The sequence below is a fragment of the Phycisphaerae bacterium genome (assembly GCA_018003015.1).
Lineage (GTDB): Bacteria > Planctomycetota > Phycisphaerae > UBA1845 > PWPN01 > JAGNEZ01.
The window spans coordinates 1-57,671 of the sequence record JAGNEZ010000013.1 but is presented as its reverse complement, the minus strand read 5'-3'; the positions used below and the strand labels follow the sequence as shown (position 1 = coordinate 57,671).

General features: G+C 63.1%; 34 protein-coding genes, 1 tRNA gene and 5 pseudogenes (1 of these 40 running past the window's edge). 19 read left to right on the top strand and 21 right to left on the bottom strand.

From position 1 onward, the window contains the following. On the bottom strand, window positions 1-2,012 hold the 5' portion of the coding sequence (gene pruA, locus KA354_08165) for an L-glutamate gamma-semialdehyde dehydrogenase (GenBank protein ID MBP7934604.1). The gene continues 1,033 nt to the left of window position 1, outside the view; 2,012 of the gene's 3,045 nt are visible here — the first part of the coding sequence; its start codon is at window positions 2,010-2,012; its stop codon lies off the left edge, out of view. Between the two features lie 204 nt (window positions 2,013-2,216). On the opposite strand from pruA, the gene KA354_08160 reads away from it, so the two are divergent. The 4 genes from KA354_08160 to KA354_08145 all read left to right on the top strand — a co-directional run bounded on the left by KA354_08160 (window position 2,217) and on the right by KA354_08145 (window position 5,999). Next, window positions 2,217-3,143 (top strand): hypothetical protein, encoded by a 927-nt coding sequence (locus KA354_08160; protein MBP7934603.1) that lies wholly within the window; start codon window positions 2,217-2,219, stop codon window positions 3,141-3,143. A 160-nt stretch (window positions 3,144-3,303) separates the two neighbouring features. Beyond that, a complete protein-coding gene (locus KA354_08155) occupies window positions 3,304-3,555 on the top strand; it encodes a small basic protein (protein ID MBP7934602.1) in 252 nt (83 codons plus the stop codon). 35 nt (window positions 3,556-3,590) lie between these two features. Beyond that, window positions 3,591-4,721, top strand: coding sequence for an aminotransferase class I/II-fold pyridoxal phosphate-dependent enzyme (locus KA354_08150; protein ID MBP7934601.1), 1,131 nt, complete (start codon window positions 3,591-3,593; stop codon window positions 4,719-4,721). 219 nt (window positions 4,722-4,940) lie between these two features. Continuing rightward, window positions 4,941-5,999, top strand: coding sequence for an RluA family pseudouridine synthase (locus KA354_08145; protein ID MBP7934600.1), 1,059 nt, complete (start codon window positions 4,941-4,943; stop codon window positions 5,997-5,999). 695 nt (window positions 6,000-6,694) lie between these two features. Here the strand turns inward: KA354_08145 and KA354_08140 are convergent. The 6 genes and pseudogenes from KA354_08140 to KA354_08115 all read right to left on the bottom strand — a co-directional run bounded on the left by KA354_08140 (window position 6,695) and on the right by KA354_08115 (window position 16,749). Beyond that, complete coding sequence (locus tag KA354_08140) at window positions 6,695-7,516, bottom strand: SMI1/KNR4 family protein (GenBank protein MBP7934599.1); 822 nt, start codon at window positions 7,514-7,516, stop codon at window positions 6,695-6,697. A 710-nt stretch (window positions 7,517-8,226) separates the two neighbouring features. Continuing rightward, window positions 8,227-10,491 (bottom strand): annotated as a pseudogene (locus KA354_08135) (RHS repeat-associated core domain-containing protein). A gap of 42 nt (window positions 10,492-10,533) precedes the next feature. Continuing rightward, window positions 10,534-11,385, bottom strand: a pseudogene (locus KA354_08130) (RHS repeat protein). A 297-nt stretch (window positions 11,386-11,682) separates the two neighbouring features. Beyond that, window positions 11,683-14,841 (bottom strand): annotated as a pseudogene (locus KA354_08125) (RHS repeat protein). A 198-nt stretch (window positions 14,842-15,039) separates the two neighbouring features. Continuing rightward, a pseudogene (locus tag KA354_08120) lies at window positions 15,040-15,945 on the bottom strand (thrombospondin type 3 repeat-containing protein). Window positions 15,946-16,302: 357 nt separating this feature from the next. After that, a pseudogene (locus KA354_08115) lies at window positions 16,303-16,749 on the bottom strand (thrombospondin type 3 repeat-containing protein). A 1,400-nt stretch (window positions 16,750-18,149) separates the two neighbouring features. Between KA354_08115 and KA354_08110 the strand changes: the two are divergent. From KA354_08110 to KA354_08100, 3 genes are all read left to right on the top strand, one after another. Next, window positions 18,150-19,292, top strand: a complete 1,143-nt coding sequence (locus KA354_08110; protein MBP7934598.1) for a 3-oxoacyl-ACP synthase III family protein — start codon at window positions 18,150-18,152, stop codon at window positions 19,290-19,292. 80 nt (window positions 19,293-19,372) lie between these two features. Further along, complete coding sequence (locus KA354_08105) at window positions 19,373-19,951, top strand: sigma-70 family RNA polymerase sigma factor (GenBank protein ID MBP7934597.1); 579 nt, start codon at window positions 19,373-19,375, stop codon at window positions 19,949-19,951. Continuing rightward, window positions 19,948-22,722 carry a serine/threonine protein kinase gene (locus KA354_08100; protein ID MBP7934596.1) on the top strand — a complete coding sequence of 925 codons (2,775 nt, stop codon included), beginning with the start codon at window positions 19,948-19,950 and terminating at the stop codon, window positions 22,720-22,722. Before KA354_08105 ends, KA354_08100 begins: the two co-directional genes overlap by 4 nt. Window positions 22,723-22,777: 55 nt before the next feature. On the opposite strand, the gene KA354_08095 is transcribed toward KA354_08100, so the two are convergent. Next, entirely contained in the window at window positions 22,778-23,947 is a 1,170-nt protein-coding gene (locus KA354_08095; GenBank protein ID MBP7934595.1) for a PLP-dependent transferase, read from the bottom strand. A 462-nt stretch (window positions 23,948-24,409) separates the two neighbouring features. Between KA354_08095 and KA354_08090 the strand changes: the two genes are divergently transcribed. The 3 genes from KA354_08090 to KA354_08080 all read left to right on the top strand — a co-directional run bounded on the left by KA354_08090 (window position 24,410) and on the right by KA354_08080 (window position 30,918). Next, on the top strand, window positions 24,410-25,594 hold the full coding sequence (locus KA354_08090) for a hypothetical protein (GenBank protein MBP7934594.1): 1,185 nt from the start codon (window positions 24,410-24,412) through the stop codon (window positions 25,592-25,594). A 348-nt stretch (window positions 25,595-25,942) separates the two neighbouring features. Beyond that, window positions 25,943-29,572: a hypothetical protein gene (locus tag KA354_08085; protein MBP7934593.1), complete on the top strand. Its 3,630-nt coding sequence runs from the start codon at window positions 25,943-25,945 to the stop codon at window positions 29,570-29,572. 95 nt (window positions 29,573-29,667) lie between these two features. Continuing rightward, a complete protein-coding gene (locus KA354_08080; protein ID MBP7934592.1) occupies window positions 29,668-30,918 on the top strand; it encodes an endo-1,4-beta-xylanase in 1,251 nt (416 codons plus the stop codon). Window positions 30,919-31,049: 131 nt separating this feature from the next. On the opposite strand, the gene KA354_08075 is transcribed toward KA354_08080, so the two are convergent. The 5 genes from KA354_08075 to KA354_08055 all read right to left on the bottom strand — a co-directional run bounded on the left by KA354_08075 (window position 31,050) and on the right by KA354_08055 (window position 35,971). Next, window positions 31,050-32,201: a DUF1080 domain-containing protein gene (locus KA354_08075; GenBank protein MBP7934591.1), complete on the bottom strand. Its 1,152-nt coding sequence runs from the start codon at window positions 32,199-32,201 to the stop codon at window positions 31,050-31,052. Window positions 32,202-32,292: 91 nt separating this feature from the next. Then, window positions 32,293-32,604, bottom strand: a complete 312-nt coding sequence (locus KA354_08070) for a hypothetical protein (GenBank protein MBP7934590.1) — start codon at window positions 32,602-32,604, stop codon at window positions 32,293-32,295. Between the two features lie 255 nt (window positions 32,605-32,859). Then, window positions 32,860-34,833 carry an NPCBM/NEW2 domain-containing protein gene (locus tag KA354_08065; GenBank protein ID MBP7934589.1) on the bottom strand — a complete coding sequence of 658 codons (1,974 nt, stop codon included), beginning with the start codon at window positions 34,831-34,833 and terminating at the stop codon, window positions 32,860-32,862. Window positions 34,834-34,853: 20 nt separating this feature from the next. After that, window positions 34,854-35,000 carry a hypothetical protein gene (locus KA354_08060; protein MBP7934588.1) on the bottom strand — a complete coding sequence of 49 codons (147 nt, stop codon included), beginning with the start codon at window positions 34,998-35,000 and terminating at the stop codon, window positions 34,854-34,856. 197 nt (window positions 35,001-35,197) lie between these two features. Next, window positions 35,198-35,971 (bottom strand): SDR family oxidoreductase, encoded by a 774-nt coding sequence (locus KA354_08055; protein ID MBP7934587.1) that lies wholly within the window; start codon window positions 35,969-35,971, stop codon window positions 35,198-35,200. 225 nt (window positions 35,972-36,196) lie between these two features. Between KA354_08055 and KA354_08050 the strand changes: the two genes are divergently transcribed. The 5 genes from KA354_08050 (at window position 36,197) to KA354_08030 (ending at window position 43,075) form a co-directional block, all read left to right on the top strand. Next, window positions 36,197-37,129 carry an aldo/keto reductase gene (locus tag KA354_08050; protein ID MBP7934586.1) on the top strand — a complete coding sequence of 311 codons (933 nt, stop codon included), beginning with the start codon at window positions 36,197-36,199 and terminating at the stop codon, window positions 37,127-37,129. A 31-nt stretch (window positions 37,130-37,160) separates the two neighbouring features. Next, the gene (locus KA354_08045) at window positions 37,161-38,546 is read left to right on the top strand and encodes a hypothetical protein (protein MBP7934585.1); all 1,386 of its coding nucleotides are present in this window, start codon (window positions 37,161-37,163) and stop codon (window positions 38,544-38,546) included. A gap of 166 nt (window positions 38,547-38,712) precedes the next feature. After that, the gene (locus tag KA354_08040) at window positions 38,713-40,632 is read left to right on the top strand and encodes a glycosyltransferase family 39 protein (GenBank protein MBP7934584.1); all 1,920 of its coding nucleotides are present in this window, start codon (window positions 38,713-38,715) and stop codon (window positions 40,630-40,632) included. Then, window positions 40,629-41,468, top strand: a complete 840-nt coding sequence (locus tag KA354_08035; GenBank protein MBP7934583.1) for a polyprenol monophosphomannose synthase — start codon at window positions 40,629-40,631, stop codon at window positions 41,466-41,468. The genes KA354_08040 and KA354_08035 overlap by 4 nt, the downstream gene beginning before the upstream one ends. Before the next feature lie 272 nt (window positions 41,469-41,740). Further along, complete coding sequence (locus KA354_08030) at window positions 41,741-43,075, top strand: hypothetical protein (protein MBP7934582.1); 1,335 nt, start codon at window positions 41,741-41,743, stop codon at window positions 43,073-43,075. Between the two features lie 113 nt (window positions 43,076-43,188). Here the strand turns inward: KA354_08030 and KA354_08025 are convergent, their stop codons facing one another. From KA354_08025 to KA354_08005, 5 genes are all read right to left on the bottom strand, one after another. After that, window positions 43,189-44,592, bottom strand: a complete 1,404-nt coding sequence (locus KA354_08025; protein ID MBP7934581.1) for a hypothetical protein — start codon at window positions 44,590-44,592, stop codon at window positions 43,189-43,191. Window positions 44,593-44,960: 368 nt separating this feature from the next. Beyond that, window positions 44,961-45,033, bottom strand: a tRNA-Phe gene (locus KA354_08020). Between the two features lie 470 nt (window positions 45,034-45,503). Beyond that, the gene (locus tag KA354_08015) at window positions 45,504-46,082 is read right to left on the bottom strand and encodes a UbiX family flavin prenyltransferase (GenBank protein ID MBP7934580.1); all 579 of its coding nucleotides are present in this window, start codon (window positions 46,080-46,082) and stop codon (window positions 45,504-45,506) included. Further along, the gene (locus KA354_08010) at window positions 46,082-48,016 is read right to left on the bottom strand and encodes a hypothetical protein (GenBank protein ID MBP7934579.1); all 1,935 of its coding nucleotides are present in this window, start codon (window positions 48,014-48,016) and stop codon (window positions 46,082-46,084) included. The genes KA354_08015 and KA354_08010 overlap by 1 nt, the downstream gene beginning before the upstream one ends. A gap of 116 nt (window positions 48,017-48,132) precedes the next feature. Further along, complete coding sequence (locus tag KA354_08005) at window positions 48,133-48,945, bottom strand: ubiquinone/menaquinone biosynthesis methyltransferase (GenBank protein ID MBP7934578.1); 813 nt, start codon at window positions 48,943-48,945, stop codon at window positions 48,133-48,135. Window positions 48,946-48,979: 34 nt separating this feature from the next. Between KA354_08005 and KA354_08000 the strand changes: the two genes are divergently transcribed. Then, window positions 48,980-49,540 (top strand): hypothetical protein, encoded by a 561-nt coding sequence (locus tag KA354_08000; protein MBP7934577.1) that lies wholly within the window; start codon window positions 48,980-48,982, stop codon window positions 49,538-49,540. A gap of 56 nt (window positions 49,541-49,596) precedes the next feature. On the opposite strand, the gene KA354_07995 is transcribed toward KA354_08000, so the two are convergent. After that, the gene (locus KA354_07995) at window positions 49,597-51,177 is read right to left on the bottom strand and encodes a UbiD family decarboxylase (GenBank protein MBP7934576.1); all 1,581 of its coding nucleotides are present in this window, start codon (window positions 51,175-51,177) and stop codon (window positions 49,597-49,599) included. A 58-nt stretch (window positions 51,178-51,235) separates the two neighbouring features. Beyond that, window positions 51,236-51,733 (bottom strand): DinB family protein, encoded by a 498-nt coding sequence (locus KA354_07990; GenBank protein ID MBP7934575.1) that lies wholly within the window; start codon window positions 51,731-51,733, stop codon window positions 51,236-51,238. Between the two features lie 155 nt (window positions 51,734-51,888). Between KA354_07990 and prfB the strand changes: the two genes are divergently transcribed. Both prfB and elbB read left to right on the top strand, forming a co-directional pair. Then, window positions 51,889-53,002, top strand: a protein-coding gene (gene prfB / locus KA354_07985) for a peptide chain release factor 2 (protein MBP7934574.1) whose coding sequence is annotated in 2 segments (ribosomal slippage) — window positions 51,889-51,960 and window positions 51,962-53,002 — 1,113 coding nt in all. Because the reading frame shifts where the segments join, the coding sequence is not laid out codon by codon here. A gap of 55 nt (window positions 53,003-53,057) precedes the next feature. Beyond that, on the top strand, window positions 53,058-53,726 hold the full coding sequence (gene elbB, locus KA354_07980) for an isoprenoid biosynthesis glyoxalase ElbB (GenBank protein ID MBP7934573.1): 669 nt from the start codon (window positions 53,058-53,060) through the stop codon (window positions 53,724-53,726). 4 nt (window positions 53,727-53,730) lie between these two features. On the opposite strand, the gene KA354_07975 is transcribed toward elbB, so the two are convergent. Beyond that, entirely contained in the window at window positions 53,731-54,798 is a 1,068-nt protein-coding gene (locus KA354_07975; protein MBP7934572.1) for a LacI family DNA-binding transcriptional regulator, read from the bottom strand. A gap of 517 nt (window positions 54,799-55,315) precedes the next feature. Here KA354_07975 and KA354_07970 point away from each other — a divergent pair. Continuing rightward, window positions 55,316-57,655: a hypothetical protein gene (locus tag KA354_07970; protein MBP7934571.1), complete on the top strand. Its 2,340-nt coding sequence runs from the start codon at window positions 55,316-55,318 to the stop codon at window positions 57,653-57,655. The last annotated feature ends 16 nt before the right edge of the window (window positions 57,656-57,671 follow it).

The window sequence follows — 57,671 nt, the reverse complement described above, 5'->3', positions numbered from 1 at the left end:
CCGGTCAGAATGGCCAGCGGGAAATTCCACGGCGAGATCACCGCGACCACGCCCAGCGGCTGGTAGCCGTACAGGTTGTCCTCGCCCGGAAAGTGGCGCCGCCGCGGACGCAACGAGATCCGTTCGATCTCGCCGGCGTAGTAGTTACAGAAATCAATGGCTTCGGCAACGTCGCCGTCCGCCTCGCGCCAGGCCTTGCCGACCTCGTAGACAATCCAGGCATCCAGCTCGAACCGCCGCTGCCGCATGATCGCCGCCACTCGCCGCAGCAGCGCCGCCCGTCGAGCGTGGACGGCCACGATCCCCTCGCGGAGCACCGCCTCCAGCCAGTGGGCCGTGAATGCAACTCTGGCGGCCACCACCGCCTGATCCGCCTGCTCGATGCTCGCCTGGCAAACCTGCCCCACGACCTCGCTGGTCCGAGATGGATTGAGCGAGGCCAACGTTTGAGTTGTGGCGATCTTCTGGCCAGCAATCACCAACGGACAGGTTCCGCCAAACGCATCGTGCACTCGGGCCAGGGCCTCGCTCATCGACTCGCGGGCATCTGCACGGCTGAAATCGGTGTGCGGCTCGAAGCTAAACGCATTCATAGGTTCGTCCTCGTCGGAATCGACCGACAACGGTTCGGGTAACGGGGCGCTGGCGGGACGGACTTCGTCAGGATCGGCCAGTATCTGCTCCGCCGGTTTACGCTCTCGGAAACTCCCTTTCAGGAACGATTCGTTTGCCGTGTTCTCCAGCAGGCGGCGGATCAAGTACGCCATACCCGGAATCAACTCGCCAAACGGCGCGTAGATCCGCAGGGTGTAGCCCATGCCGATTACGGCGACCTTCAGAGGATCCCCCATGCCGAAGAGCATCTGGACTTCAAATGAGCGCGGCGAAGCCCCGATCGACTCGGCGTAGGCCATGGCCGCCGCCAGGCTCCGGATGTTGTGGCTGGCAAAAGCCGGACGCATCATCTGCCGATGATCCAGCAGCCGGCGGGCCATGAGCTCGTACTGAGCATCGCTCTGCCATTTCTGGGTCAGGACGGGAATCGGCCAGCCACGCTGGATCGCGGTGAAAACCTCGTAGTCCCAGTACGCTCCCTTGACTAGGCGAACCGTGATCGGCGTGCCCCGCCTGTTCACCCAGTCCAGCAGGCGATCAAGATCACCAACACCATCCTGCAGGTATGCCTGGAGCACAATCCCCAGATCCGGACAATCCCCGAACTCGGGGTCGGTCATGATTCGGCGGAAGATCTCCAGGGTCAGATCCCGATACCGGTGCTGCTCGAGATCGATGTTCACGATCGCCCCATGCTTGCGGGCCGAACGCAGAATCGGCCGCAGACGTTCAAGCACCGCGCTCGCACTGCAATCGGGATCGATGGGGTCAAAGCACGGATCCAGGCCGGTGAGTTTCAGCGACAGATTGACCCGGGGCATCAGGCCCGAATCACTCCGGTCAACCACCTCAAGTGGCTCCCAACCACGGGCCGCCGGCCCCAGGGAATCCAGCAGCCGCAGGTACTGCTCGGCATACCGATCGGCCTGAACGTCACTGGTCGTCGCCTCCCCGAGGGTGTCGATGGTGAAAGCCATCCCGCGACGGCGAAGAGCAAGCACCGTTTGAATGGCCTCTTCCGGAGTGTGACCCGCAATGAAGGAACGAGCCATTGTGGTCGCTCCCCACTTGGTCAAGGCCGCCAGCAGCCGGCGACTCCAGCCCATGCCAACAGCGGCCTTCAGGAGCGGACGGGCCGGCCAGGGCAACGGAACCTGACCGTCCAGCAGATACTCGCTCATCTGGCGGGCCACGGCCCGATCGTCCGTTAAGCAGGGAAGAACATCGGTGAACCGAAACAGCTGCAGCTTGCGGACCGGATCAGCCGTCGCCCAGTCGAGCATGCGGTCCATCCACCACTGCAGCCGCAACACAGACGGCTCGGCGCTGCGAGCCCGGCTGAGGATCTCGGCTCCGATCTGGCGAGTTCGCTGCTCGAACGCAGGCCGCTGAGTCATCAGGTCACCCCTCAAAAGCAACACGACGCTGGGATTGTCTGCTTCAAGAACCGCCGCGGCAAGAGCGGCGGACATCAGCCCGCCCAAGCCCCTTACTCCCGGCGCTTGAACCGGCCCGCAATTGAGGTATCCTGTCTGGCTTGGGGCAACGAGATTGGCCGAACAGGCAACGGCCGTCGAGATCCCCGAGTGGAGGAGGTTCCCATGGCCAAATCCAAATATGCCCCTGCGCTATTTGAGGTCATCAACTCCCAGCGGAAGGACCGCGAGCGGCTCGCGGTACCCAAGTGGTTCAAGCGAGCCCAAATGGCCGCTCAGGTCGTCAGCGAGCGCTCCTCCGCGGAGACAGACCGCTCAACCGCAACTCTCGGCCCTGAGGGCGGGAACATCCCCAAGCCGGGTGAGGGCAGACCCACGCCGCACACCGCGGCGGACGGTGCCGCCTCGGGCGTCGCTACCTCAGAACGACCCACGATCGCCTGGCGCGGCAAGCTCCCCCTGATCCAGCTGAGTGCCGACGGTGTCGCGATGTTCTTCAACCCCATGAACGTGGCCGTCACCGCTGGGGTGCTGGTCCTTGCCCTTTTTGTGAGCTTCCTGGCCGGCATGGCCGTGCAATCCAGGTCCACAAGCGTGCCCCTGGACCCCAATGGCATTGAGGCTCTCCAGAGCCAGCCGCGGACGCCAGGCGTCCTCGGAGGCTTGGACGCCTCGTCCAAGAACCCCAGCAAGTCTCTTGCTGAGCGGTCTCCGACCTCGGCGCCCTCGGGCGGCGAACCGCGCGGACCCGCCGGGGCTGCCGGCGCGGCCGACCTCTCCCGGCACGAAGCCGGTGTCAACATTATCCTGATCGAGACGTTCAAGCCAGACGATAAAAAATCAGGCGAGTTCGTGCAATCGTGGCTCGCCAGCGAGTATGGCTTGGACACCCGGCTGGACAAATCCAGCAAGGGTTGGCGGTTGCTGACTACCAAGGGCTTTGACTACCGGGAGGCAAACGCCGAGAAGGCCGCGCGGGAGTTCTGCGAAAGCGTAAAGGGCGTCGGGGAACAGTGCGCCAAAGAGTTGAGCCGCAAGAAGTTGCCTGTCTACCGCCTCAACTCGCCAATGCCGCTCCGGGCCGACAAGTAGCATGGCGGCGAACCTGGTGATATACTACTAAGCTCGGCTTACGCCTCTGCCTCGGCGGGCCAGGACGGCTCGCCGGTCGATGGTCGGCGCCCGTGGGCAGGCGTAGGGATTCGGAGTGCAAACGGGGCCCGACGAAAGCGACCCCAGGAGACGCCTGACCATGTCGATCGATCGTTCGCTCAAGACCGCGGGCAACCTGGCCCGACATCGCAATGTCCTCACTCGGGCCGAGAGAATCTCCAGGCTGAAGGACAAGGAAGCCTGGAAGGATGGCGGCAGCGTGTTTGGCCTCCCCAAGGTAGCCCACCGAAACGCCAAGGTCGGCAAGAAGGAGAAGAAGAAGGAAGAGGTCGCTACCCCCGGTAAGGAAGGCGAGGCTCCGCCCCCAGCGGCCACTCCCGCGAAAAAGTAGCCGCGACATCAACAACAGACTGGGATGTCCATGTTATGGCAAATCTGACTCCGGAACGCCTCTTGTCCCAGCGAAGCCGCTCTGTGGATGCATCCGGCATTCGCAAAGTCTTCGATTTGGGCGCCAAGCTCAAGGACCCAATCAACTTCTCCATCGGGCAGCCTGATTACGATGTGCCCCCGGCCGTCCGACAGGCGGCCATCGACGCGATTCAGAGCCGAAGGAACGGCTACACCGTGACCCAGGGGATCGCCCCGCTTTGCGAACGGCTGGCAGCCGACCTGAAAGTCGAGTGCGGCGTGACCTCCCCCATCCTGGTCACCTCAGGCGTCTCCGGCGGCATCCTGCTGGCCCTCATGGCCGTACTCAACCCCGGCGATGAGGTGGTCATCGGCGATCCCTATTTCGTCATCTACAAGCACGCGGTCAAACTCGTCGGCGGTATCCCTGTCATGGTTGACACCTATCCGACATTCGGCTTTGACCTCCTGCGGTACGAGGCGGCCATCACCCCTCGGACCAAGATGATCGTGCTGGCCACGCCCAGCAATCCCACCGGCGTGGTCCTCGCCGAGGCCGCGCTCCGCCAAGCCGCCGATCTCGCCACCCGGCACAACCTCCTTCTTCTCGTCGACGAGATCTACAACCGGCTGGTCTACGATACCCCATCACCCTGCGCCGCGAGCTTGGCCCCCGATCGCACGCTGCTCCTGCGCGGTTTCGGCAAGAGCTACGGCATGACCGGCTGGCGACTCGGCTATGCGGCCGGACCGAAGTTCCTCATCGATGAAATGACCAAGCTCCAACAGTACACCTTCGTGTGTGCACCCAGCATGGTACAGTACGCCGGCTTGGCAGCCCTCGACGCGGATATCTCCGGACATGTCGATGACTATCGACGCAAACGCGATCTGGCCGCTAAACACCTCGCGTCCGCGTTCGAGTTCGCGCCGCCAGGAGGTGGCTTCTACATCTTCCCCAAGGTGCCGGAGCGGTTCGCTAACGCGACCGAGTTCGCAACCCAGGCCATCGAGCGGAACGTGCTGATTATCCCGGGCGGGGTCTTCAGCGAACGTGATACGCACTTCCGCCTGAGCTATGCGACCTCCAACGAGAAAATCGTCAAGGGTTGCGAGATTCTCTGTGCGCTGGCCAGCGGAGAATAGAACCCCCAGGCTTTGTCGTTCCGCGCCATCCAGCTCGGAGACGGCAATAGTTTCGGCGCAGGCTTGTCAGAACCGCCGGGGCTGGTTCCTGATCAGCTGACGGAATAAGCCAACACCGTGTCTGACCGTCTGGCCGGCCGGCGTGCGGCATGCGGGTGGCGTTGCCCCCCATACCGGCGCGGCGCCACCCCTGCTTTTCCCTCGGATGATGGCAGAGCTATGGCCCAAGAACCGTTGGACGACGAACTGCCCCTCAGCGACGAGATCGCCGAGATCCGTCCGGACATTGACAGCGAGGAGGCCCGGCATGTGACCCTGTACATCCGACGCCGCCTGCCCGGCCGCAGACTGGACAAGTACCTCCACTCTCGCTTCCCCCATCTGTCCCGAACCATGGTCCAGCGGTTGATGAAGCACGGAGCCATTACCGTCAACGGTAACCCCACCAAGGCCAGCTATGAGCCAAACGGCGGAGACCGCGTCGATCTGACCATCCCCCCGCCCGAACCCTACGACCTCGTTCCCGAACCCATCCCCCTCGACGTCATCTATGAAGACGACCACGTCCTCGCCCTCAACAAGCAGAAGGGAATCATCGTTCACCCATCCCGAACCACACAGACCGGCACACTGGCCAATGGCCTGGCCCACTACGCCAACAGCCTCAGCCACGGCGATGATCCCTTCCGGCCCGGCATCATCCACCGGCTGGATAAGAACACCACCGGCATACTGCTCGTCGCCAAACACGACGAGGCCCACTGGCGGCTGTCCCTGCAGTTCGAACGCCGAACCGTCCGCAAGACCTACCTCGGCGTGGTCGAGGGCAACCCCCATCTCGACGCCGACGTCATTGACGCCCCACTGAGTTCACACCAGACCATCAAAGACCGCTACATCGTCCCGACCGCCCACCCCAAGTTCCTCAATCGCTTGGCCAAGGAAGCCATCACCGAATACGAGATCGTGGAACGGTTCCGCGGATACGCTCTGGCCCATCTCCATCCTCGCACCGGCCGAACCCACCAGCTCCGCGTCCACATGTCCTACATCGGGCACCCCATGGCCGGGGACACCTTCTACGGCGGACACCACGTATCCGAGTTCAGCCTGACCGGCCAGGGCAGCGACGCCCCGATCACCTCCCAGCAGGCCCTCCACGCGTACCGGATCCGCTTCAAACACCCAATCTGGGAGACCGTCATGGAGCTGGAGGCCCCGCCGCCTCCGGAGCTGGCCCACCTCATCCGTCTGCTCAGGGAATACCGTAAGCTCTAGCGATCCCAACACTTAGCATCGAACGACGATCCCCAACTCGTGCCTCCGGCCGCCACGCCCTGCCGATGAGTGCCGCCGGCCAGGACGCGAACGCAACGGATTGATCCTGTCCCTTTCACGAGACACACTCGTTCAATCATGCAAGAACGACGGCGATGGGGCATTCCCCCGATTTTTCTCTGGCTTTTTGGTTTCCCCGGCAACCGCAGCCGGCTATAATGCACTCGGTTGCTTCCCCCTTTCGTTGTCGGTGCCCCTTCGGGGTACAGGACAACCAAGCTATTCGCAGGGGCTGGCCGCCCATGAGCGATTTCCGGCCGACCCCGGCTGGGACCACGCCGACCCTTGCGATGGCTCGCCAACGGCCCCGGTTCCCCCTGCCGGGGCCTGCTTTTTTCACTCACCTTTAGCCTCCTCCTACAGATGGATGACCATTGGTTACCGCGTCCAGATCTCATGTCGGAATGACACTCTCTCTGGGAACTCGAGGAGGGCGTTTCGACGACACGGTTCTGGCCTGCCGTCAGGGTGGAGCAGGGGCTTGCGATCGAATGGCTTGGTCGGCAGATACCTGTGTGTGGCAAATGGCTTTTGGCCCCTATCGGGGCCCGTCATCAGGTCGTCGATCTCGGCTCCATAAGCCAGTGGCTTCTTGTCGCCTACTGCCAGAAGCCGCGTCATTGGGTCAGCCAAAGCTATACCTGCTGTACGCCGGCGTAGCTGCACCAGATGCGATCCAGTTCCTCATCTGAGATGGTGCCGACTTCAAGGATGGCAGAATTGAGCATGCCGACATTGTATTGAGTTAGCTGGAAAACCCGGCCATCCCGCGTGCTGACCGTGATGACGCCGTCGGCGACCCCCACGCTCCGGACCGACCAGTGCTCCGGCACCTCGATTTTCTTCATTGTCCAGCCGGTCACGCCGGGAGGGAGGTGCTGACAAAGATGGAGGTACTGGCCGATCTTTAAGAACTCGTCATCCCGGCGAATCTCGGCGGTGATCCAATCCGTCCGCCAGACGAGCGAGTTCACGTCGGCCGGTCCGACCTCCTCCCGCCGCGGCTCGCGGAAGCTGCCCAGAAACTCCTCCAGTGAATCCGCGACCGTGTAGACCCAGAGGTAGCGTGTTCGTACACGATGCGGCTCACGGTGCCAATCCCAGTAATAGATCCTGCCGGAGTCCTCACCAGTGACCGAAAGACAGAAGGCGCTGCCGCCGCTATCGCACGCAATCGGCAGCAGATTCGCCGGTGAGTCGCGGCGCCATATCTCGTAGTTCCAGACAAGATCGTAGCACTCCATTTTTGCGCCGATGGCATAAAACAGCTTCAGGTCCGTCGCTGCGCTGCCTGGAAACGACGGCGTTGGAACGGTATTGGGTGTCGGCCGTCCGCCGTTATTCTCGCGGAGAAACCCGACGTAATCCTCCGGCAGTCTGAAGCCCAGGTGTTGTTCGGCTCGTGCCAGTATCTCCGCCGTAACCGGCGGTTCGAGACTCGTGATATGCGGTTTCACTGTCCACCTCCCCAAATGCTCCAGCCCCCGTCATGGCCCACAGAGGCGTGCAGGTCCTCAGGCACCAACTGCATCCGTCCGTAGTCCTGATGATGGTGCCAAGTGTACCCCGGCTGTGTCTGCGCGTAACCCCCTGCCCGATTCGCTGCCGCGAAATCACCTTGACGGGTCTTCGTCGGAGTGATCCACTGTTCATCGATTGCATATGGCTCGAAATCTGGGAACCCGCTCTCATCAAACCACACCTGCTTGCCGTGGTGCCACTCGGACCGCGGTCGACAGGGGCGCGCTTGCGCATTCCGTACATGCGTCACTGTGTTTCCGTCATTGAAGCCCGATCTGGCCATGCGTCCTCTTGCGTACTGGCGCCCCACCATACAGTAGGCGCGACGGGTCAGTGTGGTGACTCGGTCGATCTGGGCCATTGCTGGACTCCAAGCGGCTCCAGCCCCCATCAGGTTCAAGCCGAGCATTCCAGCACCATTCCAGGACACACCGTTGAACAGCATATCCTCTATCGCGGAGGCGGCGCCGGTCACCGAGAGGTAAAGGCCATACGGCGGGAAGACAGCGGCGATCATCCCTTGCATGGCCATGGTAGCCACTTGCTGAGCCATGCCATGGATCATCGCAAGAGCATGGTGTGCCGCAGCCGCCCTGTCCGCCGCCATGCCAGCTATCACGCCGTCAGCCTCATCGAGTGGATCATACAGGCCAAGAGGATCTCTGCCTCTAAGTGGATTGCCCTGTTGATATCCGTAGAGGTTCATACCGCTACTAAGGTGTCCGGAGGCGTGGAACACGCCTGCCAGAACACACAGTCCTCTCCCGTTCATAGCCACGGCAAAAATTACCTCTACGGCCGTTTCATTCGGATCCTTCGACGTGAACCGTCCCAGTTTTGGGCTGTACCATCGGTTGCGGTTGTAGTAGAGCCCGGTTGCGGCGGTATCGAGCGGGTTGCCCGTTCCGCTGTCGAAGCGGTAGAAGAACAAACCTTGGTGGCCGACGCGGTTGATCGGAGAAGAGCAAACGAGGGTGTCCTTGACGGCCAGAGTGCCGTAAGGATCCCACTGGTACTGTTCCCAGACGTTGCCCGACTCGTCCACCAAGGCCATGACGCTGTAATTGGCGTCCTGGAGCATGTAGAGCCGGCGTTGGCCGTCGCTCGGGATGCCCTGGGTGACGCTGCCGGCCTGGCCGTTCGGGCAACTCTGCAAGACGAATTCATCCACGTACTCCGGGCCGTAGACGTACTCGGCAAGAGTCGTGTCCGTGGTGTTCGGGTCCTCTTCACCGTCGTCGACGATCTCCTGGATGCGGCGGATGCCGTCGTAATAGTGGTCGACGACCTTGAGACCGCTCGTCGTCAGCTCACCAGACGTGATCAACCGGCCGAGAGCGTCGTAGACGTACCAGCCGACCAGGGCACCGAGGGTGCGACCCTGAACCGGGGCAAGCTGACCGGTTACGGTGAAGTCGCTCGTATCCGGGTTGGCGGGCGTACACTGTAGTGTACCCGCCAGGTTGACCTGGACGAGCCGATTCCACGCGTCGTGCTGGTAGACGTAAGTGCCGTCGAAGACGAGGTTTCCAGCCAAATCGTGGACGAACTCCGCCCGGTTGGCGTTCGGCGCCCCGGGACTTCTCCACGCCAATTGGCTGATCGTGTTGGCGGCGCTGGTGACATGGCCCTGATCCAGCCAGGGCTCGCCGGTTCCGCCGTAGACGCCGTCGCCGTTCGGGTCCTCCCTGACGAACAGGTCGGCCCAGTTGCCCAGTGCGTCCAGTTCCCACTGCGACCTGCGGGCTAGGACGACGGTCGCGTCGGGCACGATGGCCGTGCCGTCATCGTTCAGCCGACCGAGATCGGAGATCTTGAGCCGGTTCAGCTTGTCGTATTCGTATTTGTAGGACCGGTCGTTCTGGTGAGGTACCTCCGGTGTGCCCGGCGTCGGGGCCTGGATCACCCGCGACGAAACGCGGTTGCCGGCCAAGTCGTAGCCATACTCATACCGGTGGACGGTCGTGCCATCGGACTTCCTGAAGTGGAGGTCCTTGACTCGGCCATACCGATCCAGGCCGACAGAGCCGCTGACGTCAACGAAGGTCTGCTGGACAGCCGGGGAGCCCGGATCGCCCAGTCTCATGCTGACCCGCCGGGAAGCACCCATATAGGTGTAGCCGGCCACCGGACTGGTGTTCGGCATGCTGCCGTCGCGGGTGACGCCGTCCAGGATCCGGGTGATGCGGTTCAAGTGGCTGTCCAGATCGCCGGGGGCGTCCCCGTAGTTGAAGGTCAGGACCCGCTGCCAACCGTCGTCCGGGCGCTTGGGGTAGACCATGCCGGTCAACCGGTCGAAGTTGCCGCCGGGATGCTCCGCATCGTACGGCTGATACGACCAGGCGTACTGGATGGCGGGGGTAGACGTTGTGACCGCCCCGGCGTGAGATTGATACTCGCGCACCAGGTTGCCCCGGTCGTCGTAGTCGGACTTGTTCTGGAAGCGTATCGTCCCCATTGCGTCAAAGGCCGTTGCGAGATCCAGCTTGCCCTCGGCGGTATACGCAAAGGTCACGTAGCCGTAGCTCGGATCGGCCCCCGCGTAGGCAGATTGCCTGGTGAAATCCACACGCACCAGCCGGCCGACCTCATCGTAGCGGTATCGGAACTCGTTGCTCTTGGCGTCCTTGCGTGATGCGACCGAACCATCGCTATAGTACGTGAAGGTGAAGGAGGCGGCGGCAGAGGGCTGCCCGGTCGTCGGGTCCGGGTAGTGAACATCCTTGATCCAGCCATTGCTCTTGCTGATGACGCTCCCAGCGGTGTTGACCACGTCTGCCCCATAGGTGAGACCGGTCACTTGGAGGGAACTGTCGCTCGCCTGCCAATCGATGTCTGCCCACCGGTTGACTTGGCCCGCACGGCCGGCGATTGGCGCGATCGCCGCCACGGCCACAAGTCGATTGCCCATGCAGTCTGACCCGGAAGGCTCGGAGCACTCGTACCGGTATGCCGTTTGACGACGGAGGCCGTCGGCGTCCTCGGTGGTCAGAACGAGGCGCCCCAGGCCATCGTACTCGTTGGCCGTGACCGTTCCATCCGGGTTGGTGATCCGTCTCTGGCGCCCTGCTTCGTCGTATTCGTAATGGGCGACCCGCGCACCCATCGAGCTCACAGGCGGGTGATCTCCACGCGTTGGAGCCGTCCCGGTCGTAAAGGTGTCGGCATTGGTGCCGTAGTCAGCGGTGGCGATCGTCTTGCCCGCCTGGTCGTACCAGTTGAAGCGCCAGCTCTTGATGTAGTCGCTCTCCGCCGTGCCAGCTGCGCCCGCTTTGAGCTCATAGCTGATATTCTCGGCCGCCTGACCGAGAGCGTTGTACCGTGTCTCTGACTTGCTGACGGCCACCCCGCCCGCTTCACTTCGACTCCAGATCTGCTGGCCGTTGGCGTTGTATTCGTACTTCCGGACGAGGCCGTTGGGAGTGGTCTTCTCTAGCAGGCGCCCCCCGTAATCGTAGTAACTAAACGTGGATGTGTACTCGCTGCTGTTCCGGTAGTGGCGGACCTCCCTGGTCCGGCCGTAGCTGTCGTAGATGTTCTCCGTCAGACTGATCGGTTTCGGCGCGACGCTTAGCAGGGCAACGATGGCACTGCCGTTGTGTTCGATCCCATCGTAGGTCATGTCTGGGCTGAGAACACCCTCCGGAGTCAGTGACAGGATGGAGGCACTGGGCAGTTCGCTGCCATACTGGGCGATGAAGCAGGGCCGATCCATGTTGTCGTACCAGGTCACTGTGTGGGTCAGCGCCGTTTGCCGCCCCTGGTCGTCTCTGGAACCGTAGCGGGTGACCCACACCTCGCGCATACGCCAGTCGTAACGGTCAACATCGGTCCAGCCCACCTCATCCTCGTTCAAGGGTGGTGAGTAGCCGCCCTGGTTGCCGTTCAGAGTTGTGTCCCAGATGTGATAGGGGTTGCTGGTCTCATCACGATAGTGGCGTACCGTAACCAGCTTGTTGGCATCGGCGATACCCGTTCCGTAGTATCGCTTCTCAACGAGGATGAGGTCGTCGAGCCAAGTCAATGTGTTGCACGTCGAATCATGGCCCGGATCGCAGGAGGTCCCCCAATGTTCGTCGTGAGTTCCCCGGTAGATCCTATCCAACCGCCCCCTCTGATCGTAGACGTAGCGCGTGATTGTACCATCGGGCGCCTTCTCGCTCGCGATCTGTCCGTTCGGATGGTAGCTCACGCTGGCCGAGACAACACCCGCGTTGACACCCCTGCTCGAAACGCCGACGACATTCCTGCCGGATTCATCGTAGGTGAGCGTGGAGTCCGAGAGGACATCGGCTGGACCGTATGCCTCGGCGCCTTGGGGCGGGTAGGACGCCAGAAGCGGGATCTTCACCTGTTGCGTGGATTTCAGGCTCAGCCCTTCGTATCGCTGAATCTCGACCGGCTGCCGGACTTCGTGAGACACCGCCCCGCCCTGGCCGATTACGGCCACCACGTCCGAGTATTTCCAGATCGTCAATGCCTGAGGGTCCAGAGGATCCAGAATACGCACAATGTGCTGCTCGCGTCCGTCGGGGGACCTGGTCCAGGCAAGGCCGAAGTCGTCGTAGTGAAGCTCGGTTTTGAGATTCAGCGGTTGTCCATCCCCGACGCGGGCCCACCCTTCAGGATAGGCGAACTCGGTCGGGTCGGCATCTACCGCGTGTAGTGTCTGGCGACCATAGTCATCGTACTTGTCGTGAGTGACATAGAAAACTATAGGAATCTCTTCGGGCACAGTGCGGCTGCCTTCGCCCGACCAGACTTGGTGTCCCAGTTCGTTGAAGAGCATGTGCCTGAACAGGCAGACGGTGTTGCCGCGGCTAGAGCCTTGGCCCGCCGGACCACGAATGATGATCTCCTTGACGGCTCGGCGTTTCCAGAGCACGGACTCAGGCAAGTCAGGATCGTCCGGTGGCGGATAGAAATCATAGGTCGTGTCCGTCCTGTTTCCGGCTGTGGTCTTGTAGTCCAGAACGGGCGATGGAAAGTCTACCTGTGTCAGTACGAGTTCGGGCCGGTGGCGGTGCCTGACCGTGTAGCTCGTGAACGCCGGGGTACCGTTGATTCCCCGCTTCACGCCGACCGCCTCCAACTCGCCCTCCGGGCGGTCGACGGTTCCTCCCGCATAGCGATACACGTAGATCAGTCCCTCGCTGCCTTCCTGACCGTCGGTCGCAGCGTCCCAGCCCAGCGTCCGGCGTTCGAGCAGTTTGCCCCTGCCGTGCGTGTCGTAAATGAACCGCTCAGATTGCCCGGTGTCAGTCGCGACGGAGCCATCGGGGCTGCCTTCGAAGGACCACTTCCGATCCTTCAGGACCAGGCCTGCCGGGTTGAGTTCGAGGACTCGTCGGGTACGAAGGCCGCTGCGCGTGAAGGCGTTGTAGTGAAAGGAATCCGATTTCTCATCGATCATCATCACAAAACGGGGTGCGTTGAAGTCCGGATCCATGAACTCAGAGTCGGACTGGCAGTAGCCGGTGACCTTGGGAACGCGATACGGGTAGCGAAACAGGGTGGGATCGAAGACCGGAAGACCCGGGCTCAGCTGCGCCCCGGTGCTTCTCGCCACAGAACCACCATCCCTCGGATAGACGATGAACCGGTATAGGGCGAAATCGCCCTCGAATCCCTGGCGTCGGTCAACGAAATCATGGACGCCGGTCGTTGCGTAGACGGTATAGTCGAGATCCAATTGGCCGGCCTGGGCCAACTGGTACATGGCGGCTTTTTCCGCGTCGGCGCCACTGTAAACCAGCGGTTGTGTGGACAAGTCGGCGTACTTCTCCCAGCCGACGTCTTCGAGAAGGATGTTCTCTGTCACCCTCGGCAGCATTTCCCTGGCCTCGCGCAAGGCGGCGTTGATGCTGTCGTTGCGGAACACGGCCCGCAGATGGTGGTATTGGATTGGATGGCCACTGAAGTCAGGCCCCCCCCACCACCAGTACACGGTCCGGTCCTGAACCAGGGGGCTCGAATTGCTCTCACCCCGGCGATTGACCACGGCCTTGAGCAGCGGATTCGGCGACTCTGCGGCATCAAGGATTTGCCCACTTCCGGGTCCGTTCGCGCTCATGTATGAGTTGCAGTACTCCAGGCTGGAAGTACCATCCGGGTGCATCACGGTGTGCATGCCATATGCACCATACCCGGACTCTTGATAGGTATACCGCGCCTCAATCACCCAATTCGTGGGCAGACCGAACACTTCCACGTCGTTGATGGCGTCGTATTCGTTGAAGGTAGGCCGGCCGCTGAATACGTCGAGCCCGAGCGTCAAGCACTTGTATCGTTGGGCTAGCTCTGTATCCGAGAAATCACCCTTGTAGACGTGGACGGAGTGCAGCATGGTCTGCTGATGCAGGCCGGGCCGGTGAGTCGTGTAGTTGCTGGGTCCGTCGTCGTGGATGTGCCCAAACTCGCGGTAGGTGTACAGCAGTGTCCAACGGACGGCGCCGCCGCTGTCCCGTAGTCTCACCGCGCTGAGCTGGCCTTTGCGATTGCAGTTCTGGCAACATTGTGGACAACCACTCGGCGGCGCCTTGCCGCAGGCGAATTGGCGGATGTTGTCGCAGTAGACCATTTCCACCGCGTTTCCGTAGCGATCCTGGATCTTGTCCACGACCCCGATATACGGGAATCCGCGTCCCCCTTCGGAGGGCGGTGCGTGAACGCTCACGGTCTGATCGGGGGGCATGGGAATCTGCCAGTCGTCTTCGTAGAGGGGTCGGATCGTGTAAGTCAGTGCACCGCGGTGAAGCTGGACTTGGAACTCCGCTGGCTTGGTCACATCGTCGTTGAACGCTCCTTTGCAGGTCAGAGTTGCGTCGAACCACGCGGGGGCCTCGTATCTTCCGGCACCTGCGTTCCATTCAAAGGGAATCGCATGGTGGGCGTCGGGAATGAAGTAGCAGCGGCGCGGGCCGGGCGTGACGATGTTCTTGTACTCGGCGCTGAGAAGGAAAACCGGGTTCTCACCCATCATCCAGTTGGTACCCACCCAATCCCAGAAGCTGCCGTTGGGGTTCCCCTCGTAGCACGCCTGTGAGCCGGAGTAAGTGCATGGCTCCGAATCACTGCACCAGGCGAACGCTTCCGCCGCAACATCATCGCCATATGTGCGGACGTGCCGGAACACGGCTCCGCCAAAGGGCAACTCGAAATCCACCTCCCGCAGCAGCGGACTGCCGGTCGCCATATCCACCAGGCCGTTCTGGGTGACCCGCTCCGCAAACCGGAACCGATCGCCGACGGCCTGGTTCATGTCCGACGAGATTAATGGTGCGGTCCCTGTCACGGGATTCAAGCTCAGTGGCGGGAAGTCCGGCGGACCGAACCCCTGCGAGATATCGAGATTGGCGCCGAACCCGGCCGGTGCTCCCCAGGCTTCGCTCGGCCGGCCCCAGCAACGGGACCTGAACTCGGCCGCATCGCAGTCCTGAGGTGGCGTGTTGGGACATGGATCGCAGGCATCGCCGGCACCGTCACCGTCCTGATCCGCTGCGTCATAATTGGGGATCAGCAGGCAATTGTCTTGCCCGTTCGGCCCCGCTTGACAACCGCCCGCCGGAACGCCCCGTACGGTGTCTGCAAGGGGACCGCCCACGTTGCAGATCCCATCATTGTCCGCGTCCGGATCGCACATATCTCCGACTCCGTCGTTGTCCGCGTCCTTCAAATTGGAGCAAGCGACCGTGGGACAGTTGTCACAGGCGTTTCCGATGCCGTCGCCATCGGAATCGGTCTGAGCTTGATTCGTCACCGCAGGACAGTTGTCGCAAGCATCACCCAAGGTGTCTCCGTCCGAGTCATGCTGATTGGGATTGGATACTGTCGGGCAGTTGTCCGTCGCGTTCGGAACTCCATCCTCATCCCCGTCCGCGCCCGCGTTGGAGTCGCACGCATTTCCGATGCCATCGCGATCCGCATCTTCCTGGTCCGGATTGGGCACGGCAGGACAGTTGTCGCAAACGTCACCCGTGCCGTCACCGTCCTGGTCCGCCTGGTCGGGGTTGTAAGTGGGGCAATTGTCACACTCGCTCGGAATGAGGTCTGCATCGAGATCCAGACTCTCGCCACAGCCAGTGCACCATTTGATCTCGAAGGCATCGAGGATGCCGTTGCAGTTGCGGTCTCCACACCTTGGATTACCCGGCACATCCGGGCCTGAGTGGCAGCGGGCAAACACCGCTAGGTCGTCTCCATCCACGCTGTTATCTGCATTGAGGTCGGCATACAGACAACTCACGGCACCTTCGTTCGTCTCAAACTCGGGGCAACCGTGAAGAACACCCTGTTCCACATGACAGCCCCAGCACGACTGGATGATCCCGAAATCGCTTTGGTCAACGTCACCGTCCATGTCCATGTCAAATTGCGGGATCGTGTAAGGACAGTAGCCTGTACAGACCCCGGCGTCCCAGGTGGTCGCGGCGGTGATCGACGCAGAAGGCGATTGGGCACCACCGGCCGCGGCCGAGCTGCCTGGAGATTCCACCTGGCCGACGGCGCCAACCTCCAAGGCATTGAACGGCTGGGCGACCAAGAGCGGCCGCCGTACGGGGACAATGTGGCCGATGAGTAGTGGGTCGGCGATCTGGATAGCTCCGTTTCTAGGGACTACCGCAGCGTCCTTGAAGGCGTGAGCCGGTGGCGAGGTGCGCAGACTGCTTCGCTGGACAACGGCGTTGCCGGTCGAAGCGGCCACGATGGCCGACGCAGTATGGTCACAGACATCCCCGATCCCATTCCCGTCGCCGTCCGCCTGATCCGCGTTGGCCTCCCTCTGGCAGTTGTCGCAGGCGTCCGGAGTACCGTCAGCGTCGATGTCTAGCCGGTCGTTCGCACCGGGGCACAGATCACAGGCATCGCCGACACCATCTCCGGCCACCTCGGCATGACCGCATGCCCCGCCGGTCACAAGGATCTCGGTCGCATCCAAGGTGCCATCCGCAGCCCGAACAGGAGCACTGAACCTGAGTATGAGTTCAAGATCGCCGGTACCGTCGTCGTTCAGCCGCCCTTCGACCGCTTGCCGGCCGTCGAGGGGAATGGAGACATCCAACTCGGCGGGAGTTCTGGAGGCGTGGTGTGCCTTCCTGGACACGGCACTGACCAACACAACACCTGTGGGGATTGTCTGTCGGGCGACGGCCTGGCGTTCCCAGGGCATACTCTTTTCGAAAGGCCAACCCGTCAACAGCGACGCAAGTACGGTGACCAGCGGCAGCAAGCCGATGCCGAAACTAACGACCGGTCGAACAACACCCGTGTTCATCGCGTTCCTCCCAAACCCACTCGATAGGGCAGCCTGAGCCCTGACGGGAGGTGATCGGCTGGCTTGGCCGATCCTCGGGATTGGCCCATAATGTCGAAGAACAACTCAGAAACGGCAGTGCCTTGGCGGCACTCGTCGCCAGCGGGGTATCCGGGGGGCGTGTCGCATCCCGACCTCAAAAACGCCGGCTGGGACGTGGTGGAGATGCCTGTTCTTGCCGCTGCATCCCTTCCACCAAGCATCCTACCTCCTTTCCTGGGCTCGTCAAGAAAGAAGCCGAGAGGATGCGGTCTTGACGGTCCACGAGGCGCACCCGTAACCCGTCTGCTTGCTAATCAGGCCTCTGCCGGGCCCGTTCCGGTTGGCTTAGGGTTCTCTGGCATTGTTGGAGCGGAGCGCTGCGGACGGAAACGTGACTTGTCGCGTAGTGAAGTGGCCGGGACAGTCGGAAAAGGCTTCCGGCGCCGGCGCGAACGGTTGCCCCATCGTGCGTGGGCGGGGCAAGCCAACGAACCCGATTCTCCACGCGGCAAAGGGAGTTATATCATGTTGAAGAAAGTGTTTGCACGACTTGGGCTGTTGCTGGCCGGCACGACCTTGGCGGTCGCCTCGGGATGCGAAGACATCACCGCGTTGATCGAAAGTCTGCTGGGCGACGTTCAACTCCCGGTCTGACCTGGGCAACCATGAGTTCGTGGGTCGTCCTGGAACAAGACAATCCTCTAAAGAAATGGGGTCCAGCAAAGTCGATGGCGGGGCCCGGGCTCGATGGACGACCTCGGGCGCGGGTCCCGCTCCATTGGTGTCTTGTCCCGTGTTCTGCCGACCGCCCATGACCGCTGCATGTGTCCAATGCCCGGAGCATTTCGTGTTTCAACTGCGGTTTCCGGTGTCCGCCGTCGCGTGGGTTGGTGAACGCAAGGGCTCGGCAGCTCATGGCCGTGCGCGGTGCGAGGCGTTGCGAGAGAGGCAAGCTCGCGACCTGTGGAGCGACAATTCGAGCCGCGTGACATTCCCGTCACGGACCCGGTCTCTGTCGGCTCGCGGCATCCGTCCAGGATAACGGCTGGAGTGTTTCCAGTCGGACGTGCGGGCAGATCTGGGCCGGAGGGTCGAGCCCCCCTACCGGAGACGGGAATGTCGTGTGGCCCGAGTACGACGCCGGCCGGTCGCGTTGGTGACCCTAAAGGGGCGGCTTACTTGCAGCGAGTGTGAAGCGCGACCCGCGGCCGGCCGGCACGATCAATGATCAAGGTGCTCTCCCATGGCGTCAACAGCAAGAAAGGAAGGACGCTGTGAGTAACGCTCTACGTCGCGTATTCATCGCGGGCACGGGATCATTCCTGCCCAACGAGCCGGTTCCCAACGCGCGGATTGATGCAGTCCTCGGCCTGCTCACCGGCGCCCCCGAGCGCGTTCAGTCCTTCATTCAGACCGTCGGAAGCCGAATGTTGGCTACAAGTGGTATTGAACAGCGGCATTTTGCGATTGACCCTGCGACCGGCTGGCTAACCCATACCGTGGCCGACCTGGCCGAGCATGCCTGCCGACGGGCGCTAGACGATGCCGGCCTGGGTGTTACGGACGTCGAGCTGATCATCCTCGCCAGTTCAAACTACGACGAAAGCACACCTCCGACCTCGGCTTTGCTGCAGGAGAGGCTGGGTATCGAGACGTGCGCGGAGATGGAGATTCACTCGAACTGCTCCGGCGTGGGCAAGGGTGTCCAGATCGCCTACGACGCGTTGCGCGTGGGCCGATACCGGACCGCCCTGGTCGTTTATCCACAGCTTTCAAGCGTGTACCTCCGGGCCGCCTACCTGAACCCGGCCCGGGTGACCAAGAAACACGCAGCCTTGCGCTACATCCTGGCGGACGGCAGCGGAGCGGTCGTGCTCCGGTCTTCGCAGGCCTCGTCCGGCGAACCGCTGTCACGGGAAATCGTCGGAACGTGCGTCGAGTCGGTCGGCGGCAGGCTTCCGCCCGCCATGACGGCGGGTGGGGGTGTGGCCAACCTGGCCGATCCGGCCAGGCAGATCCAGCACATCTACGAACAGGGGTTGCACCATCTCGATCAGGATTTCGCGGCGGTCAACCGCGATGCGGGCCGCTTGCTGCTCGAGGGAATCGCCCGGATGATAAACCGGCTGGGGATCGACCGCGGGCTGATTGGCCATTTCATCCTCTCGATTCCCAGTATGCAGCTCTACGATGATGGTCTTAAGCGATTCATGGAATACCTGGACTGCTCGCCAGACCAGGTCAGGCGGCGAGTCAAGTTCCGGGCGCGAAACACGGGCTATTGTGGCGGGGCATCGATCCTGCTGCACCTGGACGAGATGGCCCGCGCCGGGGAGGTTCGGGCAGGAGAGTGGGCCGTGGTCCATTCCGTCGAGTCGAGCAAGTGGATGACCGGTGGCTTCGTGGTGAAATGGTGAACGCTTGCACATCAGCTGTCCCCTCCCGACAATAGGAGTCGCCTGTTTCGGGTTTGACTCCTGGCTGGGTTGCACGAGAGATGGCAAGCGACATCCGCGAGCAGATCACGGAAATCGTAACCCAGGCCGGTGGCGGCAGGCCCGTCGCGGAGCAGCTGTTTGAGCTCCTCTACGAGCCGCTGCGGCACTTGGCCGCTCGGTTCCTTTCAGGTGAGAACGTGGGACACACCCTGACCCCAACCGCTCTGGTCCACGAGGCCTATCTCAAGCTCGTCGATCAAAGCCGAGTGAACTGGCAGGGCAAGACTCACTTTCTGGCGGTTGGAGCCCAGGCCATGCGCCGGATCCTGGTAGACCATGCTCGATCGCGCCGCCGGGCCAAGCGTGGGGGCAACGCCGTCCGGCTCCAACTCGACGAGCACATCGCTCTCAGCCCGGGCCGGGACGAGGACGTCCTGGCGCTCGATGACGCTCTGGAGAGGCTGGCCGCCCTGGATCCGAGGCAGGCATCCGTGGTCGAGATGCGGTTCTTCGGGGGATTGAACGTCGCGGAAGTGGCCGCCGTTCTCGGGGTCTCGAAACGGACCGTTGAGGGCGAGTGGACCGCGGCCAGGGCGTGGCTCCGGCGCGAATTGGGCGACAAGGATGGGAGTCAATGACACCCTCTCTTCACCAGCAGGCCAAGGAGCTGTTTCTGGCCGTCTGTGAAATGGATGACTCTACCCGTCGCGCTTACTTGCAGGCGCGCTGCGGACAGGATCCGGCTCTGCGAGCCGAAGTGGAATCCCTTCTCCAGTATCACACCACGAAGACGCTTCTGGCAGCCTCGGCCGCACAGGACACCCAAGCGGTCGCATCAACGGCGGGTATCTCGACGCAGTCCGCGTCGGATCGGTGGCCTTCGGGCACTCGGGTGGCGGAGCGGTACCGGATCATCAGCATTCTGGGCAGGGGCGGCATGGGCGAGGTCTATCGGGCCGAGGATCTCCGGCTCTCTCGGACCGTGGCCTTGAAGTTCCTCACCGCGGGTCGAGGCTCCGATCCGGCATGGCTCGCCCGATTCTACGCCGAGGCCCGCATGGCCTCGACAATCACCCATCGCCACGTATGCCGCATCTACGACATCGGCGAAGTCGACGGCGAGGCGTTCATCTCGATGGAGTACATCGATGGGGAGAACCTCGCCACCCTCCTCAAGCGAGTGGGACGTCTCGCTCCGGAAAAAGCCTGCCACGTCGCGCGTCAGCTTTGCCTCGGCCTGGCCGCCGCCCACGACCGCGGCATTCTGCATCGCGATCTCAAGCCGGCCAACGTCATGCTCGACGAACGCGGCGAAGTCCGGCTGACCGATTTTGGCATCGCCGTTTCCGTGTCCGATGCAGCCACCTCTGAACGTGCCGGTACGCTCGCTTACATGGCTCCGGAAGTCCGGCGTGGCGAACCGGCAACCATCCAGAGTGACGTCTACTCGCTGGGCCTGATTCTGTACGAGTTGGCGACGGGGCGGCCGGCCGCCGAACCCAGCACCGGCGGTCTCCCGGATGCCTCGCGGGTGATCTCACCGCCGAGCGCGTGGGCGAACGACCTCGACCGAAAGCTCGAGCGTGTGATCCTGGATTGCCTGGAACCTGATCCGCGCCATCGTCCCGAGTCCGTCTACGATGTGCTCGGCGAGCTTCCGGGTGGCGAGGTATTGGCCGCGATGGTGGCCTCCGGAGAAACACCCCCGGTTCACGTGGTGGCCGACTCCCCAAGGCGTCCCCGCCGAGCGGCTGTCGCGGCCATCGCGGGTGCTCTCTTTGTCGCTGTGGGCCTCATCGTCGCCCTGCTGCTGGCCCGTAGCACGTTGCTCATCTCCCGTGCCCGGCTGTCGCTGCCCCCTGAGGTGCTCGGCCAAAAAGCGGAGGAGATCCTGCGAACGCTCGGGTACGATCCCGCGAGCTACTCGTGCGTGCAAGCCTTCGAGGTTGACCACAAGCGATGGAACGCGATTCGTGGCACGACGACTCAGCCCGCCGAATCGACTCCCTCGTTGCCGATAGGCATGGAGGTCCTCTGTTACCGCTACAGGCTCTTTGGTCGGTCCACCGAGTCATCCCAGGATTTCAGTGTCTTTGAGACTCAACCCCCTGGAGGGCATCAGGTCGAGGTTCTTCTGACCGGGGACGGGCACCTTCGGTGGTTGGACGGTTGGGGCTCGAGGAAGGTCAGGGTCGGCTCCCGCGGGGATTCGCCCTGGGCGACCCTGTTCAGCCTAGCCGGCCTGCAGATGAGCGATTTCAGGCTTGTCTCCGGAGACGACCGTGTCAGGCTCTGGGAACCGGCTCAAGTGGGGGCGACTTCGATTCGAGTGCGGGCTGATCTCCAGGAAGGTCGAATTCGCTTCAACGTCGGCGCTCATCTGTCCGCCGAGCCTACTCGGGCTACTCGGTCTTCAGAGGCGAGTGGACAGACCGATCGGGACGACGGCGATCGCACGAGCGGGCACCAACCTCCCCCGGTGGGTGGGCAGACCGCGACAAGCCTGATCTTCATTGGCACGCTGATCGCCTCGATGCCGTTGGCATGGAACAATGCTCGCCGAAAGACAAGTGATCGCCGAGGGGCAAGCCAGATCGCAATCGCGGTTTTCGGGATGCAGTTCGTGTTATACGTCCTCGGACATTCCGTCCCTGAGAGTTTTGTCGCCGCGGTGGTTTGGTTTGTGTCGGCGTCACAGCTCGCTCTCTTCACATCCTTCATGGTGTGGATCTACTACATGGCCATCGAACCGTACGTCCGCCGTTTCTGGCCCCATTCGCTCATCTCGTGGACTCGGGTATTGGCCGGTCGAATCCGGGATCCGCTGGTGGGACACGACATTGTCCTGGGTGCCGCGTCCGGCGTGGCGATCTTCATCCTGCAGCAGCTGAATGCCTGGGTCGGACTTCAGTCCGCGCACCCGTGGGCGGCGCTGGTCGGTCCGGTTGTGGATTGGGAACCGGGCCGACTGTCAGGGTACCAGTTCACGGCCAATTCGCTGGTCAATGCCGCTTTGCTTGCCATGACGCGCGGCTTGATCGTGTTGGCCTTGATGCTGCTTCTCCGGCTCATCTTCCGGCAGCGCTGGCTGGCCATAGTGGCTCTCATCGTGCTGCTGGCGGCCGCGCTCGCTTCTTCGACGGGTCCGATCGGCCTCGCGCCGTGGCTCACCTGTGGGCTGCTGGCCGCCGGCATGGCCGTCACTCTCCAGGAGCTCGGCTTCCTGGCTTTCCTGACCAGTCTGTTTGTGACCCGGCTCTTGGTCCTCGCCCCACTGACCCTTGACCGCCATGTCTGGTATGCCAGCCAGAGCCTGCTGTCCGTGCTCGTCATTGCGGCTGCGGTCGCGTGGGCTCTGAGCATGAGCCTGAAACGAAGCGAGTCGCGGTTCAGATCGCCGACGACCTGAAAGCGGACCGTTCGGGGCCTGGATCGATGAGCGGATCAGGAGCAGCTTCTCTTGGTCAGGCGGGGGATAGGACGCGCTGCGGCACGCATGCCAGAGCCTGTTTCAGGTCGGCCACGAGCTTCTCAGGCGGCTCGATCCCGATGGACAGTCGAACGGTGTTCTTCCGGACGCCAAAACCCGTGCGAAGCTCTGGAGGCAAGTAGAGCATGGTGGTCAAGTACGGAATGCAGATCAGCGATTCAGTCGCCCCGAGACTCACCGCGTGGTAGATGGTCTTGAGGGCGGCGATGAACCGCTTGGCATCCTCTTCCTCCTCGCCGACGTCGAAGGCCAGCATTCCGCCAAAGCCACGCTGCATCTGGCTCGCCGCGACGGCATGGCCCGGGCAACTGGCTAGGCCGGGATACGCCAGCCGGGACACCTTCGGTTGCCCGGCCAGGAACTCGGCCACAATCTGGGCTCCGCGGGCCATGGCCTCGGTGCGCAATTCAAAGGTCTTGAGCCCGCGTTCCAGCAGAAAAGCGGAGTAGGCGTCCAGCGTCGTGCCGATGGCCTGTCGGGTAAACCACAGCTGGTTGTAGTGCTCCATGGACCCGGCGATTGCACCCGCCATCAGATCATTGTGGCCGCCGAGCGCCTTGGTGGCGCTGTGGATCACCAGGTCCGCCCCCAGTCGGAGGGGCGTTTGGTGGTACGGCGTGGCGAAGGTATTGTCGACGACGAGCAGAGCCCCGACGGTGTCCGCAGCCTTGCGAGCGGAACGTATATCCAGGATCTTGCATAGCGGGTTGCTGGGCGTTTCCAGGAAGATCATCCGGGTATTCGGTCGGACGTGCTCGCCGAGACGACCCGATTCATCCGCACTCAGCCAGGTGATGCTGACGCCCAGCCGCTCGAGTATCAGGGCCACCTTGTAGTTCGCGCCATAAGTGTCGTGAAAGATGATCAGGTGGTCGCCGGACTTGAGATAGGTCAAGTAGACCATCGTGCAGGCGGCCATCCCGGTGGTGCAGACGATGCAGTCCTCCGCCCCTTCCAGGTCGGCAATCTTGCGTTCGACCTCCCGCACGGTCGGGTTGTCATCTCGATGGTACGTATAGCCATCGATCTCGCCGTCGGTAATCTGACGGAGCACCTCGAACGAAAGATACTCATAATTGACGGCATTGACGATCGGCGTCACCATCGGCCGGTTGCCGTACGGGGTCAACGGATCAGGGGCCATTCTTGCTCTCCTCTCGTGCGGGCGGCCTTCACAAGGCCACCCGCATCATGCCTCGAACCTGCATCATGGTCGGCTCCGACCTGCGTCAAGTCAAGTCCGCGGCTCGTTGCCTGGCCGAGCTCGTGCGAGGGATTCCTAGACGGAGGCAACAGGTTGCAACGCGGACGCCGACGTCACCTTTGGCCGGAGCGGGCCCGCTGTGGTCGCGAGCTGTGAACACCCTGCCAGCATGGTCCTCCCGTTCCGCTCGACGGCGACTCCCTCATCGTTGCGCCAACCCAGGCCAGACGTGCTCCGATGTGGCCGGCGGGCCGCCGATCGCCGAGGGCAGACCAGTCCTTCCATCACTTGGACACCGGCAGTATAATAGCTACACACGGCCAGGCGCCGTGGGCGGCCCGAGTCGACTGAAGCATCTCGAATCAGGCAAACGCCTGCCTCTCGAATTGGAGGAGGAATCCCATGCGAACACTCGTACTCAGCGCAGTGTCGGCTTTCGGATTGGCGGCCGTTCCCGCCGTGGTGGCCAGCGGCATCGTCTCGGACGGTTCCGATGGGCCTTTCACACCCACGGGCAACCAGAAGATTGTGCTGAACGACCTCGCGCCCGACGGCGTGTTCAACTTCACGACCATCCGCATCCCGCCGAACGTGAGGATCAGCTTCGAACCCAACGACCTCAACACGCCCGTGTTCTTCGCGGCAACCGGGGACGTGCTCATTGAGGGCACCATCGATGTATCGGGATTCGGCATCACGGGAGGGCCGGGCGGTTGGGATGGCGGCCCGCTCGGCAAAAACAGCGCGGGCCAGATGGGTACCGGTCCCGCTCCGGGGATGGGCGGGCCACCTCCTGCCGGCCAGGGCAACGGCGGGGGCGGCGGCGGCATGGCGACACCGGGACGGCGAGCAACGTCACGCACCGGAACGAATCCGGCAGCCGGCGGCCGGGCCGTTCCTCGGCCGAGGCTTGTGCCCAGCCAGCAGGGCGGAGGAGGCTCCGGTGGAGGGGGCGGCGGCGGACGCCTGCTCTTCGGCGTCGACATCCCCGGAGGAGACGGCGGAGGAGGTGCGGGAGGACTCCAGATCTCGACCCCAGCGCGCCTGAGCCTAACCGGCAAGTTGCTGGCCAACGGATCGCATGGGGGAGTGGCTTTCGCCAACGTGTTCGCCCACGGGGGACCCGGAGGAGGAGGCGCGGGAGGCAACATCGAGCTGCACGCCGGTATGATCGTATTCGGCGAAACGGCCCAGATCCGAGCCATCGGCGGAGCGGGCGGCGGACTCAGCACCGAACCCGTAGCCTGGGATCCGTTCTACTACTCGAGCGGCGCGAACGGCGGTCAAGGTTATCTTCTGCTCGCCAGCGAGAACGTCTCGATCGACGCCGAGGCCACCGTTGACGCGATAATCGTCCCCGCCGTTTGCGGCCAGGCCGACTTCGATGACGACGGCGACGTGGACGCGGAGGATCTCAACACATTTGCATCGTGCTTCTCAGGACCGGCCGTTCCGCGCAGCGATACCCCGACGTGCTCGGCAACCGACCTCGACAAAGATCATGACGTGGACCAAGCCGACTTTGGCATCTTCCAGCGGTGTTACAGCGGCGAGAACCAACTGGCGGATCCGAACTGCATGAAGTGAGCAGACGGCGGTCACCTGGGTAGCGGTCACCCATCAGCCTATCCGGCAGGCGAACCTCGCCTTCAGCGAGAACCGCCTGCCCTACCACCTGTCCACGTTGAATGGACGGTCCAGGGCCAGTCGGCCAAGGTGTTGCGTTTCGGATGGGCCAGGCACGCACGAACGGCGTTGTGAGCCCGCAACCTGGCCGACCTCTAGATTCGGACCGGCCATTTGTCGTAGAATCCAAGCTCCGGCGTCTGTCTCCCAGATCTCAGACAGAGCCATCCGTCGTCAGAGCGTCATTGCAGCCGACCACCCACGCAGCGTTAAGTACCGGCAATCCGGTGGTCGAAGAGAGAGGTTTGCATGAACAACCGACTCGCACCTGGGCTTCCCGCGATTCTCCTGTTGATTCCTGCACTGGCCGTGACCAGCAGCACAGCCACGTACGGAGAAGCGAGCCCTGGGCCAGCCGGTTCACCACCGCTGATCGCCCACTGGACGTTCGACGAAGCCTCCGGCGACATCTGTCGCGACGCGAGTGGCCAGGACCACAACACCGCCCTGCACGGCGGCTTTCGATCGCTTATTTCCGGCCGGCAACCCACGACCCTGAGGCGAATCCCGAGTGTGTTCGGCACCGCCCTGTATCTCACCGGCGAATACTACCTTCAGACCCGCGCCGGCCTGCGCGGCGGCACGATCGACAAGCTGAGCCTGTGCGCATGGGTGCAGCCTTCGGATCTGTCGGGATTCCGCGAGATCATCCGCCAGGAGTGCGCGCATCGCGTGCTCTTCTCGTTCCAGGAAAACGGCACGATCCTGTCGCTGGGTCTGAACATCGGCGGATACGTGGAGTGCGACGGCCCGGTCGAGCCCGCGAAGGTCCTCGACGGCCGATGGCATCACTGTGCCGCCACGTTCGACGGCCGGCACATGCGCGTCTACCTCGACGGACGGGAGATCGCCCGGCTGGAGCGGCCCGGCACGATCGCGTCGAACGGGGCCGTTCCTTTCTTCATCGGCTCATTGGGCGGCACCGGAGAGCACTTCCAGGGCGGCCTGGACGATCTGCGAGTCTACGGCGACGCATTGACGGCCGAGGAAGTGAAGAGCCTATATCAGGCCGGTGCCGAGCCAGCCGAGCAGGCGTTCAAGGCGTTGCAGGAGCGAGCCGGCTTTATCTGCGGCCCTGCCGATTCGTTCGCCAACATGCTGTTCCGCTGTCGCCGGGCCGTGGTCGAGAGGGATGCCGGGCTCGATCCCGAAGTCCTGAATGCGGCGCTCGCGGTGCTCCGGCGGGCCTTCCCTGAGGAATCCCGTTGTTTCACGACCTGGACCGGCGCCGGCCTGCCGCAATACGTCACCGCCCGCAGGAGTGGGCCGCTCATCGAGCAGACCGCGCGGCTCATCGAGCTCATGATGGAGTACAAGCCTCTGACCGAGCACCAGCGGAGCAAACAGACCGACGAAGACCGCAAGAAGTGGGAGGAAGCGGATGACCTCCGAAAACGTTTCGAGGAGCTCAAGGCCCAAGGCGACGCCGCAACCGGCTCACCCGAGTGGATCGAACTGGTCCTTCAGATTGGAGCCCGGGTCCAGCTTCGGCCCTACCTCCAGGAGCCCGTGGCACCCTACGTTCGACCATCCACACCCCCGACGCGCGACCTCTCGGCGAGCGAGGCGGAGGAAACCCTGCGGCGTGACTGGCTGCACCAGGCCGACGGCAACCCGACGCCCCAGCGGATCCGCGACGAGGTCACGTGGACCCGCCACCTGGCCGCTAGGATTCAATCGCGATGGCCTGGCCGGGTGGACTTCACGGCCGACCTGGCCCGCCTCGCCGACCTGGAGAAGCGAGCGGCGAGTCTGCCGGGCGACGACCCGGAGCCGTATTTCGAAGTCCGCCGGATCAAGCGATCGATCCAGTTCCGCAATCCGGTTGTCGACTTCGGAAAAGTGCTCTTCGTGGACATGCCCTATCCCCAGGGCTCGGAGTGGCGGCACGAGACCCGCCATCGGCTGGGATACATGGCCGTCCCCGGCGCCCGGCTGCTGATCTTGGACGGCCTGTCACCCGACGGCAAGTTGAACCAGCTCATGCCCCAGCCGCCGCTGCACGGTTCCTTCTGGCGTCCCGATCTGTCCTACGACGCCGACAAGGTGCTGTTCTGCTACAAGCCACACAACGAGAAGTCCTTTCACCTCTACGAAATCAACGTGGACGGCACCGGCCTCGTCCAATTGACCGACGGGGCGTACGATGATCTCGACCCGATCTACCTGCCCGATGATCGGCACATCGTGTTCACCACCACGCGCGGTCACACCTATGTCCGCTGCATGCCCCCGACCAACGCCTTCGTGCTGGCCCGATGCGACCGATCCGGCCGCGATGTGTATCTGATCTCACAGAACAACGAACCCGACTATCTGCCCTCGGTTACCCACGAAGGCCGGGTACTCTACACCCGCTGGGAGTACACCGACAAGCCGCTGTGGCGGGCCCAAAAGCTCTGGACGGTCAACCCCGACGGCATGCAGGTCAACACGCTGTGGGGCAACCAAAGCGTCTGGCCCGACGTGACCAAGGATGCCAGGTGCATCCCCGGCAGCCGCCGTATCCTGCTCACCGGCAGCGCCCATCACGACTGGTTCGCCGGCTCGTTGGCCATCCTCGACCCGGCGCAGGGTCTCAACTTCCCGCAAGGCTTGACCAAGATCACGGCCGACGTGCCCTGGCCTGAGACAGGCAACGGACCGGTGGACCCGATTGAATCCCCGGACTATCACTGCAGTGGCAAGTATCCAGCCTACTACTCGCCGTATCCGCTGAGCGAGCAGGACTTCCTGGTGTCCGCCAACCGCGGGGGCAAGTTCCTGCTATACTTGATGGACGTGGAGGGCAACCGAGAACTGATCTACGAGGGCGCACACAATATCCTTCACGCCCTGCCAGTCAAGCCACGGCCCCGGCCACCGATCATCCCCGACCAGGTTGCCTGGCCGGGGCGTGCCGACCGATCGAGTCCCAAAGGGGGCGTGCTGTTCAGCAACGATGTCTACCGGGGGGCGCCCCCCGAACTGAAGGACAAAGCCCGCTACCTGCGGATTCTCCACATCGAGCCGAAGACCTACACCTACTGGCACAAGCGGCCGTACATCTCGACCGGACCGGTGGTCTCGATCGTGCAGTCCGAGGGGGTCAAGCGGGTCCTGGGCACCGCGCCTATCGATTCGGACGGGTCAGTCTCTTTCCACGCCCCCTCCGGCATGCCCCTGCACTTCCAGTTGCTGGACGAGAACCAACGGGCCTTGCAGACGATGCGGAGCTTCGTCGGGCTCATGCCGGGCGAGTACCGCGGCTGCCTAGGCTGCCACGAGGCTCACGCTCGCACGCCGATGAACACCACGCGGGGCACGGCGGTGACCCGGGAGCCTTTGCAGATCACGCCACCGCCGTGGGGCGAGGACACCGTCAGCTATGCCCGATACGCCAAGCCGGTCCTCGACCGCTACTGTGGCCAGTGCCACCAGGGCGACGGCGAAGGCCAGAAGGTGCTGGATTTGACCGATCGGCCGGGTTTCTTGGGCTTCAGCGAGCCTTATGTGATTCTCACCGGCCATCCCAGCTGGGGTGAGCCCTATCGGAAACCGCGCGAATCCACCCCCGGCTGGGGTCTGGCGGGCATGCTCATGGTCGAGGCCTTCAGCACAATCGATCCGGCCGGCTACAAGACGCCCGCGCCCTTGACCGGCCTTTCCTACAAGAGCCGGCTCATCGACTATGCCTCCAGTGGGAAGCACCACCAAGTGCGGGTGGATCCAATCAGCCTGCAGCGATTGATCGCCTGGGTGGACGCCATGTGCCCATATCTTGGCGACGAGGAAGTGCGGCAGATACCGGACCCGTGGTTCCAGGGCGTCGACTGGCTGGCCGTCCGGCCGAGGATCGCGACCGCCCCGCGGATTACCAGGCCGGGGCCGGTGGATTAGGAAGCGATGACAGGCCATTGGGCGAAATAGAGGCATGGGTCGTACCAGGACCAGCGGCCACACATGACCATGGTTAGGCAACCGATTGTCGCCTCATGATGGGTGTGTCGATGCAGACCCAGAAGCTGTCAATCCGTCGGGGCCTCCTGGCCGCCATCGGGCTGCTGACGGCATGGCCATCGGCCACAGCCGGACCGAACGAGCCGCGTTCGCTGCGTGCCGCCGCGGATGGCCTCTTCACGATCGGCGCGGGCGTCAGCGACCGGATTCCCGAAACCCCGACCGACTGGCCGTTGCTCATCGCTCAGTTTGGCGCCCTGACGCCGGAGAACTGCCTCAAACCCAACCCGGTGCAGGTTGCGGAAGGGTCGTTCCACTTCACCCGGCCGGACGCGTTCGTCGAGTTCGCCGCATCCCGTCATCTTCAGGTCGTGGGCCACTGCCTGGTCTGGGCCAAAGACGACCGCACACCGCCCTGGTTCTTCCGCGATGGCGACGGCACGGCCGGCCACGACCTGCTGCTCGCCCGCATGAAGTCGCATATCGCCACCGTCGCCGGCCGCTATCGCGGCCGCATCGCCATGTGGGATGTGGTCAACGAGGCCCTGGACGACGGCAAGGAGTTCCTGCGGCCGTCGGGCTGGAGCAGGGCTTGCGGCGAGGACTTCATCGTCAAGGCATTCGAGTTCGCCCACGAGGTGGATCCACAGGCCCTGCTCATCTACAACGACTACAACAACGAGCTGCCCGGCAAGCGCGAAAAGCAGATCCGCCTTCTCCGTTCGCTGCGCGAGAAGGGTGCGCCCGTGCATGCGATCGGCCTCCAGGGACATTACGAACTGGACCACCTGCCCTTCACCGACCTTGAAGCCACGCTCGTTACCATGCGCCAGCTCGGCGTCAAAGTGGTGGTGTCCGAACTCGACATCGACGTCATCCCCCGGTCACGATGGTGGGCGGACGGCGGCAGGTATCGCGGGGAACTCGCCAAGCTCGATCCCTACCGCGACGGTTGTCCTGCCGAGATCCTGCGGCGCCAGGCCGACCAGTACGCCCAGCTCTTCCGCCTCTTCCGCAAATACTCCGACGTCGTCGCCCGAGTCTCATTCTGGAATCTGCACGACGGCCAGAGCTGGCTAAACGATTTCCCTTGGAAGCGAGTGAACCACCCGTTGCTCTTCGATCGCCAGGGCAAATCGAAGCCAGCCTTCGATGCCGTTCTGGAAGCACTGAAGCGGGAGCCCACGGCTTCTAACCCGAGGCCTGCCACCGAGAGGGATACGTTGATCGACTCGCTGCAGCGTCATCCTCCAGCGAAAAGCCAAAACCACCTTCTGAACCCATGACCGCCCGAACGCTCACTGACCGGCGTATCGACGTCGGCCATCACCGCCCCGGATCATCCGTCGCACACCGGGCAAACGTGCGTCACCCACGACTACCGTCTTGTCAGCACACTCAACCTCTCCCCGGTGACTTACGGCCCAATCAGCTCGATAAAGACGCCGTCGGGATCCCGGACTGTGATCAGACGCTGGTTCTTACCCAACGAAACCGGTGTTTCGCCGATCGGCTTGACGCCGGTCTTGGCCAGGCGCTCAAGGGTCGCATCCGCGCTGGCAACGTAGATGGTCAGGTACCGGATGCCCAGCGTCGAGTGGATCCAGCTCTGATCGGCAGCCTTACCGGGCGCGTCCGCGAAAGACATCATCTTGATCCGGGTGGTGGAGTCGGTATCCGCGGGAACGAAAACACGAATGTCAACGGGGTGGTTGTCGATCAGGCCGATCTTGCGGCCGAGCTCACCGCTGACGGAGAAGCCCTTCACCTCGGTCATCCCCAGGCTCTCGGTGTAGAACTTGGCCGACTTCTCGATGTCCGAGACGACCACACCGATATCGATCACCGGCTTGGAGAAGGTCGACCCGGCCGCTCCGCCCAGCGGCTTGACCTTCAGGTTGCGGAACTCAATGCGGTAGCCCTCGCCTTCGAGCCCGAGATGGCCCTGGGGCGTGCCGCACTTCTCGAACTTGCAGGTCACCGCCCCGTTCACCCAGAGGGTCAGGACCTTGCCCTGGGCACTGATTTCCATGATGTTCCATTCGCCGACCGGCTTGACCCGGCCGTTCTTGACGTCCTTCTGTAGGGTGAAGAACTGCTTGCCACCTTCGGTGGTACGGGTTTCGCCAAAGAGGTAGCCGTCGCTGGCATCGCCGAACTGGGCTTGGTGCCAGAGCCCGCCGTCCTCGGAGTTGCGCACGTACGCCCCGCTGTTGTACCCGGATTTGCCCTCGACCTGGGTGTATCGAAACTCGAAGTGGAAGATCGCGTCGCCGTACTCCTTCTTGGTCAGGAGCATGTCGTGGCCGCCGTCGCCGTCGCAGATCAGGAGCTTGGCGGCGGCATCGACATGCCACTGGTCGCGGCCCAGCTTGCCCCCGGGCGGCACGGGCACGCGGTACCAGCCGGCCAGATCGGCGGGCGGCATTATGTCCTGCCAGCCCTGATCGTCGGACTCCAGGGCGCTTTTCGACGTGCCGGCATCGGCGGCCCAGGTCATGAGAACAGCGGCCAGAACGGCGGTCATCGATCCTGCCGCCACGATTCGGAGAAAGGCGTTGTGTCGCATGGCGGTATTTGAGCCCGTGCGGGCCGGCAAATCAAGATGACAGGGATGAACCGCCGACACCCAACATTGGGGTCAGACCACCCTGCTCACCTCATCGCCAGTCTCGCAGCGTCGTGAGCGTGCCTGAGCTGATGATCCCGACAATAAAACCAAGGAGCATCAGGATCGTGAATACTCGCCGGCCGCGTGCGAAGCCAGCTCGACGCTGAAGAGTCATCGCCGCACCAGATAGTGCCGCCACGGCAAAGCCCACGACGCATACCCAGAAGATGGCGGCGGTAAGGCCGTCGCGCACCAACTGATGCTTCGGGCCAAAGATCGTCCCCGTCCCGAAGATGCCGGTGAAGACCACCACCGCGCTCTTTCCAAAGAACTCAAGGTCTTTGGTATCTTGCGCACGCATCGTCGATATCCAGACGCCCGCGGCGGAGGATTCCGCTCGTTCACACCATCAGCTCTCTTCCGGTTATCGCCCATAGACCACACGGATAGATACTTATAGATTACAAAAGAACTACGCATATGACACAGCGGCTCGATCCTCCTTCCTCCATATCCATGTCATCTGTGTCATCTGTGGGCATACCTCCTCACGTCCTAAATCAGTGGCAACAGCATCGCCACGAAGCACGGTCGAACAGCCGAAAAACCCCACCCGCTACTTCGCCGGCCAGAACCGATACATGAACGTCCCATGACGTGGCAGTTCCGCCTTGTAGCCCTCGGTCGGGACCTCGAAGTCCTTTTGCCGCCAGACGTCGCGGATGCGCTGCGGGGCTTTGGTCAGGCCCAGATCCTGCCACGTCACCGAGAACGTCGAAGCTCGGGGGCCGAGGTTGAAGACGCCGACCGCGGTGGAATCGTCCTCGAGTTCCTTGACCAGGACCAACTCACGTCGCGTCTGCCGCAGGATCCGAGCCTGCTTGCCCAGGGCGTCGAGGTTCACGTCGAGCACCTCCGAGTTGCAGATCAGGCTGAACGTGAACGGATCGAGCTTGCCCATGTCACCCGCGAAGACGAACGGCGAGGCCATCAGACACCACATGGTCACATGCGAATACTGCTCGCTGGGGGTCAGCGGCGTGGCCTGACCCTCGCCGCCATCGGCATTGATTCGTCCGACGGAGAGGTAATCGGGGTCGTTCCACTTGCCGGGCCCGGCGTACTGCCAGTGCTGGGCGTTGGCCAGGCCGACGATGTAAATGCCCTTGGACAAATGGCCGCCGACCCAGCCGATGTCGTCCGTCGTTCGCCAGGAGTGGCCGACCTCGCCGCCCCACTCCCAGACCTTGTCCTGCCCGTACTGACAAAGGTTGAACACGATGTCGCGGTCCAGCTTCTGCAGCTCATTCCACATCAGCCGGTAGGGCTTCATGTAGTGCTCGCGGGTCTTGCCGCCAGCCACGTTGGCATAGCTGCACCAGTCATATTTCAGCAGATCGAAACCCCACTCGGCAAAGGTCCGGGCGTCCTGGGCCTCGTGCTGATAGGAGCCCGTGTAGCCGGCGCAGGTCGTCGGGCCGGGGGAGATGTATGTCCCCGCCCGCAGTCCCTTCGAGTGAATGTAGTCGGTCAGGGCCTTCATATCCGGAAACCGCTTGTTCGGGCGGAGGGTGCCGTCGGGATTGCGGGGCTGGCCGCCCAGCTCCGGGTCATCCGAGCCAGGCTTGACCATCCAGCAGTCGTCCAGGCTGACATACTGATAACCGTAGTCGGCCATGCCCGAGCCGATCATGTCGTCGGCGGCCTTGCGCATCATGGCGTCGTTGATGTGCGAGTAGTGCAGGTACCAGGTGTTCCAGCCCATGTACGGAGTCAGGGCCAGCCTGTCCCCCACCGCGATCCGCAACTCGCGGCGGCACGAACCCTTGGCGTTCCTCGCGGTGAGCGTCACCTTGTGCTCGCCCTTGAGCGTGGTTGAGCCGGTGACGATCCCCGTGTCCCCATCGAGGGTAAGCCCATCGGGCAGACCGGTGGCCGCAAAGGTCATCGGCCGGTCGCCGGTGGCAGGTATGCGATAAATGAACGGCGAGCCGGGCCGCACGCCGTGGATCTTGGGGCCGTTGATGCGCGGCTCACGGGGCGGCGACGGCGTGAGAATCGCTTTCGCCTCCGGCGGACCCGTGGAGAGAGCCCTGGGGGCCGCGCCGGAGTAGGTGATGACCGCGTCGCACCAGTTGGCGTGATCGTACGAGACGCCGTCGCCCGCGTCAGTTACCTCTAAAGAGAGTATCTTGACTCCTGTCAGCGGCACATCGCACGCCCTGGAGTCCTCGCCCAGCTTGCAGATGCCGCTCTGGAACAGGACCTGGTCATCGCCGTACACGAAGAACTCGATCGAAGCCCGGGCATTGCCTGCGGCCGCATCCACGCCGACCATGGCCCGGAACCGATCGGCCTTGCCGTCCAACTCGATGAAGAACTCGCTGTCCGCGTGCGTGCCGACGCCTTCTTTGTAGACCTGGGCGCCGATCTGCAGGGGCTTGCCGGTGACGGCCTTGTCCACCTGCGGCCGGCCCCACCCGGCGGACATGGCGTTCAGGTCCAGCTTCGAGAGCGGCATGGTCTCGGCGGCGGCCGGGGCGAGCAGGCCGAAGAAGAGGGAGAAGACAACAGAGAATAAGGATTTCATGTCGTGTTTCCTTTGCCAGGCTACTTGGCCTTCACGTCATCACACCACAGCGTCGCCCGATCGCGCGGATGGAACATCCGGCCGGCGACGGCCGAATGAGGCCACGCCTTCGCCTCGTCCGGCCTGCCACAAGCCCGCTCCATCACGCCGCCGGCTTGGAGCAGCATTGTATACGGACACGTCCCGGCTGGCGACGCCGGGCCAGCTTCCCGGGTCACGGCGGGCGGCCGCACAGCGTTCCCTTGCGCTTGCCCCGGCTTGGTCCCCGCCATCCTCCACTACCGGCGTGGCCCAAAGGGGGCAAATCTGCTGCCCCCACCGCCGATCCTCGCGCGAATGATCACCGTCTCAGATTCATCTGCGTTCACATCGCTTGGCCGGTCGGCATGATGGTGACCAATTGGAGATTCACTCGCCTGGGGGCCGACACGATGAATGCAATGGTCTCGGCGACGTCCTCCGACCGAAGCCACTCCATGTGCGATTTTGAGGCCTCGAACCAGTCCTGGACGCCCTTACAGTCGACATGATTCAGCAGCTCGGTGCCGACGACACCGGGCTCCACGGCGGAAACGCGCACGCCCTTGGCCCCAAGCTCGGCGCGAAGGGTAATGGACAGATGGGTGACGAAGGCCTTGGTCCCGCTGTAAACCGCGAAGCTCGGAAAGATATTTCGCCCCGCGATGGAAGAGATGTTCACCAGATCGGCCGGCCCGCCGCCCGCGCCCGCCTTGATCAACGCCGGCGTGAACGCCCCGATCACGTTCATCAGGCCACTGATGTTCAGGTCGATCTGCTTCTGCCACTGATCGGCTCTGATCGCCTCGATCGGATTCGGAAGCATGACCCCGGCGTTGTTGACCACGATGTCCACGCGCCCGAACTCACTGAGGATTGTCGCCGCGACCGCTTCGACGGCCCTTCGATCGGTGACGTCCAGTGTCCATGCCGCGGCCCGCCCGCCGACCCGATGGATCTCGGCGACTAAACCATCCAGGCGTTCCTTGCGTCGGGCCAGCACCGCGACCCGCGCCCCGCGCGCGGCCAGGGCTTTCGCGGTCGCCTCGCCAATGCCACTTGAAGCGCCCGTGACAACGGCCACACGATCGCCCAGGTTTTTCGGCAACTGCGTTTCCATCAACTCTCCTCTCTGTTGGTTAACCGGCGGCGCCGAGTTCCGCGCTCCACAGGGATCCGCCGCGCCGTGAGTGATCCCAGCATGCGGATTAGAGCACAGGCGGACCGATGCGGCAACACGGCACCCTCTTTCCGGGATAGTGAGGAGACCGGCGGGCCTTGGTGTCACCATCAATGGCCCCTATAATGCTGTCGATATTGCCCTGACCCTGACGAGGAGCGAATCATGAACAAGAGACCGATTACCCGCCGTCAATTCATCGAAGCATCGGCCGCCCTCACCGGGGGCGTCATGCTGGCCGGACTCTCTGCTTCAGCCGCCGACCAGCCGGTGAAACGCACCGCGGTTGATCAGGTCACGCTGGGCAAGTCCGGCATCAAGCTCAGCCGGCTGGGCATCGGGGTCGGCAGCAACAGCGGCTCCGTCCAGCGTGCCCTGGGCGACGAGGGTTTCAACAAGCTCATCCGCTACGCCTACGAGCGTGGGATTACCTATATCGACACGGCCGACAGCTACAGGACGCACGCGTACGTCCGGCGGGCGATCAAGGGACTGCCACGCGAGAAGTTCTTCATCCAGACCAAAATGGGCGGCATCCCAGAGAAGCCGCTCCAGGAGCTCGACCGCTTTCGCAAGGAACTGGGCGTCGATTACGTCGACAGCGTGCTGCTGCACTGCATGACCTCCCCCGATTGGGACAAGAGCCACAAGAAGGTCATGGACGCGCTCGAGGAGGCCAAGCAGAAGAAGATCATCCGCGTGCACGGCCTGTCATGCCATAGTCTGCCCGCTCTGAAGCGCTCAGTCGAACTGGACTGGGTCGACGTGCACCTGGTTCGGGTTAATCCGCAAGGGGCTCACATGGACACGCTCTCGGAGAAGTGGGATGCCCGGAGCGACACCTCCCATGTACCACCGGTCATGGAACAGCTCAAGCTCATGCACGCCAAGAAGCACGGCGTGATCGGCATGAAACTCATCGGCAACGGCGACTTCACCAAGGCGGAGGATCGCGAGAAGGCCGCCCGACACGCCATACAGTGCGGCTACCTCGACGCCGTGGTCATCGGCATGAAGAGCCACGCCGAGGTGGACGAGGCCATCGAGCGGCTCAATCGGGCCCTGGCCGAGGCACCGGCGTCCAAACCGATGACCTGACAGTGCTCTAATAAACGGATGAACGAAAGTGATGCTCGTATTGATTGCCATGCAAATGGTCGCGTGCGTCGTCGCCGCGCCAGCCTCCGTTCCGGACGACAAGCTCGAAACCCCGGCGCAGATGTGGAAGCGGTGGGAGAAGAACATGCTTCCCTTCGGCTACACCATCGAGAGCGACGAGATCGTCCATTCGGACACCCGGCCGGAGATGAAGCTGCGCCGGGTGGAGGTGAAGTTCTACAGCCTGGAGATCGAAGGCCGCAAATGGGGACATCCCTGCGTCGTCTTCGCCCCCGCCGACCCGTCGGTCAATAGTGCCCCTCCCCGGCGCGGCCGATGTGTCATCGTGGCTCAGCGTGGCTGGGACGGCTTGGCCACTGGACCCTGGCGCCGCGCGTTCCTCGGCAACTACGGCGAACCCATCGCCGCACAGACCGGCTATCCCACCATGATCCTGCCGCATCCCGGCGAAGTGGACGGCGAGGACGGCCGGGAGGTCTCCATCGCCCCGCTCAACAACCTCCTGAAGACCTCCAAGGATGTGGCCGACAACCCCCACTTCACCCTGGCCACGATCTACCTGCGCGCCCTGGATGTCATGGCCGAGGTCCTCAAGGTCGACCGCAAGGACATCCGCGCGGTCATCGGCGGCCACTCCAAACGGGCCACGTGCGCCCACACCGCGGCCACCATCGACCCGCGAATCCGCGGCGTCATCTACATGGGCAACGAATCCGCATGGAACGACAACATGCTGAAAGGCCCCTACCGGGCCGTCTATCCGCCGTTCGCCCACGGCCGCTACACGGACGCCGAGTGCATCTACCTGGGCGCGACCAACGAGGACGGCTACACCATGTTCAACGTCAACGATATCCTCGGCCGGATGAAGCCGCCCTGGACGCTGGCCTACGTGCCCAACTACCGCCATGCTTCGCAATCCGAAAAGCACTTCATCGTCTGGAAGATGTGGGTCTCACACGTGTTCGACGGCCGCCCGATCTCCAAGGTCTCCAAGCTGAGCTACGAACAGAAAGGGCCGGACTTCGTGTGGGGCGGCCGCAAGTACGGCCAAGGCGGCGGCACACTCTTCAAGTGCAGGATTGACTCGCCCAACAAGATCATCCAGGCCAAGGTCTGGTACGTCTACAACGATGACGTCCCCTACTGGCGCGACCTGATGTGGTATCCGGAGTTCATGGTCCCCCAGAAGGACGGCCAGTGGGCCGGCTACGTGACTGGCAAGCTCCCCGACGCCTGGATGGTGGAAGTCAAGGACATCGCCGGCGGCCTCCCCGGCTACGTCTGCAGCCTCCCACAGGACATTACCCACCTGCCGCGCGAACGCCGCACGTCCCGCGGGTCCCGCTCGCGGAATTGGACGCCGCTCACGACCCAGCTGGCCCCCGCCAAGTAAGGCCGACGGCAGGTCCAGCACGCTCATCACACCGGACAACGGCGAATCCCTTCCCTGTCACGGGCCGCCGGGTCGTCTTGGTTCGACCGGACCATGAGGCCGCGAACCGCGGGATTTGCACACCAGGAGCCAGACGGGAGACCGGCTGGACGCGGCAGCAGAGATCTTGACACGCCAAGCCGATGGGGCTATCTCTGTCGTGCCGCAGCGGTTCGGAGAATCAGTCATCGAGCGAACGCCGAGGATAGCGATCAAGACTAGTCTGCTAACCTGTAACGGCCCCTCTCCGGCCGTGAGCGCCAGCATCGTGTTGCTGCTGCTGGTGTCCTCTTTGGGCGCTGTCCTTGGCGGGCCACCCCTGGGCGATCACGAGGCCATCGTGGCCGAGTGCGCTCGCAACATGCGATTGTCTGGTGACTGGCTCGTGCCGCAATTCCTGGACACGCCTTTTCTGCGCAAGCCGCCGCTGCCTTACTGGCTGGTCGCGGGCACGTCGTTTCTGCTTCCACACGACCCTGATACAGGCTTACCCGTGACCGCACTCGTCGCCCGACTTCCCTCGGCGTTGGCGGCCTTCGGAACCGTGCTGCTGCTCTGGCGGCTGGGCACTGCCATGTTCGGAGGCCGAGCGGGTATCATGGCCGCGGTGATCGCTGGCTCGAGCCTCTGTTTCATGCTCTACGCTCCAAACGCGACAGCCGAGATGATCCTGACGTTTTGCTGCACGTGGGCATGCCTGCATTTCTGGTTCGCAGTAACCTGTCACTCGCCGAGGCGGCGCCTGCTTCACCTGCTGCTGTTCTACATCGCCTTGGGACTTGGCATGCTGGCCAAAGGGCCGGCGCCGCTGCCTCTCACCGCCGTTCCGCTGGCCGTGTGGTGGTACACCGAGCGCCCGTTGCGCGTTCTGGCGAAGGGGGGAATGGCCGGCGCTCGCCGAGCGCCCGTCGTCTTCATCCGCGGCCTGAAGTCTCGGACCGTCCAAGCGTTCACCCGACTGGGCCTCATCCCGGGCCTGATCGTCTTCGCGTTGATGTTTGTACCGTGGATCCTGGCCGTCGCCGCCAAACATCCTCACGCCTGGGATCTCTGGAATTGGCAGTACGTTCAGCGGGCCGAAGGCGATTACCTCGACTCCCGACCGCGCGGAGTGTTCTACTACCTACCCCTCGTCCTCGGTTTTAGCGCCCCGTGGCTGTTCCTGCTTCCCGAAGCCCTCCTCAGTCCCTGGATGAAGCGATACACCCCTGCCCGCCGCGCGCTGCTCTTCTGCGGAGTCTGGGCCATGGTGGGCATCATGATCATGTCGCTCGAGCCGTTCAAGAAGCCCTATTACATCCTGCCGGGCATGCCAGCGCTGATCCTCATGATGGCCGTCGTGGCTGACCGGTTCTACGGCAGCTCACCGCCCTCGGCCCGCCTCGGTTGGGCGGTGTGGGCACTGTTCGCCGTCAGCCTGATCATCGCGCTTGTGGTTGGCTCTGACTATGTGCGGCAAGAGGCCCCCGACACGGCGCTGCGAATCATGCTGATCGCATCCGTGGCCGCTCTCGCTCTGCTCATTGCGGGCGTCTGTTACGTTCGTCGGCGCGGCTGGTGGGCGGTCGGTGTCACCGCCACCGCAACGATCGCCGCCTTTCAGTTGATCTGGCACACCTGCGGTTCGACTATCGCCAGCGTCGAAAAGGTCGCCGCCCTGTACCGGACACTGGAGACTGCGGGAGTGCCGGCCATCGGCCCGGTCCTGTGGGTCGATCAACGGCCCGACGCCCGGCTCAGTTTCTACTTCGCCCGCCAGAGCCGATACATGATCACCCCGGCCGAGATTGTGACCGAGATGCTGGACCGCACCCAAGGCAAGGACAAGCTTCTGATGATGACGATGGAGCGAGCCTCGGACCTGCTGAAATCGCCGCAGCCGGTCTACCTGATCCTTGCACGCAAGAACTATGACCTGATGAAGTCGGAATTGTTCGGCCGGGCGTTCCTGATCGACGCTATTCACCTGCCCGGCGATCCTGCCCGCAAGGATTGGATGGTGGTCTCGAACGTCCAACAATCCCAGGCAACAAGAGGGACACCATGAGCCAATGCGGGCAATCGACCTCAGGTCAGACGCCCGAGGCCTCCATCGTCATTCCGACCTATCGAGAGGCGGAAAACGCGAAGTCCCTGCTGACCAGAATCGCGCAGGTGATGCGCCGCGACGGACGGTTGTACGAGATTCTCATCGTGGATGACGACAGCCGCGACGGCATCGATCGGGTGGTGCGTGATCTCGCGACAATCTGTCCGGCACGGCTCATCACCCGAACGGGTCTTCGCGATCTGAGCCAGGCGGTCTTGGAGGGAATGCGTCAGGCCCGGGGTCGGCTGATCCTGGTCATGGACGCGGATCTGAGTCATCCCCCGGAAGCCATTCCACGGCTGCTCGATGCACTGGAGAAGCCGCCGACGGACTATGTCATCGGCAGCCGATACGTCGCCGGCGGACGGACCAGACGCTGGGGCAGAGGACGGCGATTCAACAGCTTCGTCGCTACGTTGCTCGCCCGGCCGCTGACCGGCCGGATCAAGGACCCGATGGCCGGCCTGTTCGCCATTCACCGCTCGACCTTTGAACGCGCCCGTGGTCTCGACCCCGTAGGCTACAAGATCGGCCTGGAACTGCTGTGCCGTTGCCGCTGCCAACACCCTCTGGAGGTTCCCATAACCTTTAAGGAACGTATTGGAGGTCAGAGCAAACTGAACCTCGAACAGCAGATGCGGTACCTGCTCCATCTCGACCGCCTGTACCGCAGCTACGCCTGGAAGTGGGGCATTGTGGTCCGCCCCCTGCTCTGGGCCCTTTGGGGGACGCTCCACATGTACTGCCGGCTGACCCGCTTGTGGCAGAAACCGGTCAACGCTCCTCAGTCCTGAAGCCTCACGAGTCGAGGCTCGAGTCTCGAGCGGTAGGCGGTCAGCCCAACGAGACTCCCTCGAGTCGGTCCGAGCTTGCGTCTTTTCAGGCCCGTGGCCCATCCTCGGTTCTCCCGCGCACCGGGTCCCTTGGCCCGCCTCGTGCGATACCCAGCCAGCGTGCGCCGCCCAATCGCCGAGATCGTGGACAAAACCATGGATCGACGCCCCTGCAAGTGATACAATGTCTAGTAGAGCGAGTTTGGCTTCATGTCCAGGCAAGGAGCCCGATCATGACCACGTCAAATCGATATTGGGCCGTCCATTCGCTGCTGTCCCTTGCGCTAATGGTCTCCTTCCAGGGCGGCGCCTGCGGGCCACAAATGACGCCCAATGGCAGCAGTGACACAGGCAGCCCGGTTCGCAAGCTGATCGGCATCGATGGCGGCACTATCGAAGTCACGAATGCTCGCGGCGACGTGATTCGCCTGGAGGTGCCATCGGGAGCATTGTCACAGGCTGTGGACATCGCCATCGACCCGCTCGACGAGCCGCCCGCCAGTCCTGTCAGCGGCAACGTCTTTCCCGGCATCGAACTGCAGCCCAACGGTCTCAAGCTGCTCAAGGCCGCGACGCTGAAGCTCACCCTGGCTCAGGGTGCACCCGATGCGCGAACCCTGCTGCTCCATCTTCGCCAAGCGGACTTCGTGATGCCCCTTTCGGACCAGGCGATCGCCGGAAACGTGATTTCCGGCAGGATCCGGCACTTCAGCACATACCTGGCCGGATCGCCCTCCGACAGCGAGGCCTCCCAACAGGCCGACAAGGCCGCCGGGCAATCGTCAGACTCCTCCGATTGGCAAGCGACTCTCGATGACATCGGTGGGATGATGGAGTGGGGCGAGTGGTTCGTGTCGCACGGCATGGGAGACCAAGGGCAAGCCTCATTCAACCAGGCCGAACAGGCTCTGCGCACGGCCATCGAGTGTTTCCTGGACCCGAATTGTCACCCTGTGCCGATCGACATCTGCAATGAAGACTACATCCGCGAAGCACTCGCCTACTACGCCCAGGCTCAGCTGTTAGGCTTCGACGATCAATCGGAGCTGATGCGGAACCTGAACGCTACCGTCACCCACTTGCTGAACCAATGCACGAACCAATTCGCGATCGATTATGATTATCTGCAAGCAGTCAATCAATACGCATTCAGCCAGGACATCCATGTCACCGGCCAAGTCCTCTTCTCGTTGCCCGTCTATGTTGTCAGCGATATCGAGCCGTTGCGAGCGACCGGCCAGGGCACGGTGAGCGGCACCATCACGGGGGTGGCAGGCGACTGTACCATTACCGGCAGCTTCACGATCGACGTCGTCGTCGAAGGCCAATTGGAGTCCGACGAGATGGGTCAGCCCTGGCTGAACCTGCAGCTCACCGAAAACTGGTATGCCAGCGGACAGCAGACCTTCGTATGCCCGGAGGACAACAATGTCAGCGTGCCGCTGCCTCCCACCCAATCGATCCAGAACATCCGCCTGCTGATGCAGGACGGTTACGTGCTCCAACAACCCCATCTGCAAACCCAGGGCTATTACCGCTGGACACTGCGCGTGCTGCATGTCTGGTGACGCTGCGGCATTGGCACACCGACGAACACCAGCCCTTCGAAGCCAATGCTGCCAGGAGCGTCCCGTCGAACGGTAGACCACATCCGGTGACGCCCTGATTCCTTCCGGGAGAGTCACTTCGTCGTCATGGCCGCAACCCATCCGCCCGGAGCGGGAGTCTCGATGGTGACGATCGAACCGCCGCTGAGAACGAGGGTCGCACCCCACTCGCCTGTCCCGAGGTCGATCCAGCGGAGTGTCCAGACGCCGGGATGCGGGCGAAGGTCGAGGCCCACAGAACCGCCGTTGCTGAAGTACAGAGCGTAAACCCGGCCGGGGGCACAGGCCAGATAGGCCTCGTTTTCACCCCGATCCTCGAGCAGTTCGTTGGCCGGCCGAACGTCCCAAAGCTTGATGACCGACTCCAGTTTTCGCGCCGCCCGGACGGCGGCCACGGACGGCGCCGAGAGCCCGAGCCCAGAGTCCGGTCGGTGGAAGCGAGCCGCCGCGGCGCCGCCGATCACGTGCCGCCACCAGCGCTCCAAGCCCTCGCGGGTATTACCGAACCGGCCCCCGTCGGCTCCGTAGGTCTTGACCGTATTCAACGGCCGCTCGTGCTTGCTCACGGCGCCCCGCGCCCACTGAAAGTTGTCCCAATGCTCCTGGCCCTTCTTCTGGTTGTTCTGCGAAACGTCGGCGAAGTCGTACCGTTCGGGGTGGTCGAGGGTGCGCCGGTGCCGGTCGGCCTTGAGATCCCAGTCGTCCCACATCTCCGTAATACAGGTTTTCTTGCCCGAGTCAGCTGCACGGCGGCGGACATGCTCGGCCCAGTACGAAGACCAGGCCTCCTCGCCGGAAGTCTCGTTGTCCATGCAGTAGAGGACGTGATCATGCTTCAGGGTGTACGAGAGCATTCTATCAACGAACCGCTGCTGGTAGGCCAGCACCACCTTGTTGTTCCGCTGCTTGGGGGTCGTGAAGAAGAACGGCTGCTTGTTGGCCCCCGGATGGTCGGGGTACTCAACAGCAAGGCCGGACGTCGCCGAAGTGTAGTTCACATTGTTTCGGGGATTGTAGGGATGTGGAGGCCAGTTGCGACCACTGTAGTCGAAGCGATCCCAGACCTCGATCTGAACGATAATGTCGCGTTCATCCGTCCAGCGAAGCATGTTCGCGAACCGGGACCAGTACTCGTCATTCCACTCATCCAGGTCGTACTTGCCGTCATGCAGCTGCTTGAACGGGTAGACCTCGAAGCCCTTGTCCCTGCGGTCGCTCATGGTGTTGCGGATGTAGTTGGCACCTGCGGCCTTCATGGCGTCTAGATGTTTCTCCAAGTCGGGCATTTGGAAGAGGTTGTCGTCGTCGCTCGCGCCGAGCAGCAGAACCGGCCGGCCTTTGTACTGCCAGTAGGAGGGGTTCTTCTCGTATGGCCGGATGCGCGAGGCGTTGGCTTCGGCCGCCGAGGCGCGATGACCCAAGGCCAGGATTCCGCCGAGCGTGATCGCGACTATATAGAGGATGTGCTGCCCGGTCATTTCCAGTCTCCTGAACAATCAGCTCCGAGCCGCGCAACACGCGTCGCCGGCAGGCCTGATCCCGATGCATCACCGCTGCATGATACCAGAGCCGCGCGGCTTCGCATCCTCACCGTGGGCGAAGTCGAGTGGCAGGAAGTCGAAGGTATCGAGGGTTGCATCGCACGTCACGGGCAGCTCGCCAAGCGTGCAGGAAAGGGACCCACCGGTCGGAAGCGCCGCGAAACGTGCAAGAGGGTGACGGCCCCGTCGCCATGGCTCAAGTCCGCCGACTCGGAGCGTGCCCCTCTTTCCGCGTGGGGGTGACGGGCATCACCAGCGGTGCACGGCCGACAAGGACCCAGAGGCCCACTCGCGCCAGGGAATACTGGGCAGGGTGAGAGTTGAACTCACGACACACGGATTTTCAGTCCGTTGCTCTACCACCTGAGCTACCTACCCAAATCCGCCTCGCCATCCGAGCGGAATCTGGAGTGATTCCCCCGGAGAACCGGCACCTTCATTGTACCAGAGGCCGCGGCGGACACCAAGACCCCGCGAATCCAGGGAATCACGGGTCTAGTTCGGTGGGTCGAAAATCAAGCCAGCCTGAAAGACGCCGCCGGCCCTCGGCCCTCTCCGAACCGACGGCATATTAACGCTCCGGCAAGCCTTCTGCAACCGGCAGTCGGCGGCTCTCGGTCCGCCATCGGCCAAACGCGGGCGGCACATGACCGTCGGATGGACGGACTCAACGCTGCTCAGCCTCCCCCATTGGTGATTGCGCTCCGCAGGAGGTCGTGGTTCTCGGGAGGCCGCTGCATGTCCCACATCGCCGTTTGAAGGACCTTCGGCGGGAAACACATCCTCAAGCCACTGGACAGACTCCGCACACCGCTCCACACACCGGGGAATCGAGGCCACTCGGCCGTTCACTTCGCCCACCGTACCGAGAGCTGGTGGGAGACGGCCAGGAGGTCAAGGACCCGGCCCGCGACGAAATCCACGAGTTCGCCGACCGAGGTGGGCTTCAGGTAGAAACCAGGGGAGGCCGGACACACGATTCCACCCGCGCGCTGGATTCTAAGCATGCTCTCCAGATCGATGCCGCTCAGGGGCATTTCGCGGTGAACCAGCACGAGGCGCCGGCCCTCCTTGAGGGTCACCTGGGCCGCCCGAGTGACGAGGTTATCACCCAGTCCGGAAGCGATCTTACCGAGTGTGTTGCTGCTGCAGGGACAAACAACCATCCCATCGGTAACGAAAGATCCGCTGGCGAGCCGACACGCGAGATCGCCGGCCGGGTAGATCGTGACGCGGTTCGATGGCCGCCCCAGCACCGCTTCCGGCTCCATCCGCTCGACGCCACACTCCTCGGCCAGCAACCGGCGTCCGTGCGGCGAGACGATGAGGTGGGTCAGGACCCCGGCCGCCTCCAGGCAGTCGAGAAGCCGGAGGGCATAAAGTCCCCCACTCGCCCCGGTGATCGCCAGGACGATATTACGTGGCATTACCTGTCACCTCCGGAGCGAATGCCGAGTCCCATGGCTGCCAGGCGACGACTGGCATCGGTAGCCCAGGGCGTATCCGCGTGGAGGCGAACGACGTCCTCGAACGCGGCTCCGGCCTCGTTGTGCCGGTTGTCGTCCTTGTAGGCAACGCCCAGTTCGTACCGGGCCTGGGACAGGGCGTCGCTCTGAGGCACGCTCTGCAGCTTCTCGACGCATTTGACCAGGCCGTCGATCCGCAGGCTGGAGGAAGGCTCAGTGGCGGCGATCAGTACCTCGATGTTGTCCCAGAGACGGGTGATGAGCTGGCCGGCGGCGATGTCCGCCCGGAGGTTCACCAAGTTGCGATGATACAGAGCATGACGGGGCATCAGACTGAGCAGGCGTCGAAGGGCCAAGTTGTTCTGTTCCGGATCCGTGTTGTGGGTCAACAGGTACTGGAACTTGCGAGCGTCCTGGAGGGTTGCGGACGGGTCGATGCCCAGCGTCCCGGTGGGCGAACGCTTGGCGAAGAAGGCGCGCAGGCCGCCTTCCATCTCGGAGGCTGATGCCCCCGGAACCGGCTCGGGTGGATGCTTGAGAAGGTCGTCCAGCAGCATCAGGGCGGCCAATCCCTCGGGGCCGGCTTGGTCAATGTGTCCCTCGCGGCCCTCGAGAATAGCCAGACGCAAGGCTGCCACCGCCCCAATGGGAGAGCGAGGAACGTCGTTGTAGATCTCACGCCAAACGGACTTGGAGGCGGCACTCGGATAGTCGCTGTAGTATCGAAGGATGGCATTCCTTCGGAAGAACTCCCGGTCGATCTGCATGTCGATGGCCCGGGCCTTCAGATACAAAACATTGGGGGTGTACCGGCTGCGTGGAAAGCTCCGCCGAAAAGTGTCACAGGCCGTTTGGGCCTCCTCCTGCTGCTTCGTGAACGCGGAGTCCAACCAGAACTGCCAGCGGAGAGCAACCAGTTCGGCAATCGCTTCCGGCGTGGCCGACGGATTGTGGCCCGCATGGCTGTACTTCCTGACCGCCCGGGCAAGAGCCTGGGACGCATCGGCGTTTTCGACGAAGTAGCTGTTGGAGCCCGGTCCGAATCTCGATTCCAGCAGGCGGTAATAGAGCTCGTCCCGGCCAACTTTCACCTCGAACAACACAACCGGAATCGCGAACATCATGGCCAGCAGCGGCGCGATCGCTCCCGGGCGGTAGTTCACGATCCAGGCGATCATCAGGGTGATGGCCATGAATATGCAGGCGGCCACGATGGCCAGGACCCAGGGAACGTACAGCTTGGCGATCTCAATCCGCGGTAGGTAATCGAACGCCGCGGCATTCCGCGTGGCCATGAAGTAGTAGAACACCACCGGAAGAAACGATACCAGCGCGGTGGCGTAATGGAACGAGAATCTCAACGGGCGCCAGCGGGCAAGCAGGCAACAAAACACCATGGTCAGCCCCAGCCAAGGGAGCAGGGCCACGAAGGCGATCAGCAGGCAGAAAATGAGAGAGTAAGGAAAGCGATAGAGCATGGAAACCATGATCGGGACGGCCGTCAGTGTGGCCATGGCCAGCCCAATGATGACGGCGATGAGCGGTACCTGGTCCAGGGGAATCGGGCTGATGAGAAAATCGATGAGCGTGGCTTGTCGCTCGGCGGAAGGGTCGAAGACCGCCCACCACGCCTGCCAGTAGCCCCCCGAGGGAGATACGTACGAGCCGACGGTCGTGTCGCCCTGGACATCAAAGACGCCGTCGGCTTGCCCGGCCGGCTCCAGAATGGAATCAGGCGGCAACATCTCGGCGGGGCCGGCCGTCGACGTGGCGATGACATACTGTCCCGTACGCAGCCAGAGAATGAAGCAACACAAACCTGCGAACAACAGGGCATCGAAGAGCAGGAGCGCGACCGCCCGGTGACGGTATTTCGGCTTCGTCCAGCGCCACACCTCGATGGACCGATCATCGGGCTGATCGAGGCCGGGTACCGCCCGAAAGCCCAGGAGCCAACCGAGAACGCGGATCGGCCGGACGCCTGCTCGTTTGACACGTTTGGCGGACAGCTCTATGCGCCTCCGTTACGCTTGGGCGATGCGCCGTTCCTGGTCGCGACGTAGATGCAGACGACGCCGCAGGATCGCGGATGCACGCCGACCTGACTGAAACCGGCTGCTTCCAGCGCCGACCGAATAGCCTGCCTGGGTAGGAAGCTTACCACCGAACGCGGCAAATAGCGATATGCCCCGGTGCGATCACGGCTCATCAGCGTCGCGAACCAAGGCATGATCCACTTGAAGTAGATCAGGTACGAGTATCGCAGGAAGACGTTGGCGGGAACGGAGAACTCGAGCAGGACAGCTCGGCCGCCGGGACCAAGCGCCCGAGCCATTTCGGCCAAGCCGGCGGAAAGGTTCTGGAAGTTGCGAATCCCAAACGCGCAAGTGACGATCGACACGCTACCATCGGCCACCGGAAGACACAGCGCATCGGCCTGGGCGAACAGGCCTCCGCCGATCGGACGGTGCACCGCTCGTCGCAGCATCTCTTCGGCGAAGTCGATCCCGATGATGCGGCCGGGGCGTCGCGGGGAGTCGGCGAACGTGCGAGCCACATCGCCAGTTCCGCATGCGACGTCGAGAAGGACATCCTCGGCCGTCGGGTTTGCCAGAATGACCATCTCCTGCCGCCAGGACTGATCGCGGCCGACGCTGGCGACGGAGTTGACCCACTCGTAAGTGGGTGCGATGGCGTTGAACATGCGGCGTACGCGATCGGCCTTGTCCTTGGTCGAATGAGGGGAAACGAGCCGGCCCTCGTCCCACACCAGGCCGCTGGCAGGTTCACGCCCGCCAAGACCGCTGTTCGTGGAGCCATCCATTCCCGCTATTGTAGCTTCCGGGTACAATTCTCGCATGACCCAGTTGGTGGCCCGATTGATACTGGCGATGCTCATTCTGCCGGTGAGTGCCTGTCTGTTTGTGATCGGATTTGCCGTAGTCGTCAGCCGCAGGCCGCAAGTTGGCACCATCGCCCTGCTTTACGCGGGCCTCTATTCCTTTGTGGCCTGCTACTGGGTACTACTCTGGCGAAGCATGGTGCGTTGGACACCGGAGCGGATCGTAAAGACCATTCTGGCGGGTGTGGTGGCGATTGTGGCCGCGGGGCTCGCCAGTGGATTTCTGATGATGACGGTCTTCATTCGAAGCGATATTGAAGTCGCCGTGCTCATCGGCGGCTCAGTCGTGCCGGTGATCTGGGTTCTGGCCACGGTGATCATCTGGCGAGAGACCCCCACCGAGCGAACCGAGCGGCTCGCGAAGATCGGAAGGGAAGCAGTGTCCTGTCCGATCTGCGGCTACAACATGACCGGTCTGAGCGAGGCGCGTTGCCCAGAGTGCGGTACGAAGTTCACCCTTGACCAGTTGATCGTGAGCCAGCCCAAAGTCGACACGCATGTCCTTCCCGAGGGGTAGATGGTGGTATGCTCAGGGGCCCAGATCGACCTCCCCCATCGGGGCTGCTCGTCTGCTCAGTCGAGCCCGAGTTCTCTCCATCGGCGGTTCACCCGCTCCTTGACCGCGGGCGACATGCCCAGGGCCATCGGCCAGCGTCGAACCACGCCCTCGCCGGGAATCTTGCGCGTGGCATCGATACCCATCTTGCTGCCGGCCCCTTCAAACGGCGCGGCGTGGTCGAGGATGTCCAGCGGGCCGTCGACGACGACCGTGTCGCGGCGGGGATCGACATTGGCCCCCACCGCAAACATCACCTGCTGCTCGTCATGAACGTCCACGTGCTCGTCCACCACGACGATGAACTTGCTGAGCATCATCTGCCCCGCACCCCAGATGCTGTGGATCACCTTCCGAGCCTGGTACGGATACTCCTTCCGAATCTTGATGAAGGCAAAGTTGTGGAAGGCGCCGAACATGGGCAGGTGGTAATCGATCACGTCCGGGATCAGGGTCCTGAGCAACGGCAGGAACACGCGCTCGGTGGCCTTGCCGAGGTAGTAGTCCTCCATCGGCGGCCGGCCGACGATGGTCGCCGGGTAAATCGGTTCGCGCCGATGAGTGATGGCGGTAACGCGGAAGACCGGGTACGGACCAGACAGCGAGTAGAACCCGGTATGATCGCCGAAAGGCCCCTCGATGAAGCGGTCCTTCGGATCGACGTGACCTTCGATGACGATTTCGGCATTGGCGGGTACATCCAGCGGGATCGTCTTGGCGGGCACCAGTTCGATGGCACCCTGATGAAGGAACCCGGCGAGCAGAAGTTCGCTGATTCCCGGCGGCAGCGGGCAGGTCGCCGCGTAGGTCAGGACGGGCTCCCCGCCGAGCACGACGGCCATGGGCATCGGCTCACCGCGGGCGGCCCACTTGCGGTAGATCCTGGCCCCGTCATGGTGGACATGCCAATGGGCGGCCGCCAGCCGTGGGCCAAAAACCTGGATGCGGTACATGCCGACGTTGATGTAACCATCCTCCGGGTCGCGGGTGTACACCCCGCCGAGGGTGATGTAGCGCCCGGTTCGACCCTCGGACCCGGCCGACTCGACGATGGGCCCGCCCGATCGCTCGACCTCGCACGGCTCGGACGCCAGATCGCCGTCGTCAGGCCAACACTGGATAATCGGTAGTGAGCCAAGATCCACGTCATCGATGTGCATGACCTCCTGGCAGATGCCGCGTTTAACGACCTTGGGACCGAGGCCAGCCAGCTTGGCGAGATCAGGCAGCTTCCTGAGTTTATCCAGCAAGGTGGTGGGCAACTCGGGCCTGAGAAGCTGCTCTATCCGTGCCCCAAGTTCGTCAAGATCCTGGCACCCCAGAGCCAGCTTCACACGAGCGTAGCTGCCGAACGCGTTGATCAGGACCGGAATCCGCGAGCCGCGCACCTTCTCGAAGAGCAGAGCCCGGCCACCCAAGCCGCCGTGGGCCCGATCCGTGGACGGCGCCCCCGCCGCCCCTTCCGGACACGGAGACTTCCCGACGCGATCGGCAATCTCGGTCACTTCCAGGATCGGGTCGACCTCGGGCCGCACACGGCGCAGCTGGTCGCGCCGCTCGAGTTCGACGATAAACGACTGAAGATCAGGAAAGGGCACTCGTACTCCTCTGCGTCGAGACCGGCATCCACCGCGTCGCGGCCATCTTCGTCAGACACTAGGCAAGCAGGGGTTTGCGGCCCAATGCACGGCGGGCATCGGCCACCTGCCCCGCATGGAAGGTGATGTGAAGCCCGATCATGGCGAAGACCTGCCCGACCGTGCCAAACATCGGCCTGAGCTCGGGAGGACAGTGTGCGGGCTTGTCGAGGTCCGCGTCGCTCATCGCCGCGAGAACCTTCAGCGTCTCAGCACGCACCTTCTCCCACTCGGCCAACAGGGCGGCCATGCTCGGGTACTTCCTGCTGTCAGCATCAGGCACACTGCCCATGCCAAACAGAGCCTCCCACTGCGCCGTCGGACACGGCTTCCCCTGAACCATGCCGGAAACCATGCCGGCTTCCGAATGGATCACATGCCCGAGACACCAGAGGGGATGGTTGCCCTTGTTGGACGTGGGAAAGGTTGTGGGTGCATCCTGGATATCGCTGACCAAGGCCAACATCCACCCCTTCGCGCTCTCCAGCGACGCCTTCAGTGCGTCCGAGGCCTTCATGAGATTCTCCTTCTGTTGGAGGAACTAAAGCAACTATTGTATGCCCTGAATCGGGAGGGTCAAACCTCGCGGTTGTCCCGTCGGTCTCAGCGCGGTATAGTCAGTCGCCCCTCCCAGGACAGGGGCGGCGGAAGACCGCAAGGAGAAATGTGAACATGCACTTTGAGGACCCGGCCAGTACGCTGGAAACCCTTTCGGCCCGGATCGTCGCGATCCGGGACTCTCTTTGACTTGCCCGCCAAGGCCGTCCAGCGTCAGGAACTTGAGATGAAGATGGGGGCTCCGGGCTTCTGGGAAAACCAGGAGGTCGCGCAAGACGTCGTTCGCCAACTCAAGGCGGTCAAGGGCGTTCTTGAACCCGCGGCCGCGCTGGCCAAGGGCCAGGAAGATGCCGCCGCAATGCTCGAGCTCGCCCGGGAAGCGAACGACCCGGAGGCCTACGCGGAGTTGGACAAGGAACTGGTCAAGTTGCAGGAGCAGCTTGACGCAGTCGAACTGATGACCTTGCTGTCCGGCAAGAACGATGCCTGCGACTGCTTCTTCAGCATTCAGGCCGGAGCCGGCGGGACCGAGGCCTGCGACTGGGCGGAAATGCTCCTGCGAATGTACCTGCGCTATTTCGAGCGGCACGACTACAAGGTGTCGGAACTCGCCCGCACCGACGGCGAGGAGGCCGGCATCCGCAGCATCACCCTCAAGGTCGAGGGCTCCTACGCCATGGGCTACCTGTCGTGCGAGCGCGGCGTCCACCGCCTGGTGCGAATCAGCCCGTTCGACGCCAACAAACGCCGTCACACCAGCTTCGCGGCCGTGGACGTCCTCCCCGTCCTGGACGAACTCGACGTCGAACTCAAGGAAGCCGAACTCGAAATCGTCTACTTCCGCCGCGCGGCAGGAGCCGGCGGTCAAAACGTCAACAAGGTCGCGACGGCCGTTCGCGTCAAGCACATTCCGACCGGCATGATCGTCGAATGCGTGAACGAACGCAGCCAACAGCAAAACAAGCGGGTGGCCATGGCGATCCTGCAGTCTAAAATCGAACAGGCCAAGCAGGCCGAGCGCGACCAGGAGCTGCAGAAGCTCTATGGCGATCGCGGCGAAATCGCGTGGGGCAACCAGATCCGCAGCTACGTGCTCGACGACCGGCGGGTCAAGGACCATCGAACCAATCACGAAACCGGCCAGCCGGAGAAGGTCCTGGACGGAGACCTGCAGCTGTTTATTGAAGCAGAGCTCCGAAGGCGGGCGAAAAGCCGCAAGGATGGATAGGCGTTCAGCGACCCGAAACCAGCCACAAGGTCACCGGCGCACGGGAGATTCCACGATGGCTCGCGCAGCAGTCTGTTTGTCAGGATGCGGCGTCAAGGACGGCTCGGAAATTCACGAGGCAGTTTTGACACTTCTGGCACTGGATCAAGCCGGCGCCCAGATCGTCTGCTGCGCCCCAAATGTCGACCAGCCAGCGGTGGTCAACCATCTGACTGGAGCAACCACCAGCGAGAAACGTAACGTCCTGGTCGAATCCGCCCGCATTGCCCGAGGCGCCATCAAGGACTTAGCCACGGTTCACGCTCGCGATATCGACGCAATCTTCTTTCCCGGCGGACTGGGCGCGGCCAAGAACCTCTGCACCTTCGCCGACGACGGCCCCACCTGCAAGGTCAACCCCGAAGTCCAGCGCATCATCGGTGAAATGCTCGCGGCCCGCAAGCCGATCGCCGCGATCTGCATTGCACCGGCCATGCTGGCTCGGGCTGCGGCGTCGCAGGGCGTTCAGGCCGAGGTCACCATCGGTACCGACCACGCCACCGCCGCGGCCATCACCAAGACCGGGGCCAGACACAAGGACTGCTTGTGCGCGTCATTCGTCGTCGACCATGAGCACCGCATCGTGACCACCCCCGCCTACATGCTGGGAAAAGGACCCGCCGAGGTCTTCGAGGGAATTCGCGGACTGGTCGCCGAGGTCATGAGAATGGTCAAAGGCGGTTGAAGGCTCAGACCGATCCCACACTCGATCGTTCCAGGAGCACCGGGGAAACCAGCGTGTGCCGAGGTTCGCCGCTCTCGCCGTTGACGCGCTCGACGAGCAACTTCGCGGCCGCTTGGCCTATGAGCGTGCCGGAACAAGCCACTTGGGTCACGAAGCCCGAAGCACTGCACCACAACGGCAGGTCGATACCGATGATCGAGCATTCGCCCGGCACACGCCGTCCGTAAGCGCCGAGAACCTGGTACGCGATCAGGCTGGCTCCGCCATCCGCGGCAAATACGGCCGTCGACCTTCCCCGCTCAAGGGCATCAATCAGCAGACGACAGGACTGGAACTGCCCGGCATCGGCCTGCCGCACCTGCTCAGGGGTGAGGATCATCTCCTCGACCCTCGTCTGCTCGCAGGCGGAACCGGCCGCCTGACTGAACGCCGCCATCCGGTCCGAAATGGCCTGGCTGGACTCGCTCTGATGGAGACAGATCGCCCGGCGATGGCCGTGCCGGTAAAGGTATTCCCAGGCCGACCGGCCAACGGCATCATTGTCGAGGTCCACGTACCATCGAGGCCGGTCCTGCGATCCGGCATCGAACAGGCTGATGCAGGGCACGCCCGCCTCCTCCCAGCGGGCCACGTGGTTCACCCAGGTCTCCGGGTGGACCGCGGCGATCACCCCAGACAGCCCCGACCGAACAATCAGGTCCAGTTCATGAGCCGAGACCGGCAGACCGGAGGCGGGATTGGGGCTGGTCAGCACCACCGGATAACGATGATCCTGGCGCGCCGCGTTGGCGATGCCCTCGCAGACCTGCCACATCATGATGGACTGCCCGCCGTCCGGAGCCGCGTCGCCGCGCCGAACGAACTCGAAAAACACCCCGAAGAACGGCACTTGCCTGCGGCGCAGCGAGGTCGCCAGCAGACTCGGCGCATAACCGATCTCCGCAGCGACCTGCTGGACACGGGCGATGGTATCTTTGGCATAGCGCGAGAAATGCGGTTCCACCCGCCGGAGGATGTAGCTTACGGTGGACGGGGCCACACCCACGCGGCGGGCAACGTCACTGAGTGTCACTCTGGGTGCTAAGTTTTTGTTCTTCAATTACTTACCTACCATGCCCGGCAGAGCGGGCCCTTGTTCTGAACGCCCAACGCCATCATCGGCCAAGCAGCGGACCGAGTGCTGTTCTCATCCTTCCCTTCCCATCTACAATCGTTTATACTATACATCGGGTCTGCAGGAATCGCGAAATAGACGATATCGGTTCCCGGACTTCTTTTCCAGTCGGTTTGCGGAAAGGAGGTCGTGCGTTCGTCCGAGGCGAGGTCGGGGAGAGAATCCCGTCGCCACCCCATCCGAGGAATCGCATCTCGGTTCAACCGAGCATGCCCGGGCAAGAGAGCCGCTTTCCCCACCCCACGTCGATGAGCGCCCCGCAGGTCCTTAGTGGAGGCCTTCGCACCGGGCACGCGTCGTCTCGGCCGTCCCCACTCGTCCTGCCAGGGAGAGCCGAGAGAATCCAAGCCCCCTGTCGCCCGCCGTGGGTGTGCGAGGCAGAACGGTGTTGGATCCTCGCAAAAAGGGAGAAGCGATGAAAAGAGCGAAGTTCAGCAATCGAACAGGTTGGCCGGCGGGGGCGTGTGCGGTCGTCGGCGCCCTTGCGCTTCTGGGCTCGCCTGTCGAGGCAGCCGAGTTGCTCATCAGCAGCTACAACCCGAGCGGCGCCGTCAGTCAGATCCTGCGCTATGACGCCGTGACCGGAACACCCATGCCCGCTTACGACGCTGGAGTCGCCGCGGGCGTGTTCATCGGCCCTACGGTGCCCGGCGGTCACGGCGGACTGAGCAAGCCCTATGGCCTGCTGCTCGGAAATGACGGGAACGTCTACGCGGCCAGTTCGGGCACGAACAGCGTCAAAGTGTACGACGGTACGACCGGGCACTACCTCATGGACTTCGTCGCCGCCGGCAGCGGTGGGCTGAGCGGACCCTGGGGCATGTGCTGGGGCCCAGACGGCAACCTCTACGTTGCGAGCAGCAACACCAACCAGATTCTGCGCTACGAAGGTCTCGATAGTGCGACGCCCGGAGCCTTCATGGGCGTGTTTGCCAGCGGCGGCGGACTCAGCGGTCCGCGTGGCGTCATATTCGGCAACGACCAGTGGACGGGGCCCGGCCAACCACCGGGCCCGGCCCAGGATGGCTACCCCGATCTGTACGTCGCCAGCACCACCAGCGGCAAGATCCTGCGCTACCACGGCCAGACGGGCGCTTACGTGGATGTCTTCGCCGATGTCAAAACGTACTGTCAGGGGGTTCAGCCCACCTACATGGTCTACGAGCAGTTCTTCCGCAGGAACGACCCGTGGTACAACCAGCTGTACACCGGCAACGCCCTCATCAGCACCACGAGTAACATCCAGATTCACCAAGGCAGTTCGTCCGACATGGAAAGTGCAGGCATGGGCCTTCCAGAGCACGGTTTCTACGGCGCGTTTCCCAATACCGGCAATATCAACTACAACGGAAACCCGGTCTGGGGACCCAACCACAGCCCGGCCAGCTCCGGCGAGAAGAGGCAGTCCTTGTTTCTTCCCGACTACTGGGGCGGGGCGATCAGACTGGTCGGGGCCAACGAGGGCTCCATCACGCCGCTGATCCCCTCCGGCGTCAGCCGCCCGCAAGGCCTGCTCATCAAGTGCGGGCGCCAGCCGGGTACCCTCATCCGAAAGGTCACGCAGAACCAGCTCCTGTGGGGAACGGTCGGAACGGTCCGGCTGCAGGGCGACAACATGGCCGGCCTCATGCCGAGCACCGGGGGAAGCGTCTCGCTCAGGAAGATGCGCAACGAAGGCGTCTCGGATGGCACGGCCACGATCCCCGGCCAAAACTACCAGTTGTCCGGCGACGACCTGCTGGTGGATTTCGACCTGACCAGTCCCACCATCGAGGCGGGGCGCTACAGCATTCAGCCGAACGATTCGTGCCGGAACGCGATGTGGTTCCCCGAGGCCGTACTGGTCTACCTGCCGACACTGGCCAATGCCAGCTTCGAGGAAGGCTGGAACACGGAACCGCGCGAGAACAACAACATCTGCGTCAATCCCAGCCAGTGGGACGCGACGGGAGGCGGCAACAAGAATCGACCCAAGCACTGGGACCAGGCCTGGGGCGGCACCGGATTCGACCCCGACGGCGGCGGAGACGGCGCCAATCAGTTCGATCTGAAGCGCGACGGCAACATCTGGCATCCCTGCGACGGAGATCATGTCCCGGGCCTGACCGGCCTTCATTACGCCTCGCTCCAGCACAACTTCACCCTGGACCAGTACTACAGCGGTATGTACCAGTCCATCGCCGCTCCCGAGGTCGCCGGTCAGACCTCGCTGGTCGACTTCAGCATCTACATCGATGCATGCGTAGCCAGCTGGCAGCAGATCAGCAGAGGCCAGATCCGCCTGATCGATGGCGACAACTACAGCGGCGCGCTCGTCGCCCAGACCGACATCCCCAACACCCAGAGCTTCGGCAACGGCTTGATCCGATCACCGGAGTTCAGAGCCACCGTGCCGGCAGGCTATGTCTATCAGTCCAACCCGCCCATCCTGACGATCGAATTCGTGTGGATCCACTGGGGCGCGGACGCCGGGCCACCCGAATGGGGAAACGTGGCAGCCTTCCACCTCGACAACGTCCGCAGTTCCTACGACTGCACCCGGTCACCATGGGCGGACGCGGACGGTGACGGGGACGTCGACCAGCGGGACTTCGGATCGTTCCAGCAATGCTACACCGGGTCCGCCAGCTCGGTCGGACCGGGCTGCGAGTGTTTCGATCGCGACCATGGTGGGCTGATAGACGAGAACGACGTCATCCTGTTCCAGTCCTGCTTCACCGGCCCCGCCATCGTGACGGAACCGAGCGCGGACTGACGCTAGGATGATCGGC

Excerpts from the sequence above, each read along its gene's own strand:
- KA354_08055 (MBP7934587.1), bottom strand. The coding sequence starts at position 35,971 with ATGGAAACGCAGTTGCCGAAAAACCTGGGCGATCGTGTGGCCGTTGTC.
- KA354_08150 (MBP7934601.1), top strand. The coding sequence starts at position 3,591 with ATGGCAAATCTGACTCCGGAACGCCTCTTGTCCCAGCGAAGCCGCTCT.
- KA354_08100 (MBP7934596.1), top strand. The coding sequence starts at position 19,948 with ATGACACCCTCTCTTCACCAGCAGGCCAAGGAGCTGTTTCTGGCCGTC.
- KA354_08030 (MBP7934582.1), top strand. The coding sequence starts at position 41,741 with ATGACCACGTCAAATCGATATTGGGCCGTCCATTCGCTGCTGTCCCTT.
- KA354_08045 (MBP7934585.1), top strand. The coding sequence starts at position 37,161 with ATGCTCGTATTGATTGCCATGCAAATGGTCGCGTGCGTCGTCGCCGCG.
- KA354_07970 (MBP7934571.1), top strand. The coding sequence starts at position 55,316 with ATGAAAAGAGCGAAGTTCAGCAATCGAACAGGTTGGCCGGCGGGGGCG.
- KA354_07990 (MBP7934575.1), bottom strand. The coding sequence starts at position 51,733 with ATGAAGGCCTCGGACGCACTGAAGGCGTCGCTGGAGAGCGCGAAGGGG.
- KA354_08085 (MBP7934593.1), top strand. The coding sequence starts at position 25,943 with ATGAACAACCGACTCGCACCTGGGCTTCCCGCGATTCTCCTGTTGATT.
- KA354_08155 (MBP7934602.1), top strand. The coding sequence starts at position 3,304 with ATGTCGATCGATCGTTCGCTCAAGACCGCGGGCAACCTGGCCCGACAT.
- KA354_08035 (MBP7934583.1), top strand. The coding sequence starts at position 40,629 with ATGAGCCAATGCGGGCAATCGACCTCAGGTCAGACGCCCGAGGCCTCC.
- elbB (MBP7934573.1), top strand. The coding sequence starts at position 53,058 with ATGGCTCGCGCAGCAGTCTGTTTGTCAGGATGCGGCGTCAAGGACGGC.
- KA354_08080 (MBP7934592.1), top strand. The coding sequence starts at position 29,668 with ATGATGGGTGTGTCGATGCAGACCCAGAAGCTGTCAATCCGTCGGGGC.
- KA354_08095 (MBP7934595.1), bottom strand. The coding sequence starts at position 23,947 with ATGGCCCCTGATCCGTTGACCCCGTACGGCAACCGGCCGATGGTGACG.
- KA354_08105 (MBP7934597.1), top strand. The coding sequence starts at position 19,373 with ATGGCAAGCGACATCCGCGAGCAGATCACGGAAATCGTAACCCAGGCC.
- KA354_08070 (MBP7934590.1), bottom strand. The coding sequence starts at position 32,604 with ATGCGTGCGCAAGATACCAAAGACCTTGAGTTCTTTGGAAAGAGCGCG.
- KA354_08145 (MBP7934600.1), top strand. The coding sequence starts at position 4,941 with ATGGCCCAAGAACCGTTGGACGACGAACTGCCCCTCAGCGACGAGATC.
- KA354_08050 (MBP7934586.1), top strand. The coding sequence starts at position 36,197 with ATGAACAAGAGACCGATTACCCGCCGTCAATTCATCGAAGCATCGGCC.
- KA354_08000 (MBP7934577.1), top strand. The coding sequence starts at position 48,980 with ATGACCCAGTTGGTGGCCCGATTGATACTGGCGATGCTCATTCTGCCG.
- KA354_08005 (MBP7934578.1), bottom strand. The coding sequence starts at position 48,945 with ATGGATGGCTCCACGAACAGCGGTCTTGGCGGGCGTGAACCTGCCAGC.
- KA354_08060 (MBP7934588.1), bottom strand. The coding sequence starts at position 35,000 with ATGCTGCTCCAAGCCGGCGGCGTGATGGAGCGGGCTTGTGGCAGGCCG.
- KA354_08065 (MBP7934589.1), bottom strand. The coding sequence starts at position 34,833 with ATGAAATCCTTATTCTCTGTTGTCTTCTCCCTCTTCTTCGGCCTGCTC.
- KA354_08015 (MBP7934580.1), bottom strand. The coding sequence starts at position 46,082 with ATGCCACGTAATATCGTCCTGGCGATCACCGGGGCGAGTGGGGGACTT.
- KA354_08075 (MBP7934591.1), bottom strand. The coding sequence starts at position 32,201 with ATGCGACACAACGCCTTTCTCCGAATCGTGGCGGCAGGATCGATGACC.
- KA354_08160 (MBP7934603.1), top strand. The coding sequence starts at position 2,217 with ATGGCCAAATCCAAATATGCCCCTGCGCTATTTGAGGTCATCAACTCC.
- KA354_08090 (MBP7934594.1), top strand. The coding sequence starts at position 24,410 with ATGCGAACACTCGTACTCAGCGCAGTGTCGGCTTTCGGATTGGCGGCC.
- KA354_08025 (MBP7934581.1), bottom strand. The coding sequence starts at position 44,592 with ATGACCGGGCAGCACATCCTCTATATAGTCGCGATCACGCTCGGCGGA.